General features: G+C 67.6%; 50 protein-coding genes (2 of these 50 cut by a window edge). 20 read left to right on the forward strand and 30 right to left on the reverse strand.

The window, feature by feature from the left end; all coding sequences use genetic code 11:
- From DTA15_RS24075 to DTA15_RS24090, 4 genes are all read right to left on the reverse strand, one after another.
- On the reverse strand, window positions 1-1334 hold the 5' end (the start) of the coding sequence (locus DTA15_RS24075; RefSeq protein WP_006481637.1) for a transglutaminase family protein. 2080 nt of this gene lie to the left of the window's left edge; 1334 of the gene's 3414 nt are visible here — the first part of the coding sequence; it begins with the start codon at window positions 1332-1334; the stop codon falls past the left edge of the window.
- Between the two features lie 93 nt (window positions 1335-1427).
- A complete protein-coding gene (locus tag DTA15_RS24080; RefSeq protein WP_006481639.1) occupies window positions 1428-2411 on the reverse strand; it encodes a transglutaminase family protein in 984 nt (327 codons plus the stop codon).
- An 8-nt stretch (window positions 2412-2419) separates the two neighbouring features.
- A complete protein-coding gene (locus tag DTA15_RS24085; RefSeq protein WP_006481638.1) occupies window positions 2420-3361 on the reverse strand; it encodes an alpha-E domain-containing protein in 942 nt (313 codons plus the stop codon).
- 64 nt (window positions 3362-3425) lie between these two features.
- Window positions 3426-4841, reverse strand: coding sequence for a circularly permuted type 2 ATP-grasp protein (locus tag DTA15_RS24090; protein WP_006481635.1), 1416 nt, complete (start codon window positions 4839-4841; stop codon window positions 3426-3428).
- A gap of 589 nt (window positions 4842-5430) precedes the next feature.
- On the opposite strand from DTA15_RS24090, the gene DTA15_RS24100 reads away from it, so the two are divergent.
- From DTA15_RS24100 to DTA15_RS24150, 10 genes are all read left to right on the forward strand, one after another.
- Complete coding sequence (locus tag DTA15_RS24100; protein ID WP_006481636.1) at window positions 5431-6426, forward strand: LysR substrate-binding domain-containing protein; 996 nt, start codon at window positions 5431-5433, stop codon at window positions 6424-6426.
- A 633-nt stretch (window positions 6427-7059) separates the two neighbouring features.
- The gene (locus DTA15_RS24110) at window positions 7060-7485 is read left to right on the forward strand and encodes a hypothetical protein (RefSeq protein WP_034178463.1); all 426 of its coding nucleotides are present in this window, start codon (window positions 7060-7062) and stop codon (window positions 7483-7485) included.
- A 62-nt stretch (window positions 7486-7547) separates the two neighbouring features.
- Window positions 7548-8306 (forward strand): hypothetical protein, encoded by a 759-nt coding sequence (locus DTA15_RS24115; RefSeq protein WP_012493265.1) that lies wholly within the window; start codon window positions 7548-7550, stop codon window positions 8304-8306.
- 104 nt (window positions 8307-8410) lie between these two features.
- Window positions 8411-11044 carry a poly-beta-1,6 N-acetyl-D-glucosamine export porin PgaA gene (gene pgaA, locus DTA15_RS24120; protein ID WP_006488687.1) on the forward strand — a complete coding sequence of 878 codons (2634 nt, stop codon included), beginning with the start codon at window positions 8411-8413 and terminating at the stop codon, window positions 11042-11044.
- A gap of 17 nt (window positions 11045-11061) precedes the next feature.
- Window positions 11062-13155 carry a poly-beta-1,6-N-acetyl-D-glucosamine N-deacetylase PgaB gene (gene pgaB / locus DTA15_RS24125; RefSeq protein ID WP_034178464.1) on the forward strand — a complete coding sequence of 698 codons (2094 nt, stop codon included), beginning with the start codon at window positions 11062-11064 and terminating at the stop codon, window positions 13153-13155.
- Window positions 13152-14423, forward strand: coding sequence for a poly-beta-1,6-N-acetyl-D-glucosamine synthase (gene pgaC / locus DTA15_RS24130; protein ID WP_006488682.1), 1272 nt, complete (start codon window positions 13152-13154; stop codon window positions 14421-14423). The genes pgaB and pgaC overlap by 4 nt, the downstream gene beginning before the upstream one ends.
- Window positions 14401-14889 carry a hypothetical protein gene (locus tag DTA15_RS24135; protein WP_006488692.1) on the forward strand — a complete coding sequence of 163 codons (489 nt, stop codon included), beginning with the start codon at window positions 14401-14403 and terminating at the stop codon, window positions 14887-14889. Before pgaC ends, DTA15_RS24135 begins: the two co-directional genes overlap by 23 nt.
- A 118-nt stretch (window positions 14890-15007) precedes the next feature.
- Window positions 15008-16831, forward strand: coding sequence for a glutamine--fructose-6-phosphate transaminase (isomerizing) (gene glmS / locus DTA15_RS24140; RefSeq protein WP_006488683.1), 1824 nt, complete (start codon window positions 15008-15010; stop codon window positions 16829-16831).
- Between the two features lie 8 nt (window positions 16832-16839).
- Complete coding sequence (locus tag DTA15_RS24145; RefSeq protein ID WP_012493264.1) at window positions 16840-18096, forward strand: hypothetical protein; 1257 nt, start codon at window positions 16840-16842, stop codon at window positions 18094-18096.
- A gap of 279 nt (window positions 18097-18375) precedes the next feature.
- The gene (locus DTA15_RS24150; protein ID WP_006488689.1) at window positions 18376-19212 is read left to right on the forward strand and encodes a c-type cytochrome; all 837 of its coding nucleotides are present in this window, start codon (window positions 18376-18378) and stop codon (window positions 19210-19212) included.
- Between the two features lie 30 nt (window positions 19213-19242).
- On the opposite strand, the gene DTA15_RS24155 is transcribed toward DTA15_RS24150, so the two are convergent.
- From DTA15_RS24155 to DTA15_RS24165, 3 genes are read right to left on the reverse strand one after another with little or no spacing between them, the layout of a single operon-like run.
- A complete protein-coding gene (locus tag DTA15_RS24155) occupies window positions 19243-20493 on the reverse strand; it encodes a Zn-dependent hydrolase (RefSeq protein ID WP_006493440.1) in 1251 nt (416 codons plus the stop codon).
- Complete coding sequence (locus tag DTA15_RS24160) at window positions 20486-21010, reverse strand: L-2-amino-thiazoline-4-carboxylic acid hydrolase (protein ID WP_006488690.1); 525 nt, start codon at window positions 21008-21010, stop codon at window positions 20486-20488. The genes DTA15_RS24155 and DTA15_RS24160 overlap by 8 nt, the downstream gene beginning before the upstream one ends.
- A 25-nt stretch (window positions 21011-21035) precedes the next feature.
- Complete coding sequence (locus tag DTA15_RS24165; RefSeq protein ID WP_012493263.1) at window positions 21036-22202, reverse strand: branched-chain amino acid ABC transporter substrate-binding protein; 1167 nt, start codon at window positions 22200-22202, stop codon at window positions 21036-21038.
- A gap of 178 nt (window positions 22203-22380) precedes the next feature.
- Here DTA15_RS24165 and DTA15_RS24170 point away from each other — a divergent pair, with 178 nt between their 5' ends.
- The 3 genes from DTA15_RS24170 (at window position 22381) to ahpF (ending at window position 26057) form a co-directional block, all read left to right on the forward strand.
- Window positions 22381-23277 carry a LysR substrate-binding domain-containing protein gene (locus DTA15_RS24170; protein ID WP_006488686.1) on the forward strand — a complete coding sequence of 299 codons (897 nt, stop codon included), beginning with the start codon at window positions 22381-22383 and terminating at the stop codon, window positions 23275-23277.
- A gap of 496 nt (window positions 23278-23773) precedes the next feature.
- Window positions 23774-24337 (forward strand): alkyl hydroperoxide reductase subunit C, encoded by a 564-nt coding sequence (ahpC, locus tag DTA15_RS24175; protein ID WP_006488685.1) that lies wholly within the window; start codon window positions 23774-23776, stop codon window positions 24335-24337.
- A gap of 118 nt (window positions 24338-24455) precedes the next feature.
- On the forward strand, window positions 24456-26057 hold the full coding sequence (ahpF, locus tag DTA15_RS24180) for an alkyl hydroperoxide reductase subunit F (protein ID WP_006488688.1): 1602 nt from the start codon (window positions 24456-24458) through the stop codon (window positions 26055-26057).
- A gap of 94 nt (window positions 26058-26151) precedes the next feature.
- Here the strand turns inward: ahpF and DTA15_RS24185 are convergent, their stop codons facing one another.
- The 9 genes from DTA15_RS24185 to DTA15_RS24225 all read right to left on the reverse strand — a co-directional run bounded on the left by DTA15_RS24185 (window position 26152) and on the right by DTA15_RS24225 (window position 37354).
- Window positions 26152-26940 carry a hypothetical protein gene (locus DTA15_RS24185; protein WP_012493262.1) on the reverse strand — a complete coding sequence of 263 codons (789 nt, stop codon included), beginning with the start codon at window positions 26938-26940 and terminating at the stop codon, window positions 26152-26154.
- A 168-nt stretch (window positions 26941-27108) separates the two neighbouring features.
- Window positions 27109-28008 (reverse strand): lipid A hydroxylase LpxO, encoded by a 900-nt coding sequence (gene lpxO / locus DTA15_RS24190; RefSeq protein WP_006486222.1) that lies wholly within the window; start codon window positions 28006-28008, stop codon window positions 27109-27111.
- Window positions 28009-28215: 207 nt separating this feature from the next.
- Window positions 28216-28770, reverse strand: a complete 555-nt coding sequence (locus tag DTA15_RS24195; RefSeq protein ID WP_006486233.1) for a carboxymuconolactone decarboxylase family protein — start codon at window positions 28768-28770, stop codon at window positions 28216-28218.
- A 25-nt stretch (window positions 28771-28795) separates the two neighbouring features.
- Entirely contained in the window at window positions 28796-30130 is a 1335-nt protein-coding gene (locus tag DTA15_RS24200; RefSeq protein WP_006486239.1) for an aspartate aminotransferase family protein, read from the reverse strand.
- 15 nt (window positions 30131-30145) lie between these two features.
- Entirely contained in the window at window positions 30146-31195 is a 1050-nt protein-coding gene (locus DTA15_RS24205) for a C45 family autoproteolytic acyltransferase/hydrolase (RefSeq protein ID WP_006486227.1), read from the reverse strand.
- 20 nt (window positions 31196-31215) lie between these two features.
- Entirely contained in the window at window positions 31216-31944 is a 729-nt protein-coding gene (gene glnQ / locus DTA15_RS24210) for a glutamine ABC transporter ATP-binding protein GlnQ (RefSeq protein ID WP_006486238.1), read from the reverse strand.
- The gene (glnP, locus tag DTA15_RS24215; protein WP_020979474.1) at window positions 31941-32648 is read right to left on the reverse strand and encodes a glutamine ABC transporter permease GlnP; all 708 of its coding nucleotides are present in this window, start codon (window positions 32646-32648) and stop codon (window positions 31941-31943) included. Before glnP ends, glnQ begins: the two co-directional genes overlap by 4 nt.
- Before the next feature lie 15 nt (window positions 32649-32663).
- Window positions 32664-33416, reverse strand: coding sequence for a glutamine ABC transporter substrate-binding protein GlnH (gene glnH / locus DTA15_RS24220; RefSeq protein ID WP_006486224.1), 753 nt, complete (start codon window positions 33414-33416; stop codon window positions 32664-32666).
- A 398-nt stretch (window positions 33417-33814) separates the two neighbouring features.
- On the reverse strand, window positions 33815-37354 hold the full coding sequence (locus DTA15_RS24225; protein ID WP_006486228.1) for an ABC transporter ATP-binding protein/permease: 3540 nt from the start codon (window positions 37352-37354) through the stop codon (window positions 33815-33817).
- Between the two features lie 119 nt (window positions 37355-37473).
- On the opposite strand from DTA15_RS24225, the gene DTA15_RS24230 reads away from it, so the two are divergent.
- Window positions 37474-38421 carry a LysR family transcriptional regulator gene (locus tag DTA15_RS24230; RefSeq protein WP_006486231.1) on the forward strand — a complete coding sequence of 316 codons (948 nt, stop codon included), beginning with the start codon at window positions 37474-37476 and terminating at the stop codon, window positions 38419-38421.
- Between the two features lie 68 nt (window positions 38422-38489).
- Here DTA15_RS24230 and DTA15_RS24235 read toward each other — a convergent pair whose 3' ends face one another.
- Window positions 38490-38861: an MAPEG family protein gene (locus DTA15_RS24235; protein ID WP_006486225.1), complete on the reverse strand. Its 372-nt coding sequence runs from the start codon at window positions 38859-38861 to the stop codon at window positions 38490-38492.
- 301 nt (window positions 38862-39162) lie between these two features.
- On the opposite strand from DTA15_RS24235, the gene alr reads away from it, so the two are divergent.
- Complete coding sequence (gene alr, locus DTA15_RS24240) at window positions 39163-40284, forward strand: alanine racemase (RefSeq protein ID WP_006486226.1); 1122 nt, start codon at window positions 39163-39165, stop codon at window positions 40282-40284.
- Between the two features lie 186 nt (window positions 40285-40470).
- Here the strand turns inward: alr and DTA15_RS24245 are convergent, their stop codons facing one another.
- Together DTA15_RS24245 and DTA15_RS24250 are read right to left on the reverse strand one after the other, a co-directional pair.
- Window positions 40471-41265, reverse strand: a complete 795-nt coding sequence (locus DTA15_RS24245; RefSeq protein ID WP_006486235.1) for an enoyl-CoA hydratase — start codon at window positions 41263-41265, stop codon at window positions 40471-40473.
- Between the two features lie 184 nt (window positions 41266-41449).
- Window positions 41450-42883, reverse strand: coding sequence for an MFS transporter (locus DTA15_RS24250; protein WP_006486223.1), 1434 nt, complete (start codon window positions 42881-42883; stop codon window positions 41450-41452).
- A gap of 137 nt (window positions 42884-43020) precedes the next feature.
- On the opposite strand from DTA15_RS24250, the gene DTA15_RS24255 reads away from it, so the two are divergent.
- Window positions 43021-43911, forward strand: a complete 891-nt coding sequence (locus DTA15_RS24255) for a LysR family transcriptional regulator (RefSeq protein WP_006491368.1) — start codon at window positions 43021-43023, stop codon at window positions 43909-43911.
- A gap of 30 nt (window positions 43912-43941) precedes the next feature.
- On the opposite strand, the gene DTA15_RS24260 is transcribed toward DTA15_RS24255, so the two are convergent.
- The 6 genes from DTA15_RS24260 to DTA15_RS24285 form a co-directional block, all read right to left on the reverse strand.
- Window positions 43942-44400 carry a DUF3592 domain-containing protein gene (locus tag DTA15_RS24260; RefSeq protein ID WP_006486234.1) on the reverse strand — a complete coding sequence of 153 codons (459 nt, stop codon included), beginning with the start codon at window positions 44398-44400 and terminating at the stop codon, window positions 43942-43944.
- A gap of 145 nt (window positions 44401-44545) precedes the next feature.
- Window positions 44546-44911 (reverse strand): response regulator, encoded by a 366-nt coding sequence (locus tag DTA15_RS24265; protein ID WP_006486240.1) that lies wholly within the window; start codon window positions 44909-44911, stop codon window positions 44546-44548.
- Window positions 44912-44940: 29 nt separating this feature from the next.
- Window positions 44941-45900: a chemotaxis protein CheX gene (locus tag DTA15_RS24270; RefSeq protein ID WP_006486236.1), complete on the reverse strand. Its 960-nt coding sequence runs from the start codon at window positions 45898-45900 to the stop codon at window positions 44941-44943.
- 22 nt (window positions 45901-45922) lie between these two features.
- The gene (locus DTA15_RS24275) at window positions 45923-46504 is read right to left on the reverse strand and encodes a hypothetical protein (RefSeq protein WP_006486232.1); all 582 of its coding nucleotides are present in this window, start codon (window positions 46502-46504) and stop codon (window positions 45923-45925) included.
- Window positions 46501-47229, reverse strand: a complete 729-nt coding sequence (locus DTA15_RS39395; RefSeq protein ID WP_034178465.1) for a methyl-accepting chemotaxis protein — start codon at window positions 47227-47229, stop codon at window positions 46501-46503. The genes DTA15_RS24275 and DTA15_RS39395 overlap by 4 nt, the downstream gene beginning before the upstream one ends.
- 22 nt (window positions 47230-47251) lie before the next feature.
- Window positions 47252-49627, reverse strand: a complete 2376-nt coding sequence (locus DTA15_RS24285; protein ID WP_006491138.1) for an MCP four helix bundle domain-containing protein — start codon at window positions 49625-49627, stop codon at window positions 47252-47254.
- A gap of 57 nt (window positions 49628-49684) precedes the next feature.
- On the opposite strand from DTA15_RS24285, the gene DTA15_RS38355 reads away from it, so the two are divergent.
- Window positions 49685-49912, forward strand: a complete 228-nt coding sequence (locus tag DTA15_RS38355) for a hypothetical protein (RefSeq protein WP_006491154.1) — start codon at window positions 49685-49687, stop codon at window positions 49910-49912.
- Between the two features lie 116 nt (window positions 49913-50028).
- On the opposite strand, the gene DTA15_RS24290 is transcribed toward DTA15_RS38355, so the two are convergent.
- Window positions 50029-50436, reverse strand: coding sequence for a type II toxin-antitoxin system VapC family toxin (locus tag DTA15_RS24290; protein ID WP_006491144.1), 408 nt, complete (start codon window positions 50434-50436; stop codon window positions 50029-50031).
- Window positions 50433-50675 carry an antitoxin gene (locus DTA15_RS24295; protein WP_006491146.1) on the reverse strand — a complete coding sequence of 81 codons (243 nt, stop codon included), beginning with the start codon at window positions 50673-50675 and terminating at the stop codon, window positions 50433-50435. Before DTA15_RS24295 ends, DTA15_RS24290 begins: the two co-directional genes overlap by 4 nt.
- Window positions 50676-50933: 258 nt before the next feature.
- Between DTA15_RS24295 and DTA15_RS24300 the strand changes: the two genes are divergently transcribed.
- On the forward strand, window positions 50934-51617 hold the full coding sequence (locus DTA15_RS24300) for an alpha/beta hydrolase (protein WP_006491145.1): 684 nt from the start codon (window positions 50934-50936) through the stop codon (window positions 51615-51617).
- Between the two features lie 73 nt (window positions 51618-51690).
- Here the strand turns inward: DTA15_RS24300 and DTA15_RS24305 are convergent, their stop codons facing one another.
- Both DTA15_RS24305 and aspA read right to left on the reverse strand, forming a co-directional pair.
- Entirely contained in the window at window positions 51691-53196 is a 1506-nt protein-coding gene (locus DTA15_RS24305; protein WP_006491141.1) for an amino acid permease, read from the reverse strand.
- A 77-nt stretch (window positions 53197-53273) separates the two neighbouring features.
- Window positions 53274-54680: an aspartate ammonia-lyase gene (gene aspA, locus DTA15_RS24310; RefSeq protein ID WP_006491136.1), complete on the reverse strand. Its 1407-nt coding sequence runs from the start codon at window positions 54678-54680 to the stop codon at window positions 53274-53276.
- Window positions 54681-54821: 141 nt separating this feature from the next.
- Here aspA and DTA15_RS24315 point away from each other — a divergent pair, with 141 nt between their 5' ends.
- Window positions 54822-55796: a LysR family transcriptional regulator gene (locus tag DTA15_RS24315; protein ID WP_012493259.1), complete on the forward strand. Its 975-nt coding sequence runs from the start codon at window positions 54822-54824 to the stop codon at window positions 55794-55796.
- 68 nt (window positions 55797-55864) lie between these two features.
- On the opposite strand, the gene DTA15_RS24320 is transcribed toward DTA15_RS24315, so the two are convergent.
- Window positions 55865-56926: an asparaginase gene (locus DTA15_RS24320; RefSeq protein WP_006491135.1), complete on the reverse strand. Its 1062-nt coding sequence runs from the start codon at window positions 56924-56926 to the stop codon at window positions 55865-55867.
- 325 nt (window positions 56927-57251) lie between these two features.
- On the opposite strand from DTA15_RS24320, the gene DTA15_RS24325 reads away from it, so the two are divergent.
- Window positions 57252-57671, forward strand: partial view of a TonB-dependent receptor gene (locus DTA15_RS24325; protein ID WP_012493258.1) — the beginning only. It continues 1800 nt past the right edge of the window; the window shows 420 of its 2220 coding nt (coding positions 1-420); it begins with the start codon at window positions 57252-57254; its stop codon lies beyond the right edge, outside the window.

Below are 57671 nucleotides of genomic sequence, written 5' to 3' on the forward strand. Positions count from 1 at the left end.
TCGCCGGTCAGGTTCAGCCGCGCGGCGAGCGCATCGATGAAGCGCTTCGCGTCGTCGGTCGTGTACGCGGACGGTTCGCGCTCGTCGGCGAACAGCGACGGATCGTGCCACACGGGATGGCCGTCCGCGCGCCAGAAGATCGACAACGCCCAGCGTGGCAATTGCTCGCCCGGGTACCACTTGCCCTGCCCGAAATGCAGGAAGCCGCCGTCGCCGTATTCGGCTCGCAGCCGCTGCACGAGTTCGGTCGCGTAACCGCGCTTGGTCGGGCCGAGCGCATCGGTGTTCCACTCGGCGCCGTCGCGATCGTCGATCGACACGAAGGTCGGCTCGCCGCCCTGCGTGAGCCGCACGTCGCCGGCCGCCAGCGCACCGTCGACCTGCGTGCCGAGCGCGCGCACGGCGTCCCACTGCGCTTCCGTATACGGTTTCGTCACGCGCGGCGATTCGTACACGCGCGTCACGCTCATCTCGTGCTCGAACGACACCTCGCACTCGTCGATCAGCCCTTCGACCGGCGCGGCACTCGTCGGCTGCGGCGTGCAGGCGAGCGGAATATGCCCTTCCCCGGCGAGCAGGCCCGACGTCGGATCGAAGCCGATCCAGCCGGCGCCCGGCAGGTAGACCTCGCACCATGCGTGCAGGTCGGTGAAATCGACCGACGTGCCGCTGGGGCCGTCGAGCGATTTGACGTCGGGGGTGAGCTGGATCAGGTAGCCCGACACGAAGCGCGCGGCGATGCCCAGATGGCGACACAGCTGCACGAGCAGCCACGCGCTGTCGCGGCACGAGCCGGATGCGAGTTCGAGCGTTTGCGCGGGCGTCTGCACGCCCGGCTCCATCCGCACGAGATAGCCGATGTCGCGCTGAAGCTGCTGGTTCAGCGCGACGAGGAAGTTCACGGTGCCGGCCGGCGTGCGGTCGACGGCGTCGAGATACGTGCGGAACAGCGGCGCGGCGCTCGTCTGCGGGTCGCACGCGAGATACGGCGCGAGCTCGGTCTTCAGCGCGTCGTCATAGCTGAACGGGTATTGTTCCGCGCTCGCTTCGAGGAAGAAATCGAACGGGTTGTACACCGACATCTCGGCGACGAGATCGATCGTGATCTCGAAGTGCTCGGTTCGCTCCGGAAACACGAGCCGCGCGAGATAGTTCGAGAACGGGTCCTGCTGCCAGTTGATGAAGTGCTGCGCAGGCTCGACCGTCATCGAATACGCGAGGATCGGCGTCCGGCAATGCGGCGCGGGCCGTAGCCGCACGACCTGCGGGCCGAGGTTGACGAGCCGGTCGTAGCGATAGCGGGTGGTGTGATGCAGCGCGACGTGGATGGACATGGGAGCTCGGATCGGGTTGGGCCGGCCGCGCGCGCCGCGTCGCTGTCGACGCGGCGGCCCGGCATGGCGGATTCGGCGAAAGCGCGCGGCGGGTCAGACGAGTTCCGGCGTCTGCACGACGCTGATCTCGACGCCGACGGCCGTCGCGCCGAGCCCCGTCACCGGCTGCGCGTCGCGATGGTCGAGGCCGACCGCGATGCGCACGTAGCGTTCGTCCGGGCAACGGTTCATGAACGGGTCGAAGCCGACCCAGCCGAGCCCTTCGACATAGGCTTCGGCCCATGCATGGCCGGCCGGCTGCTGCATCAGCGCGGCGGCTTGCGGCTGCGCGCCGAGCGCCGGTTGCGGCTGCCCCTGCGATTGCGACTGCACCGCATGCGACGCGCCGAGCATCTGGTGCATCCCGTCGCCGCTCTGCAGCGCGAGTGCTTCCTCTTCCTCGACGTCGCCCGCCTGCTGCTTCGCATCGGCGATGCGCTGCATCGCGCTGTCGGCCAGCACGTAGCCCGAGATGTAGCGCGCGGGGATCTTCAGCGCGCGGGCGGCCGCGATGAACGCGTGCGCATGGTCGCGGCTCGTGCCCTCGCCGCTTTGCAGCGCGGTTTCCGCATCGACGGGCGCATCGGCGGCCAGGTTCGGCGCGTACGCGATGCGGCCGTGCACCTCCGTCATCAGCCAGTGCAATGCGTCAAGGCCGTGCGGCTCGATCGGCAGCGCCTGCGTCAGCGCATGCACGGTGTCGCCCGCTTTCGTGAGCGCGGTCTCGCGCTCGAAGATCCACGGCGGCGCATAGCCCTCAGGATTCCCGAGAATGCCCGCGCGGTCCTGCGTCTCGACGACGCCGGCCGCGACGACGACGATCTCGTCTTTCGCGCCGCGATCGTGGCGCACGAGGTCGATCCGGTTGCCGAGCCCGTCGGCGTACGACAGCGTCGGCTCGACGCCGTCGATCGTGACCTGCCACGCGCGCACCGTCTGCCCGGGGCCCGACTGCGGGCGCAGCCGCAACCGTTGCAGTGCGTGGGAAGCTTGATCGTCGAACTGATAACGCGAAATGTGTCGGATGGCGAGTCGCATGGCAAGTCTCAGTCGAAGTTGTAAGCCTGGGCGACTTCGAGCCCGAGGCTGTTGTTGCGGCCGATGAAGTCGGTCAGGAACTCGTGCAGGCCGCTCTTGAAGATCCGCTCGACCGAGGTATCGGACAGCATTTGCAGGATCTTCGTGGCCGTGTCGTGACACGGGTGTGTCACGCCGTAATCCTTCGCGAGCAGGTTCAGGCTCGACACGACGCGCCCGTAGCAATAGCGCAGCGAACGCGGCATGCGGCCGTTCAGGATCAGGTAGTCGGCGATGTTCAGCGGCTTGTACTGCACGTCGTACACCCAGCGGTACGAACGATGCGCGGCCACGCAGCGCAGGATCGTCTCCCATTGGTAGTTGTCGAGGATCGTGCCGACGTGCGACACCGACGGCAGCAGCAGGTGGTACTTCACGTCGATGATCCGCGCGGTGTTGTCCGCGCGTTCGATGAAGGCGCCGATCTGCGCGAAATCGAAGATCTCGTTGCGCAGCATCGTGCTGTAGAAGCTGCCGAGGATCAGCGCGGTTTCGCGCTTCACCTGGTCGAGCACGGCCGGCAGCTCGCTTTCCGGCACCGGCTGCGCGAACGCGCGGCGCAGCGCGAGCCACGCGCCGTTCACGCTCTCCCACGCCTCGCGCGTCAGCGCCGTGCGCACCATCCGCGCATTCGAGCGCGCGGCCTCGATGCACGACAGCACGCTCGACGGGTTGTCGCGGTCGCGCAGCAGGTAGTCGGTCACGGTATCGGCCGCATACGCGTCGTATTTCTGCCGGTAGCCGTCGTCCGCGCCCGAGCTGACCAGCACCGACGACCATTCGGCCGGCGCGTCGGACGTGCGCGTGAGCGCCATCCGCAGCCCGGCATCGACGATGCGCGCGATGTTCTCCGCGCGCTCGATATAGCGGTACATCCAGTAGAGCCCGCTCGCAGTTCGTCCCAGAAGCATCTCGTGTCCACTCCGTCTTCGTTCGGTTCGCGCGCCGGCTCCGGCGCGCGCGGTCGCGTCCGGCTCAGTCGGCCAGCACCCAGGTGTCCTTGGTGCCGCCGCCCTGGCTCGAGTTGACGACGAGCGATCCTTCCTTCAGCGCGACGCGCGTGAGCCCGCCCGGCGTGATGCGGATCCGGTCCGACACCAGCACGAACGGCCGCAGGTCGACGTGGCGCGGCGCGAGGCCGGCGTCGGTCAGGATCGGCGTCGTGGACAACGCAAGCGTCGGTTGCGCGATGTAGTTCGCGGGGCGCGCGCGCAGCTTCGCGGAAAATGCCTCGAGCTCGGCCTTCGACGCGCACGGCCCGACCAGCATCCCGTAGCCGCCCGAGCCGTGCACCTCCTTCACGACCAGTTCGTCGAGATGCTCGAGCACGTACTTCAGGCTGTCGGCCTCACCGCAGCGCCAGGTCGGCACGTTCTCCAGCAGCGCCTTGCGGCCCGTGTAGAACTCGACGATCTCCGGCATGTACGAGTAGATCGCCTTGTCGTCGGCGATGCCGGTGCCGGGCGCATTCGCGATCGTGATGTTGCCCGCGCGGTACACGTCCATGATGCCTGCCACGCCGAGCACCGAATCGGGACGGAACGTGAGCGGATCGAGGAACGCATCGTCGACGCGGCGGTACAGCACGTCGATCGGCTGGAAGCCTTCGGTCGTGCGCATCGCGACGCGGCCGTCGATCACCTGCAGGTCGCTGCCCTCGACGAGGTGCACGCCCATCTGGTCGGCGAGGAACGAATGTTCGTAGTACGCGGAATTGTGGATGCCGGGCGTAAGCACGGCGATGGTCGGGTTGTCCGCGTTGCCGCCCGGCGGGCATACGGCCGCGAGCGACTGGCGCAGCATCTGCGGGTAGGTTTCGACCGGGCGCACCTTCACCTGCTGGAACAGCTCGGGAAAGAGCTGCATCATCGTTTCGCGGTTTTCCAGCATGTAGGACACGCCGGACGGCGTGCGCGCGTTGTCCTCCAGCACGTAGAACGCGTTCTCGCCGGTGCGCACGATGTCGACGCCGATGATGTGCGTGTAAACGTTTCCCGGCGGCCGGAAATCGATCATCTCCGGGATGAACGCTTCGTTGTGCGCGATCAGGTGCTTCGGCACGATGCCCGCGCGCACGATTTCCTGGCGGTGATAGATGTCGTCGAGGAATGCGTTCAGCGCCATCACGCGCTGCTCGATGCCGAGCGACAGCCGGCTCCATTCCGCCCCGGAGATGATGCGCGGGACGATGTCGAACGGAATCAGCCGCTCGGCGGCCTCCGCGTCGCCGTACACGGCGAACGTGATGCCCGTCTTGCGGAACACGCCTTCCGCGTCGTGGGCCTTCTGGGCGAGGCTCGCGGGATTCTGCGTGTCGAGCCATTGCTTCAGGCGCGCGTAAGGCGCCCTTACCATGTCGCCGGATTGCAGCATTTCATCGAATGGCTTCATCGATCTTTTCTCCATCGATCGTTTTCCCCGGCATTGCGCATGCCGGACCGGCGTACTGAATGCTTTGCAAGGAACGTGCCTTGCTCGACTCCGTCGATATCCCCCTGTTTTTGCGCCGCGCCAGGCACGCCGGTGCGGCATTGCGCACCACAACGGTGCAACCCCCGACGCGACGGGCGCTTGCGGTGCGCCGTGAACGCGCACGGCCGATGCTGCGCCGCGTTCGACGAACATAGTTCTCCCGCGTGTCACGAATGTGCAATCTGCACTGCACCAAAAGTGGCGGGCCCGCGCCCCGGAACGATCACGCGCGGGCGGGCCGGCACGCGCACGGCGCAGCCGGCCCTGGGGGGAAGTACCGTCCGCGGCGGCGCGGACAGTCCGACGCGGTGAACTGTCCGGTTAAGCCGGGTCCGGCACCTCAACGCTATGCAGCCGTAATCCCGGCGACAACGCCCATGCATATTTCGACTGACACCGATCGAAAAAAAACATCGGCTCGACCGGCGCGAGGCGCGGTACGCTAGAACGTTGGTGCGGCAGACGGCGCCGCCTTTCAGGCGCCCGACTATAAAAAGCGAAGATCGAAATGGAAGCAAAGTGGCTGGAAGATTTCCTGAGCCTTGCGGATACCAAGAGCTTTTCCCGGGCCGCGCGTCACCGGCACCTGACGCAGTCGGCATTCAGCAGACGAATCGCCGCGCTCGAAACCTGGATGGACGCGAAGCTGGTCGACCGCAGCATCAACCCGATCACGCTGACGCCCGCCGGCCAGATGTTCCGCGGGCTGGCCGCGGACATCCTGCGCAGCATGTATGCGGCGCGCAACCTCGTGAACGGCTACGACCAGTTCGCGGCGAGCGACCAGGTCGTGCGTTTCGCCGTCGCGCATACGCTCGTGTTCACGCTGTTTCCCGAATGGCTCAAGCAGCTCAACGGCGAGGTCGGCCACGTCACTGCCCGCGTCAATGCGGTGAACGTGCCGGAAGGCGTCCAGCAACTGGTCGAAGGCGAATGCGATTTGCTGCTCGGCTATCACCATCCGCAGTTGCCGATCGTGCTCGACCCGAATCACTTCCCGTTCGTCAGTCTCGGCGTCGAACGCATCCTGCCCGTGTCGACACCCGATGCACGCGGCGAGCCGGTGTTCCAGCTGCCCGGCACGCCCGATGCCCCGCTGCCGCTGCTCGCGTATTCGTCGGGCGCCTTTCTCGGCAACATCGTCGAGATGCTGTTGCTGAATGCGACCGAGCCGTACGTGCTGCACCGGTGTTTCGAAACGCACATGTCCGAGGCGCTGAAAGGCATGGTCGTGGCCGGGCACGGCATCGGCTGGCTGCCGGAAAGCTGCGTCGCGAAGGAGCTCGCAGACGGCACGCTCGTGTGCGCGGGCACCGGCGACTGGATCACCGAACTCGAAATCCGCCTGTATCGGTCGGCGCGCAAACGCGGGCTCGCGGCGGAGCAGCTGTGGACCTACATCATGAACCGGCCGCACGCGGCGATCGACGGTGCGACAGGCATTGAAGAAGCGGCCGCCCCGGCGATGCGCAGCGCGCGGCGAAGCGCGGGCGGCAGCCGCTGATGGCATATTCGCGCCGTGGATATCCCCGGCGCGAATACGCGTTCTCCCGATAGCAATCGATAATCCCGTCGGATTCCGTAAAATCCCTCAACGGCTCTTAATCGATCTCCAGAACACGCAAACGTTTGCGATTCATGTCGTATTTTTTACTGTTTTCGGTATTAAGTAAGAATAATCGGCCCGCCTTTCGAGACAGAAATACCTTGTTACACAAGTTTCGATTTACCTGTAACTGCCGGAATCATCAAAAACGTCGCACCCTCATTTCACGATGTGCGACCTGTATCCGGATCTTCATCGATTCGCCTCGAATACAGGCGCAAGAGTTTCTTTTATCAGTCGTTATTTTTCGGCACGAACGTCGATACCTCCGACGTGATTCAAAGCGTGCTCGATCATCACTACCGAAGAGCAATTTTCATGTTCGGCAATATCGACTTTATTCAGCATTAAGCGATCCTCAGCAATCCATCCTTATCCTATTTAAATAGGATCTTTCACCCCCGTCCCATTCCGACCACACGCGGTTGTTGGTTCAAAAACCATCGTGTATCAATAGCGTGTCGCAAAAAGAACGTTGGCAAATTCGACTCGGAGTCGATGCACGTCATCGATTCCGGACGGGAGATTGCAATGTCACCCTCGCTTCGACAGCATGCTCGCGCTTTCCTGAGCGTCTTCGTCTCCACGCTGTGCATGAACGCCATGGCCCAGACACCGGCGGCCTCCTCACCGGCGTCCGGGCCGGGGGCGAACCGGTACGTGATTTCGTATATCTGCGGCGATGCTCGGATCGACGGCACCGCACCGCTTCCCCCCGACGGGCGTCCGTACAACCTGGGCGTGTCGTTCGTCTCGGAACATACCGGGCAGCCGCTCTCCAACGTGCAGGTGCGCCTGCGCCGACATGGGCGCGTGCTGGTCGAATTCGCCGCATCGGGATCGCGCTGCCTGTTCAGCGTGCCCGATGCGAGCTACCGGGTCGAAGGGACCTATCAGGGAGCAACCCAGTTCGCGATCGTCGAGACGGGCACGCTCACGACGCAGTTGCGCTGGTGAACGTCGCGCCGCCCCTCTCCGATCGCGCCAATCGTGGACCGCATCGAATCAAGGAGTCTTGCATGCCTCGTGCAGAACGACCGGACGGCTCGCCCGCCCGTCAGCCGAAACCCTCGTGGGGTCCGGGAAAGAATGCGGCGCTCAGCGTCGCCGCATTTGCCGCGATCTTCGGTGCCTTCGCGTACGTCGAGCGGGACACGAGGGTCGGCCATGCGAGCGTGACGCACGATATCGCCCGCGTGATCGGAAACGCCGTCGGCAAGTCCCGCGAGCTCATCGTGGCGGCAACCGGCCGCGTGTCCGGCACCGCCGCGCCAGCCGGCTCGACCTCGACGCTCGCGCAGGCCGGACCGGTTCCGCCGTCCGCCTCCGCTCCCCCCGCCGTGTCGGCCGCGGCCGAACCGGCCGTGCCGCCGCAAACGGCGGCCCGCTCCGACACGACACGTACGCGCCCCGCGCACGTGCCGCCGACGAGGCTGGCGGCCAATCCGCACGCCGCGTCGACCGGCAGTCGCACGACGCGCCCGGGCGACACGCACCGGACGTCACGTTCGCAGACGCTGGCGCGCACGAGAAAACACCCCGACCCCGTGCCGAAACCGCAACCGCAGTCGTATGTCGCGGGCACGTCGCACATGGAGGCCACCAGCGTCACGCACGATGAGCTGGAAGGCGCCCGCGCTCTGGCCAAGGCGCGCTGGTGCGCACGGATCGACGAATGGAGCTGTGTGGAGCAAAACGCGAGCCGTGCACTCGCCATCGACCCGAAGAACAGCGAATCGCGCGCGCTGCTTGGACAAGCGATCCGCAACCGCCTGTGACCTGGCCGGATCCCGCCGGGCCTCGCCGCCCGACGGGGCGACGGCCGGCGACGAGCGCCGTCGGGCGTGCAACCGATGTGATCGTTTCAAAGTGAGGACACACCGTGGCCAACAATCGTCAACAACAATGCACCACCGTCGCTCCGCCGAACCGGCGGATCCTCCTGCATGCGCCGTTGCTGTGCCTGCTCGTCGTGTCCGGCCCGTGTCTTGCCGCCGAAGGCGACGCGGAACCGGGCAGCGCGAGCGAAATCGCCGGGTCCCGCAGCGCGCCTGATGCGTTGCCGCCCAACCTGCAGCCGACGGGCGCGTCGACGCAGGCCGCGCCGGGTTCGGGCACGCCGCCGCCGCTTGCGCCAACGCCGATCGCGCAAGCGTCGGACGCATCGATGCAGATCGCGCAGGCGCCGAACCCGGCGATGCCGACCACGGTCGTGGTGGACCCGGATGCGTCGCAGCCGGGCGCGCCATCGACGAATGCACCCGCGCCGGCCGCGCAAGCGTCGAATGCGCCGATGCTGCTGGCGCAGGCATTCGACACGCCGCCGGATACGCCGCGGCCACGCACGCAAACGTCCGAGGCACCGCGGCAGCGCGCCCAGGCCACGACCACCGCACCGCCGGCTACACCGACCACAGCCGCTACGCCGACGCTCACCGCGCAGGCATCCGGCACGCCGATGCCGAATTCGCCCGCGCCCACGACCCAGCCGTCCGGCGCCGAACCGCCGTCGTCCCGGCAACCGAATTCGCAGTCGCCCGGCGCGCAGCTCCCCGGCGAGCCGATCCAGCGATCGCAAGGGCCCGACGTCCAGGCACCGAATGCGCAGGCGCCGAACCTCCGCACGGCCGATGTCGCGACGGTGCGCAACGACGTGTTCGGCCTCGCGGCGAGCGGCGGCGCGGTCAAGGCGCTCGACGAAGCGAAGGCGCGGCCCGATGCGTTCTCCGCCGTCGACATCGCGCAACTGGAAGAACTGTCGATTCGCCAGCAAGTGCGCGGCGGACGCGACAAGTCGCGCTCGATGACGAGTTCGGACCGCTTCGACGGAATCGACAGCGCCCTGCGTGCGGCGGACGACCTCGACAAGCGGATACCGCCCACGCCCGAGTACACGCCGGTCCGCACCGCGCTCGCGGGCGACCGGGTCGTCGCCCTTGCGGCACGCGGCGACATGAAGACGGCCGTCGCGACGTTCGAGACGATTCCGTCCAACGCGGAAATCTCGATCGACGCACTGGCGGCCGTCGGCGACGCGTACCTGTACCTGGGCGAGCCGGCCAAGGCGAACGCCGTGTACGCGCGTGCGCTGAAGCAGGCCACCGCATCGCCGACCGATCGCGCGACGCGCGGCTTCCAGTATGGCGCCCGCACGCAGCCGATCGAGCTGCGCGAAGGGCTGTTCTGGTCGTACGTCGACCAGGCACGCGCGCCGGAAGCGAAGCAGGTGCTCGACGACATGGAGAAGTCGCTGCCGCCCGCCAAGCAGGTGACCAACGTCGGTCCCGGAGAAAGCGACTATCTGCGTTACTACCGGTTGCGCGCGCAATACCTGATCTTCACGGGTCACGCCGACCAGGGGATCGCCGCCCTCGAACAGCTCGAGAAAGAGGTGCCGTTCAACGCGGAGATCCGCGCCGCGCACGCCGATGCGGTGTCGGGCCAATCGCATCCACGCCAGGCGATCTCGATGTATCGCGCGTCGCTGACCGATCACCCGGACAGCGTCGAGATGCTCGCGGGCCTCGGCCGCGCATCGCTCACGGCGGATGACTACGCGACCGCGAAGACCGTCGACCAGACGCTGGGCAACACGTTCCCGGACAGCGGCGCCGTGCGCGGCTTCAAGCGCGACTACAAGGCATACCGCAGCCCGGTGTTCACGACCGACCTGAGCTTCGAGCACGGCAACAGCGCGCTGGCCGACAACAGCTTCACGTCGGACAGCTACATCTACTCGCAACCGTTCGGCGACAACTGGCGGGTCTTCGCGCATACGTTCTACGGCCATGCGCAAACCGACGGCGGCAGCGTCAGCCGCACACGCACGGGCATCGGCGGCGACTACCGGCACGGGCCGCTCACCGTGCTGGGCGAGGTCACGCGCTCGCTCGGCGGAGACGGCCGAACCGGCGGCCGCGGGACGATCGCGTACGCACTGAACGACTACTGGACGGTCAGCGCGGGGCTCGACACCAACGACAACTCGCTGCCGTGGAAAGCGTATGCCGCGCACATCTGGGGCCGCTCCGCGAACGTCGAGGTCGTGTATCGCCAGAACGACCGGCGCGAAGTCAAGCTGAGCTACGGCGTGAGCCGCTACAGCGATTCGAACCTGCACCAGGAAATCGCGGCGACCGCCACGCAGCGCGTGTACACGTCCGCGAACCAGCTCGTCAACGTCTCGCTGAATCTCGGCACCGACAGCAACACGCGCCATGACGCGCCCTACTTCAGCCCCGGTCGCGACTACGCGGCTGCGGCGACCGTCATGCATCAGCTGACGCTGTGGAAGAAAGGCGACACGGGGCTGCAGCAGCGCGTGTCGGTGTCGGGCGGCGCGTACAACGAGCGCGGCTTCGGCACCAGCCCGTTGTGGAGCGCGCGTCTCGAGCACGCGTGGACGTTCAAGCACGACATCACGCTGAGCTACGGCGTCGAGGTCAGCAGCCACGCATACGACGGCCAGCGCGAGCGCTCCGAAACCGGCTTCCTGTCGCTCAACCTGCCGTTTTAGCAAGGAGATCGGCAATGCTGCAATCCAGACGGACCTTCATGTGCGGATGCCTCGGCACGTTTGCCGCCTGTTCGCTGTTCCCGGGCGTGACCAACGCCAAGATGATCGACCTGCTGCCGCCGTCCGATCCGGCCGACGGCAAGACGTTCCGCGTGATCTGCATGCACGACGTGCGCGACAACCTGATGGCGTCGTTTTCGTCGCCGACGGCGATCATCGATCCGTTCGCGGTCGATACCGGCACGCTCACCGCGATCTTCTCGTGGCTGCAGACCAACAACTACCACACCATCACGGTCAAGCAGATCGAGGAATCGCGGCACGGCGGCAAGCCGCTGCCGCCGCGCTCGGTGCTGCTCACGTTCGACGACGGCTTTCGCAGCCACTACACGAAGGTGCTGCCGCTGCTCGAGCGCTTCAAGTATCCGGCCGTGATGGGCCTCGTCACCGCGTGGATCGATACCCCGGCGGATACGCCGATCCGCATCAGCGACAAGGTGCAGGTACCGCGCGACTACTTCCTGTCGTGGGACGAGGTGAAGAAGCTCGGGCAGTCGGAATTCGTCGAGCTCGGCTGCCACACCCACAATCTCCACCACGGTGCGATCGCGAATCCGCAAGGCAACGAGTTACCGGCGACCACGTCGCATCTCTACCTGCAAGACCAGAAACGCTATGAAACCGACGCCGAATTCCACGCCCGCGTGCACGACGACCTGCAGACGTGCGTGCGGCAGATCCGCGAACGCACCGGCCTCGTCGCACGCTCGATGGTGTGGCCGTACGGCGCGGAAAACCAGCCGGTGCGCCAGATCTCGACGTCGCTCGGCATGGACATCCAGTTCAGTCTCGACGCCGGCCCGAATACGCCGGACGTGCCGCTGGACCGGCTGAGACGGATCCTGATGATGTACGACGTCGATATCGGCGGGTTCGAGCGCTCGATGCGCGAGCCGGCGTCCAACCGCGGCGACGTCGACGTGCCCGAGCGCACCGTGCAGGTCGATCTCGACCAGGTCTACGACCCCGATCCCGCGCGACAGGAAGCGAATCTCGGCAAGCTGATCGAGCGCATCTACCGGATGCAGCCGAAATCGGTGTACCTGCAGGCGTATGCGGACCCGAAGGGCACGGGCGTGGCCGAAGCGGTGTATTTCCCGAACCGGCACCTGCCGATGCGTTCCGACCTGTTCTCGCGTGCCGCGTGGCAGCTCAATACGCGCGCCAACGTACAGGTGTACGCATGGATGCCGGTGCTCGCGTTTCGCCCGCCCGCCGACAAGCTCCGCTCGCTCGAAGCCGTCAGCGCATTCGGCGGCGCGCCGGCCCGCGAGAACGGCACGCGCGTGTTCCGGCTGAGCCCGTTCGATCCCGATGCACGCCTGATGATCCAGCAGATCTACGAGGATCTCAGCAAGCACGCGTCGTTCAGCGGCATCCTGTTCAGCGACGACGCGGTGCTCGACGACTACGAGGATGGGGGCCGGCATGCGCTGCGCACCTATTCGCAATGGGGGCTGCCGGCCGACATCGGCAAGATCCGCGAGAACCCCGACCTGATGAAGCGCTGGACACACCAGAAGACGCGCTACCTGATCGACATGACCCGGCAGCTCGAGCAGATCGTGCTGGCCCACCAGAACGTCGGCGACGTGCTGACCGCGCGCAACATCTTCGCGATGCCGGTGCTCAAGCCCGAATCGGAAGCATGGTTCGCGCAGAACTACGACGATTTCCTCGCCGCCTACGACTACGTCGCGCTGATGGCGATGCCGTACATGGAACAGGCGAAGGACCCCGACGGCTGGCTCGACCAGCTCGTGAAGGCGGTACGCACGAAGCAGCGCGGGCTGCAGCGCACCGTGTTCGAACTGCAGGCGTACGACTGGCACGGGCAGAAGGCGGTGCCGGCCGGCACGCTGCTCGCGCAGATGCGGCGGCTGCGCAGCGAAGGCGCCGTGAATTTCGGCTACTACCCCGACAACTTCCTGAACGGCCAGCCTGAACTCGACGCGATGCGCGACGTGATGTCGCTGAAGTCGCGCCTCGACCCCACCTCGATCAACGCGCTGATGCAGATGCAGCAGTCGCACGGAACCAAGACGCCATGACCACCCACAGCCTGATCCAGCGCCTGCAGGATTTCGTCTTCTACTATCCGTTCTTCATGTCGTATCTGTGGATGATCGGCGGCGTCGTGCACTACTTCCTGCTCGAGGAAGGCCGCGAGCTGTCGACGCGCACGATCGCGTCGAGCGGCATCCCGAAAGTCTCGATCGTCGTGCCCTGCTTCAACGAAGCCGCGAACGCGCGCAGCGTGATCGGCCACCTGAACGGGATGCAGTATCCGAACTACGACATCATCGCGGTCAACGACGGCAGCAAGGACCGCACCGGCGAGATCCTCAACGAGCTGGCCGTCGAGATTCCGCGGCTGCTCGTGATCCATCACGCGCGCAACGAAGGCAAGGCGGTCGGGCTCACGACCGCGGCGGCCGTGTCGAACGCGGAATACCTGCTGTGCATCGACGGCGACGCGCTGCTCGCGCACGATGCGATCGGCTGGATGCTCGAGCATTTCCTGACCGATCCGGGCGTGGGCGCGGTGACCGGCAACCCGCGCATCCGCACGCGCACGTCGCTGCTCGGCCGCATGCAGGTCGGTGAATTCTCGTCGATCGTCGGGCTGATCAAGCGCACGCAGCAGGTGTACGGCCGCATCTTCACGGTGTCGGGCGTGATCACGATGTTCCGCAAGACCGCGCTCGCCGATGTCGGCTACTGGAGCTCGGACATGCTCACCGAGGACATCGACATCAGCTGGAAGCTGCAGTGCCGCGACTGGCGCGTCGTGTACGAGCCGCACGCGCTCAGCTGGATCCTGATGCCGGAGACGATCAAGGGGCTCTACCGGCAGCGGCTGCGCTGGTCCAAGGGCGGCATCCAGGTGCTGCTCAAGTACGCGGGCACGCTGATGCGGCCGACCCAGATGATGATGTGGCCGCTGTTCGCCGAATACCTGATCGGCATCGCGTGGGCGTATTCGATGTCGTTCATCCTGCTGCTCGCGCTGATCGACGTCGTCTACCCGCTTCCGCCGAACTGGCATGTGTCCGTGGTGCCGCACTGGCACGGGATGCTGCTGGTCGCGACCTGCATCCTGCAGCTGATCATCGGCAGCATGATCGATCGTCGTTACGACGAAAAACTCCTGATGTACTTCCTTGACACCATCTGGTACCCCGTCGCGTTCTGGCTGATCAGCATGATCACCACCGTCATCGCCCTGCCCGCCGTCGTGCTGCGGGGCCGTGGCAAGCGCGCCGTATGGGTCAGTCCCGACCGAGGCATTCAACATGAAGAACGCGCCGATTATTGACCTTTCCCTGCGCGCCCCGCGCGACATGATCGCCGAACGCGGCAACATCGTCGGGCCCGTGCTCGTCGCATGGTTCCGCCTCGTGCGGCCCGCGCTGGTCGGGGGCGTCTGGGCATCGATCTGCATCTATACGTACCGTTACCTGTTGCCGTTCAACGAGGCCGAGATGCCGATCGAGCAGATCGTGTTCTACGTGACCAGCATCGCGCTGATCGCCGGCACGATCGTCATGTGGCTGATCGCGGGGCGCGTCGTGCATCCGTTCGCCTACCGGTTGCGCGTGTCGAAGATGCTGCGGCGCTCGGCCAGCGTGAAGGTGCGCTCGGTGCCGCCGACCGCGTTGGCAAGCGAGCGCCGGCGCGGCACGCGGCGCACCACGCGCATTCTGGTCGCGTCGCACGACGCGAACGGGTCGATTTCGGGCATCGAATGGGTCGCGCATGCCGGCCCGCAGCCCCGCGAATAAATCGCCGGAGACGTGCCGCGCCGCGCGCGACGCCTGCCGCGCGACGTGGCACCGCTTCCGGCATCGTGCTGCCGCGCGTCGCGCGCCAGCCGGCAACTTCCTGGAGACGAGGTGAATCATGTGCGGAATCGTCGGAGCAAGCGGCCTGAACAATCAGGTGCCGCAACTGGTCAATGCGCTGAGCCGGCTCGAATATCGCGGCTACGATTCGTGCGGCATCGCCGTGCAGCGTGACGGGCGCCTGCGCAGCGAACGCACGCTGCGACGCGTGACGGACCTGCAGGATCGCGTGCTGACGCTCGGTCTCGAAGCGCAGACCTGCATCGCGCATACGCGCTGGGCGACGCACGGCGCGCCGTCGGAAATGAACGCGCACCCGATCATGTCGGGCGACACGATCGCGGTCGTGCACAACGGGATCATCGAGAACCACGACACGCTGCGCGCCGAGCTGCGTGAGCGCGGCTACACGTTTCGCGGGCAGACCGACACCGAAGTCATCGCGCACCTGATCCACAGCCTCTATCGCGACGACCTGTTCGACGCGGTCGTGCGCGCCGTCAAACGGCTGCACGGTGCGTACGCGATCGCGGTGCTCGGCGCGCGCGAGCCGCAGCGCCTCGTTGCCGCGCGCGCCGGCTCGCCGCTCGTGATCGGCATCGGCGCCGAGCAGAACTACCTCGCGTCCGACTGCGCGGCGCTCGGCGACCTGACCGACCGCTTCGTGTACCTGGAGGACGGCGACGTCGCGCTGATCACGCCGGAGCGCATCGCCGTGGTCGATGCGGGCGGACAGGAAGCGCGGCGCCCGTTGTGCGAAGTGAAGGCGCGCGCGGACGACGCCGCGCTCGGGCCGTATCAGCACTTCATGCAGAAGGAGATCTTCGAGCAGCCGAAGGCGATCGACAGCACGCTCGACGGCATCGACACGATCTCGCCGGCGCTGTTCGACGCGACGGAAGCCACGCGCGGGCTGCTGTCGCGGGTCAGAAGCGTGCTGCTGCTCGGCTGCGGCACCAGCTACTACGCGGGCCTGACCGCGAAATACTGGCTCGAAAGCATCGCCGGCGTGCCCGCGCAGGTCGAGATCGCCAGCGAATTCCGCTACCGCGACACGGTGGCCGATCCGCGCACGCTCGTCGTCGGCATCTCGCAGTCGGGCGAAACAGCCGACACCATCGGCGCGATCGAGCAGGCGCGCGCGATGGGCCAGGAACTGTCGATGGCGATCTGCAACGTCGCGACCAGCACGATCGCGCGCAATGCGCCGCTGCGGTTCCTGACGCGGGCCGGCATCGAGCTCGGCGTCGCATCGACCAAGGCGTTCACCACGCAGCTCGTCGCGCTGTTCGTGCTGACGCTGACGCTCGCGCAGCTGCGCGGCCGGCTCGATGCCGCGCAGGTCGCGACGCACCTGAAGCAGTTGCGCGCGCTGCCGGATCGCATCGGCCACGCGCTCGCGCTGGAAACGCAGATCATGGGCTGGGCCGCGAAGTTCGCCCGCACCGAGAACGCGCTGTTCCTCGGCCGCGGCATCCATTTCCCGATCGCGATGGAAGGCGCGCTGAAGCTCAAGGAGGTGTCGTACATCCATGCGGAAGGCTATGCGGCCGGCGAACTGAAGCACGGGCCGCTCGCGCTCGTCACGAGCGCGATGCCGGTCGTCACGATCGCGCCGGACGACCGTCTGTTCCAGAAGCTGAAATCCAACATGGCCGAGGTGCGCGCGCGCGGCGGGCGGCTCTACGTACTGGCCGGCAATCAGCTCGAAATCGACGCCGACCGCGACACGCACCTGATCCGCGTACGCGAATCGGGCGACCTGCTGTCGCCGATCGTCAACGTGATCCCGCTGCAATTGCTCGCCTATCACGTCGGCTGTACGCGCGGCGCCGATGTCGACAAGCCGCGCAACCTCGCGAAATCGGTGACCGTCGAATGAAGCGGCGAATGCGTCCGGCGCAGACGGTCATGCGGCTGGCCGCGGCCGTGCTCGGCGGCGCATGCGGCGTCGGCGCGGTGACGCCGTTTGCCTTTGCCGGCGCGCCGGCCGTGCATACGGTCACCGTGCCGAGCGCCCCGTCGCCGCAGGACACCGGCGACCCGCGGCGCTTCATGCACGGGATCGGCGTGGCCGACGCCGGCGACGGCAAACGCTGGGTGTTCTTCAGCAGCTCGGGCATCATGCCGCGCGGTGCGCTGCGCAGCGGCAGCTGGCCGCATGACGTGTACGTCGGCGAATGGCAGCCGGACAAGCCGCGCGTGCTGCACGTCCGTACGTTCATCAGCCGCCCGGAGGCGCAGGAACCCGTGTCGATCGCGCAGAATGCACACGGCGACATCTTCGTCACGTTCGAGGACGGCTGGAACACGTCGCAGGAAGTCAGCCAGCGCTACGGCATCTACCGCCGCGACCTGAAGCCGGTCAAGCCCTACCCGAACGACGTCGAATCGGGCGGTCATTCGGGGCACGTCGCGACGGTCGCCGACCGCTTCGTCGTGTTCTATTCGACCGACTGGGTCAACGGCGGCGGTGTCGACAACCTCGGCAGCGGCAACGGCGTATACCTGAAAACCTACGACGCGGCCGGGCGCGTGCTGAACCACGTCGCGGTCGCGCCGCATCGCCGCGAGTGGTGGCCCGTGATCGCGGGCTCGCCGCGCAACGCGCTGCTCGTGTGGCAGAAGTTCATCGACGGCAGCACGGACGCGACACTCGAATACGCGATGTTCGATCCGGTCACCGCGAAGCTGGAAAAACTCGGCTCGCTGAACGACGCGATCCAGTATTACGTGTATTCGGCCGCCTATGTGCCGGAGATCGACCGTTTCATCGTCGTCACGACGACCGCGGACGATCGCGGCGTCGCGATGCTGATCGCGCCGGACGGCCGCCGCACGGCGACGCTCGATTGCCTGCCCGCGTCGGTGCGCGAATCGGGCATCGGCGTCGCCGGCACACATGCGTATGTGCCGACCCGCGACGGGCGGCTGCTGACGCTCGCGCTGGCGCCGGCGAACATGGCGGTGAGCGGCGTGCAGCGCTCACCCGTTCCGTGGGGCTCGACCGGCGTCGCCGGTTTCCCGGCGCGCGGCACGGCGATGCATTTCGTGTCACTGACGCCGTCGGGGATGCGCGAAGCCGATTTCGAACCGGCGCGCGACACGCCGATGCCGAAGAACGAAGTGTCGTGTTCGAGTCATTGAAGGCGGGCGCGTCACGCCATGTCGCGGGCGCGGGCAGATCGCGTGCCGCCACCGTGCCTGTCGTTTTCCCCGTCCGGATCGCGCGACGACGCGCCCTCGCCCCGTCACGCGCCCGGTAGTCGGGCGCCGGCGCGTGCTGGTCCAATCATCGCCGCCGCGCGTTTCCCGCGCCGAATTCGCCAGCGCCGCCCGTACCGGATAGACTGTCGCCCGATTCCTTCCATCGGCCGCGGCGTCCCGCCTCCTGCCGCCGCCGGAACGCCCTTTCCCGGAGAACGAATGCTGAAGCGCCAGTGGTTTTCGCTTGTGCTGCTGACGGTTTGCCTGCTCGGGCAACGCGCGTCGGCCCAGTCCACGCTCGAACTCGACACCGACGGCACGGCCCGCGCCGTCACCCGCCAGACGCTGCTCGCCCGTACGGACGCGACCGACATCCACGTGCCGCGCGACATCGCGTACGGCCGGCCGATGACGTTCCGCGCCGTGCCGTTCGCCGCGCTGCTCGGCGACACGCCGCTGCCGGCCGACGGGGTGCTCGAAACGCGCGCGGCCGACGGTTTCGCCGCGCAACTGCCGCTCGATCTCGTGCGCCGCCGCGCGCCGGCCGGCGCGATCCCGTGGCTCGCGATCGAGGATCCGGCCCATCCGTGGCCGAAACTGCCCGGCAAGCAGGTCAGCGCGGGGCCGTTCTATCTCGTGTGGCTCGGGCCGGACGCGTCGTCGGTGCGCGGCGAGCAGTGGCCGTACCAGATCGTGCGCATCACGATCGAATCGTCGCCGCTCGCGCGCTGGCCGTCGCTCGCCGTCGACGCCGCGTTGCCCGCGAACGATCCGGCCCGCGCGGGCCAGCACCTGTTCGTCACGCAATGTCTCGCGTGCCACCGCATCGACGGCGCGGGCAGCAGCCACGCCGGCCCCGACCTGAACACGCCGATGAATCCGGTCGACTACTTCCAGCCGGCCGCGCTGCGTCGCTACATCCGCAACCCGGCGTCGGTGCGCGACTGGCCGGGCCGCAGCATGCCGGCATTTCCGCCCGATCAACTGAGCGACCGCGAACTCGACCAGATCGTCGCGTATCTCGCGTACATGGCGCGGCGCAACGCGGGGAAGTAACGCGGGCCACCCCGGCCGCACCCGTCGCGCTTACGCTTCCTGCGCGCTCTGCAGCACCGCGCGCAACAGCACGTCGGCGCCGGCCGTCGCCCATTCGGGCGTAATCGCTTCGGCCTCGTTGTGGCTCAGCCCGTCGACGCACGGCACGAAGATCATGCCGGTCGGCGCGACACGCGCGACATAGCACGCGTCGTGGCCCGCGCCGGACACGATGTCCATGTGCGACAGCCCGAGCGAGCGCGCCGCGTCGCGCACCGTGTCGATGCAGCGTGGCGCGAACGGCACCGGCGCATACGTGAAGATCTGCTCGATCTGCGCGCCGAGGCCGGTTTCGTCGGCCACGCGCGCGAGCTCCGCGCGCAACGCCGCGTCCAGTTCGTCGAGCACCGCATCGTCGGGATGCCGGAATTCCACCGTGAAAAAGCAGCCGCCCGGCACCGTGTTGCGCGAATTCGGCCGCGCCTCGATCATCCCGACCGTTGCGCGCGCATCCGGTGCGTAGCGGCGGCCGAGCACTTCGACGAACGAGATCATCCGCGCCGCGCCGACCAGCGCGTCGCGGCGGAACGCCATCGGCGTCGTGCCCGCGTGCGCGTCGACACCGGTGAGCGTCACCTCGTACCAGCGCTGCCCCTGCCCGGCCGTCACGACGCCGATCGTCTTGCCGGCCCGTTCGAGAATCGCGCCCTGCTCGATGTGCAGCTCATATGCCGCGTGCACCGGATAGCCGCCGACCGGCTCCGCGCCCGCGTAGCCGATCCGTTCGAGCTCCTCGCCGATCGTCCGGCCCGCGCCGTCGGTGCGCGACAGCCCATATTCGAGCGTATAGACGCCCGAGAACACGCCGGCCGACACCATCGCCGGCGCGAAGCGCGAGCCTTCCTCGTTGGTCCAGATCACGACGTCGACCGGACGCTCGGTCTCGATGGCCGCGTCGTTCAGCGCACGCACCACTTCGAGCCCGCCGAGCACGCCGTAGATGCCGTCGTAACGCCCGCCGGTCGGCTGGGAATCGGCATGCGAGCCCGTCATCACCGGTGCGGCGTCGGGACGGCGACCGGCGCGGCGCGCGAACACGTTGCCCATCCGATCGACGCGCACCGTGCAGCCGGCTTCACGCGCCCACTGCACGAACAGGTCGCGCGACTCGCGGTCGAGGTCGGTCAGCGCGAGACGGCACACGCCGCCCTTCGGCGTCGCGCCGATCTGCGCCATCCGTTCGAGCGACGCCCACAGGCGGTCGCCGTCGACGCGCGGCATGCTTGCGGGAGCGTCACGCATCGCCGTTCTCCGGCGCGGGTTGCAGCGCATAGCGGAAATCACAGCGCTTGCCGCCCTGCATGATCGTGCTCGTGCGCGTGAGCGCGATGTCCGGCGCATAGCCCTGGATGAAATAGCTGTCGCGCGCGCAGCTCAGCAGGTGCCCGATCTCGCCGAGCCCCATCGCGTGATACATCTCCGCGTAACTGCAGCGATGCACGTCGTAGTCGTAGTGCGCGTCGTCCGCGCGCCGCACCTCGACGTCGAGCGCATCGTCCTTCTCCCACAGCACCTGCAGCGCGATGAACGATTTCACGCTCGTGCCGTCCGGCTCCTGCGCGGCGAACGTCCGGCCCGCGTCGACGGCCGCGCCGCGCACGGCTTCCGCGATCACGGCCTGCGCGCGCTCGGCGCCGAACTCGCGCTTCATGATCTCGTAGATCGGCTTGATGATTTCCGCTTCGATGCGGCGCCGCGCGAGGATCCCGAGGCGCGAGTCCTCGGGGGCGGCGGCGGATGTCTGGTTCGCTTCGGTCATGGGGATCGTGTTGGTCGTTTTGTCGTTACTTGGCTGCGGTGCGCGAGCCGCCGAGCACGTCGACGACGGCCCACTTGCCGCCGCGCACCTGGTAGATCGTGAAGGCCGGATCCTTCAGGTTGCCTTCGGCGTCGAACGCGATGCGCCCCGTCACGCCGGGCCGGTCGATCGCGCGAACGGCCGCGACCAGCTTCGCCGGCTGCGTCGTGCCGGCCTTCTGCGCGGCCGCGATCAGCGTGGCGGCCGCGTCGTACGCGAACGGCGCATGCAGCTCGATCGGCGCATGAAAACGGGCCTGGTATTGCGTGTCGAACGCCTTGCCGCCCGGCATCCGGTCGAGCGACAGGCCCGGTTCGAGCGCCGTCACGCCGTCGCCGTCCTTGCCGGCGAGCGACAGGAAGGTCTGGCTCACGAAGCCGCCCGCGCCGAGCAGCGGCGCGTTCACGCCGAGCTGGCGCATCCGGCGCGCGATCGGCGCGGCTTGCGCGTCGAGGCCGCCGAAGAACACGAGATCCGCGCGCTTGCCCTTGATCGCGGTCAGCACGCCGCTGAAATCGGTCGTCTTGTCGTTCACGTACTGACGATCGACGATGGTCCCGCCGTTCGCCTGCACGCCCTTGATGAACTGCTCGGCCAGCCCCGCGCCGAACGACGTGCGATCGTCGATCACCGCGATGCGCTTCGCCTTCAGCGTCTTCACCGCGTACGCACCGGTGAAATGGCCGCCCGCATCGTCGTGACCCATGATGCGGAACGCCGTCGCGTAGCCCTGCTGCGTGTATTGATGGCCGGTGGACGCCGGCGCGATCTGCGGAATGCCCGCATCGCGGTACACGCGCGACGCCGGCACGCTGCAGCCCGTGTTCCAGTGACCGACGACGCCGATCACGTGCTGGTCGACGAGTTGCTGCGCGACCGCGACGGCCGTGCGCGGGTCGGACTGGTCGTCGGCCGCGACGAGCTTGTAGACGACCGGCTTGCCGCCGATGGTCGGATGCTTCGCGTTCGCGTCGTCGATCGCGAGTTGCGCGCCGTTCTGCAAGTCCTTGCCGATCCGCGCGGACGGGCCGGTGAGCGGCGCGGCGAGACCGATCAGGACCGTCTGCGGAGCGGACTGCGCCAACGCGGGAACGGAGGCGACCAGGGCGGCCGCCGAGAAGGCGAGGCTGGCGGGGAGGAAAGCGATTTTCATGTGCGGGGGCCGGTCAATCGGATCAAAAACATGAAAAATATTAAATATTCGACATTCAAACCCCAAATATCCAATTGTTGGATGCTTATGCCGTTCTCCACACATTAGCGTATATCTTTGTAAATACGGGATATTTTTGTGTTGTCGCTTACCCTGACTTTTCGATAAAATTCGATACATGAAAAATATCGAACAATTGCCGCACGATCCACCGCTGCGCGCGGTGCGTGCGTTCGAAGCATTCGCGCGTCTCGGTTCGGTCACCGCGGCGGCCGGCGAACTCGACATCACGCCGTCGGCGGTCAGCCATCAGTTGCAACTGCTCGAAGCGTTCATCCAGACGCCGCTGACGGTACGCGAAGGCCGGCTGCTTGCGCTCACCGACGAAGGGCGCGACTACTACCGGTCGATCAGCGCGGCATTCTCGGTGCTGCGCAGCGCGACGCGCTTCGTGCGCGACCGTTCGTCGCTGCGCCAGATCACCGTCAGCCTGATTCCGCTGCTCGGCATCGGCTGGTTCATTCCCCGACTGCATGCGTTCCTGGCCGACAACACCGACGTCGACGTCACGGTGCTGTACGCGCATCACCGCAACTACCGAAGCGATGCGTCGGATCTGTCGATCCGCTTCGGCACCGGCGACTGGCCCGGCTATCGCTGCGAGCGGCTGCTGCCGGGCGCGATGGTGCCGATGTGCAGCCCGTCGTTCCTGAAGCGTCACGGGCCGTTCCGCACGCCGGCCGATCTCGCCCGCGCGCCGCTCGTGCATGACGAGGATCGCAGCACGTGGGTCAACTGGCTGCAGGGCGCCGGCGTGCGGCACGTGTCGCACGCGGTGGGGCCGATGTTCGAGGATGGCCAGCTCACGCTGAGCGCCGCCCGCGCGGATCTCGGCGCCGCGCTGCTGCGCGCGCCGCTGGTCCAGCGCGAACTGGCGAACGGCGAGCTCGTGCAACTGTTCGATCACGCGCTCGACGACGGACGCGACTACTACCTGTGCACGCGCGAGGACGCGGACATGCCGGACGGGGCGCGGCGGCTGGCGGCATGGTTGCGGGAGATGGCGGGGATTTGAGCGGGGTGTGCCCCGCCTGCCGAACCGGGAATCGGCATTCGCTTCGGACAGGCGGCGATCCTGCATTTACGCGGCCGCATGTCGATGATGGCTGCGTCAAGTCAGGAAGATTGCAATGCCCACCATCCCGATCGACCTGTCGGATGACCAGCATGCCGCGTTGAGCATCATCGCAGGGGCCAGGGACCGCCCCGCGCCGAAATCATCGGCGACGCAATCGATGCTGTATCACGCGACACGGACACACACTTGTCAACAATGGGTTCGGTCTACGGAAGGGGCGCGAGATTGCCGGCCAGGAGGACCTGCGCTCGGAATGGTGAAGGCATGTACAACCTCTGCCCCGCCCGAATCGCCTTCGGCCCCCGCCAATCAAGGGCCGGAAGCAGATAGAAAATCCCGATGCCGCGGATTGAAACAAGCAATTTCACAAGCTCAGGGTGAACCCGGATACTGGCAACACTCCACTCACCACTGAAGAAAAGGAATTGTCCAGATGCCGATCATCAACACCCAAATCAAGCCGTTCAAGGCAACCGCTTACCACAACGGCGATTTCGTGCCGGTCTCGGAAGAGAACTTCAAGGGCAAATGGTCCGTCGTCGTGTTCTACCCGGCCGACTTCACGTTCGTGTGCCCGACCGAACTGGGCGACCTCGCCGACCGTTACGCGGAATTCCAGAAGCTGGGTGTCGAAATCTACGGTGTGTCGACCGACACGCACTTCACGCACAAGGCCTGGCACGACACGTCGGACACGATCGGCAAGATCAAGTACCCGATGATCGGCGACCCGACGCTCACGCTGTCGCGCAACTTCGACGTGCTGATCGAGGAAGAAGGGATGGCGCTGCGCGGCACGTTCGTGATCAACCCGGAAGGCGAGATCAAGCTGTGCGAAATCCACGACAACGGCATCGGCCGCGACGCAGGCGAACTGCTGCGCAAGGTCCAGGCGGCGCAGTACATCGCGGCGCACCCGGGTGAAGTGTGCCCGGCCAAGTGGACGCCGGGTGCGGAAACGCTGACCCCGTCGCTCGACCTGATCGGCAAGATCTGACGATCGCTCCGCGCGCCTCGCACGAGGCGCGCGACGGCGGGCCACGCACTGCGCGCCCCGCCCCCTCCTCCGGCACGACGTGCCCGACCAGCATAATCAATACGGAATCCGAAACGCCATGCTCGACGCCAATCTCAAGAACCAACTCAAAGCGTACCTCGAAAAAATCACGCGCCCGATCGAACTCGTCGCCTCGCTCGACGACAGCGCGAAATCGCAGGAACTGCTGGCGCTGCTGAACGAGATTGCGTCGCTGACGGATCGCGTGACCGTGACCGAACGCCGCGACGACGCCGAGCGCAAGCCGTCGTTCTCGATCGGCGAGCCCGGCAAGCCGGCCGGCATCCGTTTCGCCGGCATCCCGATGGGCCATGAATTCACGTCGCTCGTGCTCGCGCTGCTGCAGACGGGCGGCCATCCGATCAAGCTCGACGACGACGTGATCGAACAGATTCGCGCGCTCGACGGCGACTACGCATTCGAAACGTTTTTCTCGCTGTCGTGCCAGAACTGCCCGGAAGTCGTGCAGGCGCTGAACGTGATGTCGCTGATCAACCCGCGCATCCGCCACGTCGCGATCGACGGCGCACTGTTCCAGGATGAAGTCGAGTCGCGCCAGATCATGGCCGTGCCGACGATGTTCCTGAACGGCGCGTCGTTCGGCCAGGGCCGCAGCAGCGTGAAGGAAATCCTCGCGAAGCTCGATACGGGCGCCGGAGAACGCGCGGCGAAGTCGCTCGAAAACAAGCCGGTGTTCGACACGCTGATCGTCGGCGGCGGCCCGGCGGGCGCGGCTGCTGCGATCTACTCCGCACGCAAGGGCATCGCGACGGGTGTCGTCGCCGAGCGTTTCGGCGGCCAGGTGCTGGACACGATGGCGATCGAGAACTTCGTGTCGGTGCAGGAAACCGAAGGGCCGAAGTTCGCGACCGCACTCGAGCAGCACGTCAAGCAGTACGACGTCGACATCATGGACGTGCAACGCGCCGACGCGCTGATCCCGGGCGACGTGCACCAGATCCGTCTCGCGAACGGCGCGGTGCTGAAAGCGAAGACGATCGTCCTCGCGACCGGCGCACGCTGGCGTGAAATCAACGTGCCGGGCGAGCGCGAATACCGCAACCGCGGGGTCGCGTACTGCCCGCACTGCGACGGCCCGCTGTTCAAGGGCAAGCGGGTCGCGGTGGTCGGCGGCGGCAACTCGGGCGTCGAGGCCGCGATCGACCTCGCCGGCATCGTGAAGGAAGTCACGCTGATCGAATACGGCGCGCAACTGCGCGCGGACGAAGTGCTGCAACGCAAGCTGCGCAGCCTGCCGAACGTGACGATCGTCACGCAAGCGCAGACGACCGAACTGACCGGCGACGGCAGCAAGCTGAACGGGCTCGTCTACAAGGATCTGCGTTCCGGTGAAACGAAGCGCGTCGACCTCGAAGGCGTGTTCGTGCAGATCGGCCTCGTGCCGAACACCGAATGGCTGAAAGGCACGGTCGAACTGTCGAAGCACGGCGAGATCGTCGTCGATGCGCGCGGCGCGACGTCGGTGCCGGGCGTGTTCGCGGCCGGTGACGTGACGACGGTGCCGTTCAAGCAGATCGTGATCGCGGTCGGCGAAGGGGCGAAGGCGTCGCTCGGCGCGTTCGACCACCTGATCCGGCAGGACGTGGCGGCGCCGGCCGCCACCGCGCAGCCGCGAGTCGAAGAAGCGGTCGCCGCCTGACGGACGTCAGCCCGACGGCAAACAGTTTGTCTCTCTTGGCCCCGCATGCTTTGGTCGGCGTGCGGGGCCCTTTTTATGCCGAGGACGCCCGCGGCTACTTGGTCGCGGTCGGGCCGCCGTTCGCGGGCACGGGCGTCGTGGTCTTGAAATGGCTCGACTCCCTGACGAGCTGCTCGGTCATCGCGGCGGCTACCGGATTCGCGCCGGACGACGAACCGCCCTGCCGATACGAACCGGTGCTCGCCGACGGCATCGACTGCATCGGCGGCGGCGGCAACGACGGGTCGAGCTTCGCCGATTCCCTGACGAGCGCCGCCGTCTCCGGCGTTTCGGATTTCGTCGCGGCCGGCGGCGCGGCGGCGGCGTGGCGTTCGAGGCCATCGCGCTTGCGCGGCGCGCGTTGCGTGACCTGTGCGGGTGCGGCGGACTGAGCCGACCGAGCGGGCTTGGCGGCCGGCGTGGGCGGCGGCGTCGCTGGGGTCGAATCCTGAGCGTCGACCGTCACGACGTTGACTTTCGGCGGCGGGGCAGCCGGCTTCGTCACCGGTTGCGGCTTGTCGCTGACCACCGGAACCGCGGCAACCGCTGCAGGCGGGGCGACGACGCGGGCAGTGGCGGCCGGCGCGGGCGTGGATGCGGTGGGAGGCGGTGCGGCAGCCGCCTGCTTCGGCGCCGTCGCGACAGCCGGTGCCGGCGGCGCGATCGCGCCCTGCACCGCGTGGTCGTTGCCCGCGGGCGCCGCGGCAACAGGCGCGGCCGAATCGCCGATGCCGGCGTCCTCGATCGCACGGTGGTCCGCGCGCAGGAGCATCACGTACGCGGTGCCGGCTGCGGCGACCAGGAGCCCGCCGGCGATCATCATGGTTTTACGGGTACTCGTCATGCTTGCTCACCGATCATATCGACGTGAACAAGCCATCATACGCGGCCAACGTCCGTTGATCCCGCATGAATACATTTGGTTGCATTGATGTCGGCGCAGGCCGGCGGGGGCCGTCCGATGCCGCGCCGCACTATCGTCAGACGGGAAAAAATTGCCCGCCCTCGCCCGTCAGATACAGAAGATCGCGACCGCGATCCCGCCGAACAGCAGCCACTTGACGATGTAGTACACGGTGCGATTCCACGCCTTCAACCGCTTGCCGGCGCGGCGAATCGCATACAGGTACCGGAACGCGCGATTGAGCCCGCCCGTGCGATCGCCCGTTTCGTTCGGCGATGCGGCCGCGCGCATCAGCAGTTGCCCGAACGCATCGTTGATGCGCTGCGCCCAGCGATATTTCATCGGGCGCTCGATGTCGCAGAACAGGATCACGCGATCGTTCGCGGTGCGGTTTTCGGCCCAGTGCAGGTACGTCTCGTCGAACATCACGGCCTCGCCGTCACGCCATGCATACGATTCGCCGTCGACGACGATCCGGCACGCGTCGTCGTTCGGCGTGTCGAGCCCGAGGTGGTAGCGCAACGAGCCCGCATACGGATCGCGATGCAGCCCGAGCTTGCCGCCCGGCGGCAACTGCGCGAACATCGCGGCCTTGATCGACGGAATCCGCGACAGGATCTCGACCGAGCGCGGACACAATGCCTGCGCGGACGGATGCGGCGCGTCGTACCACTTCAGGTAGAAACGCTTCCAGCCGTTGCGAAAGAACGAATTGAAACCGATGTCGTTGTACTCGCCCGATGCCTTGATCCGGCTCGCGTCGCGCAACGCGAGCGCTTCGCTGCGGAACGTGCGCCATTCGCGCTGCAGCACCGCGAGCTCCGGAAAGTGATCCGTGTCGAGAAACGGGGTGGTCGGCACCGACGAGAACGCGTATGAAAAGCAGTTCAGCGGCGCGGTAAAGGTCGAGTGGTCGGAGAGTTGCCGGAACAACCCGTGCCGAACCTTGCCGCGCCGATGCGTGTACACGACACACGCAATGAACACGATCAGCAGGACCCAGCGCATCGATATTTCCCCCGTAAGCTGTTTGCCAGAATTCTAGGTACGGGAAAAATTTCTTGCACTGACGCGCAGGCCGCGCGGCGGGCGTCGTCACGATGCGGCGAGATGCCGGAACGATCCGCGCCGAAACGCCGAAAAGCCCGCGTATACGCGCTTTTCGGGCCATCCGGCGCGTGCGCGGCATGCCGCCGACACACGCGCCGGCGGCGATTATTCCGGAAACGGCAAATCAGTTTGTCCGTCTGCGCGCATACCGAACGTGTTCAGCGTCATCGCGACGAGCGCGTAGTAGCCGAGCAGCGCGACGAGGTTCACCACGGTCTCGTGGCCGAAACGCGCCTGCGCGCGCGCGAACGTCGCGTCGCTCACGCGGCGCGTGTCGTACAGCTCGGTGGCGAACGCATGGATCAGCGCGTCGTCGTCCGATTCGAAGGCAGGCGCGACGCCGAGCCGGATCGCGTCGGCCGTCGCGGCCGGCACGCCGGCCTCGAGCGCGATCGGATGATGGATGTGCCACTCCGCCTGCGAGCGCCAGCGCGCGGCCGTCACGAGAATCGCGAGCTCCGACAGGCGCAGCGGCAGCCCGGTGCGATAGCGGCAGAACGCGCCGAGCTTCTGCGCGTGCTGGGCCAGCTCGGGGCTCGCGATCCAGCCGAGAAACGGCCCGTTCAGGTTGCCGCGCGGGCCGCTGAGAATGTCTGCGAGCACGGCCTTCTGTTCGTCGGTGGCCGACGCGGGGTCGAAAGGAGGCAGTCTGTCTGTCATGGTGAGGATTCGCTGAGATCGGGGTTCATGCACCGGCCGACGCGAGCGCCGCGCCGATCGCACCGGACAGCCGCTCGACGATCGTATCGATCTGCTGCGCGGTACACACGAACGGCGGCGCGATCAGGATGTGATCACCGTGCACGCCGTCGATCGTGCCACCCATCGGATACACCATCAACCCGCGCTGCATCGCCTCGCGCTTGACCGCCGCGTGCAGCTTCAGCGCGGGGGCGAACGTCGCCTTGGTGTCGCGATCGCGCACGAGCTCGACGCCGACGAACAGCCCGCGGCCACGCACGTCGCCGACGTGCGGGTGCGCGCCGTAATGCTCGCGCAACGACGCACGCAACTGCTCGCCGCGCGCCTTCACGTTGTCGAGCAGCTTGTCCTCGGCGATCACGCGCTGCACTTCGAGCGCGGCCGCGCAGGCGGTCGCATGGCCGAGGTACGTGTGACCATGCTGGAAGAAGCCCGAGCCGTCGACGATCGTGCGATAGATCCGGTCGCTCACCAGCGTCGCCCCGATCGGCTGGTAGCCCGCGCCGAGCCCTTTCGCGATCGTCAGCAGATCGGGCGCGACGCCGTCTTCGTCGCAGGCATACCGGTAACCGGTGCGCCCCATCCCCGACATGATCTCGTCGAGGATCAGCAGCACGCCGTACTTGTCGCACACCGCGCGAATCTTCTGCAGGTACGTGCGCACCGGCGGCACGGCGCCGGCCGTCGCGCCCACCACCGTTTCCGCGACGAACGCCGCGACGTTTTCCGCGCCGAGTTCGACGATCTTCCGTTCGAGCTCGTCCGCGAGGCGCTGCGCATACGCTTCGTCGGTTTCACCGGCCTGCTGGTCGCGGTACGCATAGCACGGGCTCACGTGGTGCGCCTCGATCAGCAGCGGCAGGAACGGCTCGCGTCGCCATGCGTTGCCGCCGATCGCGAGCGCGCCGAGCGTGTTGCCGTGATAGCTCTGGCGCCGGGCGATGAAATGACGGCGCTGCGGCTCGCCCTTCTCGACGAAATACTGGCGCGCGAGCTTCAGCGCGGCTTCGATCGCCTCGGAGCCGCCCGACACGAAATACACGTGATCGAGCCCGGCCGGCGCGCCGTCGACGAGCCGGTCGGCCAGTTCCTCGGCCACGTCGGTCGTGAAGAACGACGTGTGCGCGTACGGCAATTGCTGCGCCTGCCGCTTGATCGCGTCGATCACGCGCTGGTTGCTGTGGCCGAGACACGATACGGCCGCGCCGCCGCACGCGTCGATATAGCGTTTGCCGGTCGAATCGATGATCTCGATGCCGTCGCCTGCGACGGCAACGGGCAAGGTGGCGCGCGGGGCGCGATGGAAAACGGTCGTCATGCGTGGCCTCATGGATCAGGATGCGCGGTGAGCGCGTCCGGACGGCACGATGCGCGTCGCGAAGCGCTGCGTGCCGTGTTGGTGAACGGTGAAATCGATCGATGCCGCGCCGATCGCGAACACGGCCGTCGCCAGCGTGTTCTCGTCGTCCGGATCGGCCGGATCGTCGCGGTAGATCGGCAATCCTTCAGGCGCGCGATCGCCGAGCACGCGCAGCAGCGCGGCTTCGTCGATCGTGTCGATGCCGGGCGTCAACGCGTCGACGCGACGCTGGCGGTCCGCCGACGACTGCGTGACGATCTGCGCTTGCGCGTCGCAGCCGGGATGCACGAGATGGTTCGCATGGCCGGCGAGCCGCGCGACCTCGATGACCGAACAGCGCGCGACGCTCGCCTCGATGCTCAGCAATCGCGCATCGCCGGTCGCCCCGAGCGTGTGATGAAAGCCGCTCGCGCGCGCGTGCCGGCGCAGCACGTCGACGGCCGCATCGAGCGACGTCGCGTCGAGCACCGCACGCGCGAGGATCATGCGCGGTACGCCCGGCGCCGGCGTGCGGATACGCAGGTTGTTGATCGCTTGCGCGATGCCCGCGCGGTTCGCGGCGAACGTATGGCCCGGCAGCGAGCCGGGGTAGTAGAAACTGACGAAGCCCGGCTTGCCGGCCGGCTGCACGTCGACGAGCAGGCACCGTTCGCGCAGGTACGGATCGCCGTCCTCGTTGTGCGCGATCCAGCGCGTGCCGTCCGCATCGCGCGCGGCAAGCGTCGTGCAGCCGTCCGGCGCGTTGTGGATCAGTTCGCCGCGGCAGTTCCACAGGAAGATGTCCTCGGCCGGCCAGCCGATGCCTGCCGCGATCCCGTCCAGCTCCGCGACGAGGTCGGGGTACGCGGCGAGCGCGGCCCGCCGCAACGCGTCGACGAACGGATGGCCGCGCCAGCGGCGCACGGCCTGCCATGCGCTGCTCTGCTGCATGTACGCGTCGAATACCGGGCGGGCAAGCTCGCCCAGGCGCACGCCGATGTCGAACGGCGTGCCGGCGATGACGGGAGAAAGGGAAAGCGGCATGTCGGAAGTTTCGGTTTCGTTCAGGACACGTGTTTCAGGAATTCCTTCAGGCGCGGCGTCGGCGGCCGGTCGATCAGGTCGACCGGATGGCCGTCCTCGGCGATGCCGCCCTGATCCATGAACAGCAGCCGCGTGCCGACCCGCTTCGCGAAGCCGATCTCGTGCGTGACGACGATCATCGTCATCCCTTCGGTCGCGAGATCCTGCATCACTTTCAGCACTTCGTGGCGCAGCTCCGGATCGAGCGCCGAGGTCGGCTCGTCGAACAGCATCAACCGCGGCCGGATCGCGAGCGCCCGCGCGATCGCGACTCGCTGCTGCTGGCCGCCCGACAGCTCCGACGGGTAATGATTCGCGCGCGATTCGAGGCCGACCTTGTCGAGCAGCGCCATCGCCTGGTCGCGCGCGTCGGCGCGCGACGCGCCGCGCACCTGGATCGGCCCGAACATCACGTTCTCGAGCGCGGTCATTTGCGGGAACAGGTTGAACTGCTGGAACACCATGCCCGCTTCGAGCCGGATGTTGCGGATCGTCGTCGCGTTGCCGCGCACGCTCTGGCCGTCGACCAGCAGCTCGCCGCCGGTGATTTTCTCCAGCGCGTTGATACAGCGCAACATCGTCGATTTGCCCGAGCCCGACGGACCGACCACGACGACCACCTCGCCCGCGTCGATCTTCAGGTCGATGTTCTTCAGCACCGGCACGTGGCCGAAGCTCTTCGACACGTTCTGGAATTCGATCATGCTCATAAGATTTTCATCCGCTTTTCGACGAGCCGCAGCGTCAGCGTCATCGCGCCGGTCAGCAGCAGATAGATGACGGCCACCGCCGTCCAGATCTCGACCGCCTGGAAATTGCCCGCGATGATTTCCTGCCCCTTGCGCGTCAGTTCGCCGACGCCGATCACGATGAACAGCGACGTGTCCTTCAGGCTCACGATGCACTGGTTGCCGAGCGGCGGAATCAGCCGCCGGAACGCGAGCGGCCCGACCACCTTGAGCAGCACGCGCGGCATCGACAGGCCCATCGCGAGCCCCGCTTCCGTCAGCCCCTTCGGGATCGACAGCAGCGCGCCGCGCACCACTTCCGCGAGATACGCGCCGGAATTCACCGTGATCGCGATGATCGCGGCCGTCAGGCCGTCGATGCGGATATGCGCGAGCAACGGCAACGCGAAGTACAGGAACATCACCTGCACGACGATCGGCGTGCCGCGGATCAATTCAATATAGACCTGTGCGAGCACGTTCATCGCCTTCGGTCCGTATGCGCGGAACATCCCCGCGATCATTCCGACGACGAAGCCGCCCACCAGCCCGAAAAATGCGATGAACACCGTCAACCGGACCCCGTCCATCAGGTCCGGCAGCGCCGCCCAGATCGCCGACCAATCGAAATTCACTTGTCGCTCCCCGTTCGATTCAAGACCGGCGCGGCCGTTCGGCCGCGCCATGCTGCGTGGTCACGCTCACATCTTCGGCGGCTCGGCGCCGAACCACTTCTTGTAGATCTGCGCGTAGCGGCCGTCGGCCTTGATCTTCACGAGCGACGCATTGACCTTCGGCACGAGCGGGCTGCCCTTCGGGAAGCCGATCCCGTACTTGTCGCCGCTGACCGGCTGGCCGGCGACCTGCACCTTGCCCTTGCCTTCGTTGTTCACGAAGAACAGCACGTTCGGCGTATCGTGCATCGCCGCGTCGACACGGCCGGCTTCCAGTGCGAGATAGGCCTGGTCGATGTTCGGGAACTGGCGGACCTCCTTCGGCTTCAGGTGCGCCTTGATCCAGTCGATCGTCGCGGTGCCCGTCTTCGCGGCGATCACCTTGCCGTTCAGGTCGTCGATCGACTTGATCGACGTATTGCCGGCTTGCACCATCGCGGCGAGCCCGCTGTCGTAATACGGCGCCGAAAAGTCGATCGCCTTCTTGCGCTCTTCCTTGATGGTCATCCCGGACAGCGCGACGTCGATGTTCTGCGTCTGCAGCGCCGGAATCAGACCCGCGAAATCCATCGGCTGGATCGTGTATTTCCAGCCCTGGTCCTTCGCGATCTCCGCCCACAGGTCGAGATCGAAGCCGACGTACTTGTCGCCCTGCTTGAACTCGAACGGCATGAACGACGTATCGGTCCCGACGACGAGCGTCTTGGTATCCGCGTGCGCGAGGCTGGCGCCGAGCGCGGCGACGACCGCGACGGCTTTCAGGAAGGAACGGCGACTCATGGTTTCTCTCCGCATGATTGAGCGATGTAGCCGGCCAACAGGCCGGCGGAACGACGACATCAAGCCGCACCGCAACATGCGATGTCGAATTAGACCTTAGTGCAACAAGTGTTGTCAATGGCGATACTACGACAACAAAAAAGTCCGCAACAGGTAAATGCATCGAGACAAACCCGGGCCGCGCGGCGCGGATAGATCGGAGGAAAACGGGGGGACGGCGGTGCAGAGCGCCCCGCCGGATCGCGCCGCGCCGAGGGGCGGCGGCACGGGGAGAGAAGATGGGGTGCGCCGTGCCGCGCTGGCCGTGCGCGCCGAGCCGGCAACCGCCGGCTCGGCTCAATGCCGGTGGCGATACGCGCGGGCAATGGCCAACGGGCAACGCGCCGATGCCGCGCCGCTCACGCCGCGACCCCGCTCGCCTGATGCGATACGAGCCGCGCATACGCGCCCTGCCGCGCGATCAGTTCCGCGTGGCGCCCGGCCTCGATCACGGCGCCCTGCTCCATCACGAGGATCAGGTCGGCATTGCGCACGGTCGACAGGCGGTGCGCGATGATGATCGACGTGCGCTGCGTCATCAGGTCCTCCAGCGCCGCGCGGATCTGCTGCTCGCTGATCGTGTCCAGGTGCGACGTCGCCTCGTCGAGGATCAGCACCGGCGCATCCTTCAGGAACGCGCGCGCGATCGCCACACGCTGGCGCTGGCCGCCCGACAACTGCACGCCGCGCTCGCCGACGCGCGTCGCGAGCCCGTCCGGCAACCGCGCGACGAAGTCGCCGAGCGCCGCGTGGTCGATCGCGCGCCGCACGTCCGCGTCGGACGCATCGTTCGCGGCGAGCCGGATGTTCGCTTCGAGCGTGTCGTTGAACAGATAGGTATCCTGCGCGACGAGCGCGATGTGCTGCCGCAGGTCGTCGAGCCGCAGGTCGCGCAAGTCGACGCCGCCGAGCGTCACGCGGCCCTGCTGCGGGTCCCAGAAACGCAGCAGCAGGCTCGCGACCGTCGACTTGCCGGCGCCCGACGCGCCGACCAGCGCGACCGTGCTGCCGGGCGGCACCTCGAAGCTCACGCGGTCGATCGCGGGCACGCCGCGCCCCGGATACGTGAACGACACGGCCTCGAACCGCACCGCCGGATCGCCTGGCATCGCGTGCGCGCCGTCGGTCACCGTCACGGGCTCCTTCTCCAGCGCGCGCAAGCGGCGCGTCGACGCGATCGTGTCGGCCAGCTGGCGCGCGACCTGGCCGATTTCGGCGACCGGCATGAACGCGGCCACCGCGACCAGCACCAGCAGCGGCAACGACTCGCGCGGGAACCCGCCGCGGGCGCACAACCATGCGCCGAGCGCCGCGACCGCCAGCCCGCCGAGCCCGCTCGCGACTTCCAGCGCGGCGCTTTGCGTCGACAGATCGTCGAGCAGCTTCGCGCGCTGCCGGCGGTACGCATCGACCTCGGCCACGAACGCCGCGCGCCGGCGCCCGATCGCCTGGAACGCGGTCAGTTCCGCGAGTCCCTGGATCGTTTCGGTCAGGTGCGCGCCAAGCTGGCCGAGCGCTTCGCGCGCGCCGGTACCGAGCCGGTCGACGTCGCGCCGGGCCAGCACGGGCGCGAGCCCGGCCCACAGCAGGAACGGCAGCAGCACGAGCGCGAGCGGCCACGCGACCGACGCGAGCAACACCAGCACGCCGGCCGGCACGAGCACCGCGACGAATGCCGGCGCCAGCGTGTGTGCGTAAAAGTATTCGACGGTCTCGACGTCCTGCGTCGCGAGCGACACGAGATCGCCGGAACGGCGGCGCAGCAGCCCGGCCGGCGCGAGCCGTTCGAGCGTCGCGAACAGCGCGATGCGCATTTCCGCGAGCAGCCGGTACGCCATGTCGTGCGCGAGCCACGATTCGAGCCAGTGCAGCACGGCCGCGACCGGCGCGATCACGAGCAGCGCGGCCACCAGCCCCGTGCCGACCTGGCCGGTCGGCACCGCGCCGACCACTCGCGCGCCGAGCACGCCGACGCCGATGAACGCGAGCACGCGGCCGATCCCGAACAGCACGGTCAGCACCACCTTGCCTTTCCATGGACGCACGAAGCGCAGCAGCGTCCGCACCGTTTCCGGCCAGCCGATCGTCGCCGCGTCGTCGTTCAGCGGCCGCACCTGCGGGCCCGACGACGCACGCGCGGTCGCGCCGGCCGCCGCCGTCGTGCCGACGGATTCGGCGACCGCTTCCAGTTGCGGCCCCATCAGCCGGCGATACGGGCCGTCGCGTGCGATCAGCGCCGCATGCGTTCCTTCGTCGACGACCTGCCCCTGGTCGAGCACCAGGATGCGATCGGCGCCGATCACGCTGGACAGCCGGTGCGCGAGCACGAGCGTCGTCCGTCCGCGCGTGAGCCGGTCGAGCGCCTGCTGGATCAGCGCTTCGTTTTCCGCATCGACCGACGACAGCGCCTCGTCGAGCAGCAGGATCGGCGCATCGCGCAGCAGCGCGCGGGCGATCGCGATGCGCTGGCGCTGGCCACCCGACAGCACGAGCCCGCGTTCGCCGATGCGCGTCGCGTAGCCGTCGGGCAGCGCCGCGATGAAATCGTGCGCGTTGGCCGCGCGCGCGGCCGCGATCATGTCGGCATCGCTCGCATCCGGGCGGCCGAGCCGCAGGTTGTCGGCAACGCTGCCGTCGAACAGCGTCGCATCCTGCGCGACGACCGCGATCATGTCGCGCACCTGGTCGGCAGCGAGGGTCCGCACGTCATGGCCGCCGATCCGGACCGCGCCGCCCTGCGCGTCGTGCTGGCGCAGCAGCAGGCGCACGATGGTCGACTTGCCGGCCCCGCTCGGCCCGACGATCGCGACCGTCTCGCCTTCGCGTACCGAGAAACTCAGCGCCGCATGGGCATCCGCGCGGCGCCCCGGATACGCGAAGCGCACGTCGTCGAACGCGATCTCCGGCCGCAGGCCCGCCACGCGCGGTGCGTCGGCGGCCGGCGCCTGACTGCCCGCGTCGAGCAGCGCATGGATCGCATGCGCCGCCGACTGGCCGATCATCCCCTGATGCAGCACCGCGCGCAGGTCGCGCAGCGGCCGGAAGATCTCGCTGCCGGCCATCAGCACGATCAGCAGCGCCTCGAGGCTCATGTCGCCGTGCCGCACGCGCCACGCCCCCACCGCGATCGCCGCGGCCGCGCCGAGGCCGGTGCCGAGATCCGTGAAGAACCGCGTCAGCAAACCGAGCGCGAGCACCCAGAACGTGCTGTCCGACAGCGCGCGCGCCTTCGCGGCCAGCTTCGCGCCGAACGCGCTGCTCTGCCCGAACGCCTTCAGCGTCGGCAGGCCCTGCACCGCGTCGAGAAACTCCTCGCCGAACGCCTTGAACGCGGCCGAACGGGCGAGCGCCGCGCGCTGGTCCGCGCGATGCACGAGCTGCGGCAGCGCGAGCGTGACGAGCGCCGCGACCAGCAGGATCGCGGCCGTCGGCACGTCCCACCACGCGAGCATCGCGAAGATCATGATCGGCGCGCATGCGGCGATCACGAGCTGCGGCAGGTAGACGCCGAAGAAGGTCTGCAGCTGCTCGACGCCGTCGACGACGGCCAGCATCACGCCGCCCGTGCGTTCGCCGCTGAACCATGCGGGGCCGAGCGCGGCGATCCGGTCGAACAGCCGCGCGCGCAGCGTGGCCTGCACCCGGCCGGCCGTGTGCTGCGCAAGCACCGTGCGGCGATGATCGAGCCATGCACGCAGCAGCACGCAGGCCGCCGTTGCCACGACGGCTTCGCCGATGCCGCGCGCCGGCGCGCCGGAGAAAACCAGCGCCAGCACGCGGCCGAGAAACACGAAGCGGAGGATGCCGACACCCATCGCGAGCAGCCCGAGCGCGACGGCCGCCGCCACCCGCCAGCGCAGTCCCGTCATCATTGCCCATAGTCGTCGGTCGAAATACATGCAGCCCTCCGGTCGGTGTTTCGTTGCGTTTTTCTGGACCGGATCGAGGCTACCCGCGCGGCCCGCGCGCGGCAAAAGATGATTTTTCAACGGGTGTTGAGTCAACTACAATACCCCGCATGTCGCACCTTCCTCCCCTCAGCGCACTGCGTGCTTTCGAGGCGGCCGTCCGCCTCGGCGGGTTCGCGCGCGCGGCGGCCGAGCTGAACGTGTCGACCAGCGCGGTCAGCCACCAGATCCGTTCGCTCGAGGAATCGCTGGGCGCCAGGCTGCTCGAACGCAGCACGGGGCTCGGCGGCATCAGTCTCACGCCGGCCGGCACGCGCCTGCTGCCGGCCGTCAGCGATGCGCTGTCGCGTCTGACCGACGCATGCGCCGAGATTCGCGGCACCGCGCAACGGCTCACCGTGTCCGCCAACGCGCCGTTTTCGTCGATGTGGCTCGCGCGCCGTCTCGCGGAATTCTCGTCGCTTCATCCCGACACCCCGCTGCATGCGGTCGTGCTCGACGACGAGCCGGATTTCGCGCGCAGCGGCGTCGACCTGGCGATCGTGCACGTACCGGCGCACCGGCTGCGGGCCGACGACGACGTGCTGATGCGGGAAACCGTGTTTCCGGTCTGCAGTCCCGAACTGTTTCCGTACGCCTCGGGGTACGTGTGCCGCTCGCGGCTGCTGCAGGAAATGCACGAGGACAGCCCCGAAATCGACTGGCGCAACTGGGCGGTGCACTTCGGCTTGCCAGACGACTTCGAGACGAAGATCGTCCGTTACAGCAGTTTCAGCCAGGTGATCGGCGCGGCCGTGGGCGGCGCGGGCATCGCGCTCGGGCGCGTACCGCTGATCGAGCCCGAACTGCGCAGCGGGCGCCTGGTGCCGCTGGTGCCGGGCCTCTCGCGCGATGCGTCGTGGCGCTTCGTGCTGCGCCGCCATCCGTCGACGCGACACCGGCTGCTCGATCCGTTGATCGCGTTCCTGCGCAACGAAGCGGACGCGCCGCCGTTCGTCTCGAAGAAGGTTGCGCCCGCATCCAACGACAGTCACGCACGGGGCGCGGGCGGCGCCTGACGCGCCGGCTCGCGAAGCCGGCCCGCGAAGCCGGCCCGCGAAGCCGGCCCGCGTTGCCGGCGAACCGCTTACGGCGTCGCGAAGAACAGCGCGACGACGCACGCCATCCCGCCGAACCACACGAGCGAGCGCAGCGACGCCCAGTTCAGCAGGTACATCAGCGCATAGACGACGCGGATCGCGACGAACGCCACCGCGAGCTGGTCGACGCGATGCACGTTCGCGCCGTTGTGCCACGCCACCACCAGCGCGGCCGTGAACAGCGCGAGCGCTTCCCACGAATTCTGATGCGTGGCCTGGGCGCGGGCACGCCAGCCTTCGAGCTTCGCCAGGTACTCGCGCGGCGCGCGGTTGTCGTAACCCTTGCGGGCCTTGGCGAGAAACGTCATCGGGAACGGCAACAGCGCCACGATGAACAGGCACAGCTGGGACGTCGTCATCAAAGTCTCCTCCGTTATGATTACATTGATCAATGACAAGATCGCCGAGAGCTTAGCATTGCGGCATGCCGTTCGCGCACCGGTTTTCTAGACGGGAGACTCGGCTGGGCAAGCCACGGGGGATGGCGTGCGGCCCGCTGCGGCGCCAAAATTTCCACCAAATCGTCGACAAATACGTTAATTAAAACTGGTCGAACACCAATAAGATAGCGTTCAACACTGGCTTGGCGCGGTCGCGCCAGCCCACCGTTTCACGCCGCGCCAACCGCGCACCGAACGACATCCGACCCGAGCCCTTGCCATGCCCCGTCCCATCGTCGCCCATATCCGCCCCGACGCCGTCCGCCACAACCTCGACTTCATCCGCCGCACCGTCGCCCCATCGCGCGTGTGGGCCGTGGTCAAGGCCAATGCGTACGGCCACGGCATCGAACGGATCTATCCGGGCCTCGCGGCCGCCGACGGCATCGCGCTGCTCGATCTCGACGAAGCCGTGCGCGTACGCGAGCTCGGCTGGGACAAGCCCGTGCTGCTGCTCGAAGGCGTCTTCGAGCCGGCCGACGTCGAACTCGCCGATCGCTACCGGCTGACGGTCGCCGTTCACTGCGACGAACAGCTCGACCTGCTGATCGCCGCGAAGCCGCGGCAGCCGATCGACATCCAGCTCAAGATGAATTCCGGCATGAACCGGCTCGGCTATCGGCCGGCCGCGTTCCGCGCCGCGTGGGAACGCGCGGCGAGTGCACCGTCGATCGGCAAGATCACGTTGATGATGCATTTCGCGAACGCCGACGAAGGCGAAGTCGACTGGCAGTTGGAGCAGTTCGACGCGACCACGGCCGGGATTCCGGGCGAGCGCTCGGTGTCGAATTCGGCGGCCGTGCTGTGGCATCCGCGCGCGCATCGCGACTGGGTGCGGCCCGGCACGATCCTGTACGGCGCGTCGCCGACGGGTGCTGCGCGGCATATCGCCGACACGCCGCTGGTGGCCGCGATGACGCTGACCAGCAAGATCATCGGCGTGCAGACGCTCGCGCCGGAAGAGACCGTCGGCTACGGCCGCCGCTTCACGGCCGACCGGCCGATGCGGATCGGCGTCGTCGCGTGCGGCTACGCGGACGGCTATCCGCGCCACGCGCCGACCGGCACGCCGATCGCGGTGGACGGCGTGATGACGCGCGTCGTCGGCCGCGTGTCGATGGACATGCTGACCGTCGACCTGACGCCTTGCCCGAACGCGGGCATCGGCTCGAGCGTCGAGCTGTGGGGCGACCAGGTGAAGGTGGACGACGTCGCGGAAGCCAGCGGCACGATCGGCTACGAGCTGATGTGCGCGCTCGCGCGCCGCGTGCCGGTCGTGATCGTGCCGCCCGGCGCGTCGACCGTGCAAGCGCCGCTGCGGACGGGGAGCTACGGTCGCTGACCGGCGGCGCTGCGTCGCGGCGGCGGTACGTGACCGCGTCGCCGCGCATGCCATGCTGTCTATCTGCTTGCGGGCCGCCTCGGGCGGCCCGTTCGCTTTGCAGCGCCCCCACGCGCGCCGGCGACGACGCGGTACGGCGTTGCGCGCCGTGCAACGACACGCTGCGTGCCCGCCTCCGTCACCGCATCACGAACGCCACGTCGGCTTCCGCTTCTCGAGGAACGCGTCGATCCCCTCGCCCGCATCCTCTTCCATCATGTTGCGCGCCATCACGTCGCCCGCATACGCATACGCTTCGTCGAGCGGCAACTCGCGCTGACGATAGAACATCTGCTTGCCATAACGCACCGCGGCCGGGCTCTTCGCGACGATCTCCGCGACCTTGCGCGCGACGGCTGCATCGAGTGCATCCTCGGGCACGGCTTCGTTGACGAGCCCCCACGCGGCGGCCGTCGCCGCATCGACGAAGCGCCCGGTCATCAGCATGTCGAAGGCGCGCTTGGCCGCGACGTTGCGGCTGAGCGCGACGGCCGGCGTCGAGCAGAACAGCCCGACGTTGATGCCCGACACCGCGAAGCGCGCGGTATCGGCCGCGATCGCGAGGTCGCACGCGGCGACGAGCTGGCAGCCGGCCGCCGTCGCGATGCCGTGCACGCGTGCGATCACCGGCACCGGCAACGCGCGCATCGCGAGCATCACGCGGCTGCACTGCGCGAACAGCGTGCGGTAGTAGTCGAGTTCGGGCTTGCCGCGCATCTGCCGCAAGTCGTGGCCGGCGCAAAACGCCTTGCCTTCGGCGGCCAGCACGACGCAGCGCACGTGCGGATCGGCCGCCAGCGTATCGAACGCATCGTGCAGGGCCGACAGCATCGCTTCGGACAACGCGTTGAACTGCTGCGGGCGGTTCAGCCGCAGCGTGACGACGCCGTCGTGCGCGTCGCGCAGCAGGATCGGCTCGGCGGTCTGTTGATCGGGTTCCATGGGGCTCCGCTGGACGGGGGTCGACAGGTTGCGCGGCGAGGCGGGCGGGTGGTCATCGCGCCCGCTCGCTCGCGGCATATCCCGGAAATGGTCCTCCACATTGCGCACCGCGTCCAGCCGCGTCGCCGCATGCGCGTGCGCGGCGGCCTGCCGGCCACTACGCCACACCCTTGCCGCTCGTGCGTCAACGGCGCGGCTGCGGCTGCGCGGCTTCCACGCGGCCTGCCGTCCTCGCCGCCAGCGCGGCTATCGCATAGGCGACGCATCCGAGCGCCGCGACCGCCCACAGCGCATCGGCCGGATCCGGCAACAGGATCGTCGCGGCGCCTGCGACGGCCACGCCGAGCAGGCTGCCGGCCTGCCGCGCCGCGTTGAGGAACCCGGATGCCACGCCCGCCGCGTCGGCAGGCACCTGTTCGAGCACCGTCGCGATCATCGGCGCCACCGACAGCGCGGTTCCGGTGCCGAATGCGACCATGGCCGTCCAGACCACCGGCCACGGCGCACGCAGCGCGAGCGCAAGCGCGATCGCCGGAACGGCCAGCGCCGCCATCGCGAGGCCGTTTGCCATCAGCCTGACCGGACGCACCCGGCCGTGCAGTTTTCCCGACAGCAGATTGCCGAGCGACAGGCTCAGCGCGAACGGCAACAGCGTCAGCCCCGTCTGCCGCGCACTCATGCCGAAGCGCCCGTGCAGGTACAGGCTCAGCACGAACAGCAGCCCGAAGTAGCCGACATAGACGAGGCTGCCCATCAGGTTCATCGCGACGAAGACGCGATTGCGAAACCACGCGAGCGGCACCATCGGATGGCGGGCACGCCGCTCGATGACGACCAGCACCGCGGCGGCGAGCGCGGCGACCAGCAGCGCGCACCGGACCTCCGTGGCGCCGACGCCGCGCGTCGGCAGTTCGATCACCGCGAAACACAGCGCACCGAGCGCCGTCGCGCCGACGCACTGGCCCGCCCAGTCGAACGGGCGCACGTCCCGCGCGGCCGACGCCCGAACGAGCGCCGCCGCGCCGGCAAAGGCGACCGCGCCGGTGGGCACGTTGATCAGGAACGCGCTGCGCCAACCGAAATCGTCGACCAGGATTCCGCCGAGTACCGGCCCCACGGCGACCGCGACCGACGCGATGCCGGCCCACACCGCGATCGCCCGCGCGCGCTCGGCCGGCACGTCGAAGGTGCTGCGCACGATCGCGAGCGACGCGGGCAGGAAGAGCGCGGCGCCCATGCCCTGCCCGAAACGCGCGACCACGAGGATCGCCACCGACGACGCGCCCCCGCACGCCGCCGACGCGGCGACGAACAGCGCCAGCCCGGCCAGATACACGTGCTTCGCGCCGAACCGGTCGGACAGCGCGCCGCCCGCGAGGATCAGCGCGGCGAAGCTGAGCGTGTACGCGTCGACGATCCACGCGAGTTCCGCGACCGTCGCGCCGAGGCTCGTGCGCATCGCCGGCAGCGCCACGTTGACGATCGTCGAATCGAGCACCGCCATGAACATGCCGACCGCGACGAGCGCCAGCGTCAGGCGCTGCTCGCGCGCCGTCGGATGGTTCGGTGTCGCCACCGAGACGGGTGCGGGGACGGAAACGGAATGGCAGTCGGACATGACACCTCCAGGCAGATGCCGGGAGTCTAGGACCGGCCGCGCGATGCGGAAAAGTGATAATTTCGCATTTGCCTGATGCAGATCTGCATCACCGATTCCCGTCCGTCGCCACCAGCCCGATGACACAATCGATCCGCATGAACTGGGACAACGCCCGCTTCTTCCTCGCCCTGGCGCGCACCGGCACCCTGCGCGGCGCCGCGGCGCAGCTGAACGTCGACCAGGCGACGGTCGGGCGCCGGATCGCCGCGCTCGAGGACGAACTGTCGGCCCGGCTGTTTCTCCGCACACCGACCCTCTATGTGCTGACGACCGCGGGCGAAGCGCTGCTCGAACCGGCCGAAACGATGGAACGCGCGTCGCTGACGATCGAGCGCCGGGTAATGGGGCTCGACGAGCAACTGGCCGGGTCGGTGCGCATCGCCACGACCGACACGCTCGGCAAGCGCTTCGTCGTTCCGGCGATCGCCCGCGTGCGGCGCAAGCATGCCGGCATCGACGTGGTATGCGTGACGTCGGCGCAAATCACCAACCTCACGCGCCGCGAGGCGGATCTCGCGATTCGCACGTTGCGGCCGGAATCGCCGGACCTGATCGTCAGGCGGCTCGGTCATCTCGAAACGGGCATCTACGCATCGCGCCGCTACCTGGCCGAACGCGGCGAGCCGGTCGCCGGCAGCGCGTTCGACGGGCACGATCTGGTGATGTACCAGCAACCGGTGGTGCCGACGATGTGGGACGCGCTGTGCGGCGAACCGACTTCGCGCGGCCGCGTGATGTTCCAGACGTCGTCGACGATGATGCTGGTGGAGGCCACGCTCGCGGGGCTCGGCATCGCGGAGCTGCCGTGCTTCCGCGCCGACACCGAGCCGGAACTGGTGCGCCTCATGCCGCAGCGATGCAATCATTTCGACGTGTGGCTCGTCGCCCACACCGATCTCTACAAGACCGCGCGCGTGCAGGCGGTGATCGAAGCGGTCGTCGACGAATTCGCGACGGCGGCGAGCGCGACGACCGCTGCCCGATAACGCGGGTTTCAGGCTTTGCAGGCTTCTGCGTCAGCGCACCGGGGGGTGTCTCCCGCTACGCGAGGCACGCACGCCCGACCACACCTGACCGACGCCAACGGCGAAAAAAACCATACCCATCGCGCCGATGGTCAGCACGGTGCCCCAGATCGCGCCGAACGTGTTCATCCGCGCGGTCGTCCTCGGCGCGTCCGGCGCATAGCGCACTTCGACCGTCGCGCCGTCCTCGACGCTGACTTCGCCGCCTTGCGCATAATCGACCTGCTCACCCGCGAGCGTCGTGAACGTGATCTCCGGATGATGCGGACCTGCGTTCAGCTTGACCACGCGCCCTGGCACGACGACCGACGTTCGCAGGAATTCGCGTGTCGACTGCGCGTACAACGCAGTGCCGATCAGCATGCACGTGCCCACGATGGTAAAAACGATGCCCTTCGCGATCCGCCACTCGATGTGCTGCGCAGCGGGTCGCCCGATTTCAGTTGCCATCTGCTTCGTTCCGCTCCTGATGTTCGTCAATGCCGGGCATGCGGCGCATGATGCGCCGCCACGCCGCCCTCGGCATCCGGCAGGATACGGACATCCCGGCACGCTGTAAATCGCGTACGCAAGCCCGCGCCGGGCCGCTCGCGCGTCAGCCCGCGAGCTTCTTCAGCGCGTCGAGCACCGCATCGCCCTTGAACGGCTTCACGATCCAGCCCTTCACGCCGGCGGCCTTGCCGCGCTCCTTCATCGCCGGGCTGCTTTCGGTCGTCAGCATCACGACGTTGACCGCCGTGTTCGCCAGTTCGCCGCGAATCTTCTCGACCATCGTCAGGCCGTCCATGTTCGGCATGTTCACGTCGCTGATCACGAGGCGCACGCCGGGCGTCGCCTTGAGCTTCGCGAGCCCGTCCTTGCCGTCGACGGCCGTCGCGACGTCCAGCCCGTGATTGCGCAGGAAGCCGGCCACTTCGTCGCGCACCGTGCCCGAATCGTCGACCACCAGAATCTTTGCCATGTCGTATTCCCCTTTCGTTGTTGCTGACTTCAAAACAGTTCGAGTTCGCCCGATTCGACCATCGGCCCGACGTCCTGCACCGATTCGCGGAAATCTTCCGGCGACCAGCTGAGGCTGAACACGAAACGCTGGTCGAGACGGACCGAACGCCCCGATGCCGGATCGGTCATCCGGTACTTGAAACAGAGCTGCGGGCAGTCGCCGCCGAACGAGATGAACTTCTGCTTGTGATTGACGACGAGCGGCACCTGCACCGGATGGCGCGCCAGCGCCTCGGCGTCGCCGAGATAGCGGTTCTTGAACGCGCCCCACACGAGGTTGGTCAGTTCGCCGAGCACGCTGTTCACGTCGCGGAAATCCGGCGCGCGGCCGCCGTCGCGCGTGCCGCCGAGCATGTCGAGCAGCGGCTGCTCGCTCGTCTGCAGCAGCATGTAGCCGCGGCACCACGCGCTTTCGAGCGCGATCAGGCTGAACACCTCGCCGAAGATGATCTGGTCGCGCACGATGCACGGCGTGTCGTGCTCGATCGTCATGCCCGGGAACAGGCTGTCGAGGCGCGCCTCGGTGATCTCCGAGATGCCGCGCACCAGCGCGTTCGGGTAGTCGCGGCCGAACAGGTATTCGTCGATCGCGCGCTCGAGCGGCGTCATGTCGTCGGCGACGTAGGCCGCGCATGCGACGCGCGCCAGCGCATCGGGCAGCCCGTCGCGCGACGCGAGCGATTCGCGGCGCAGGATGATCGGCAGCTCGGGCCGCAGCGCGTCGATCTGCGTCGCGATGATCGCGCTCTCGACCGGCGAGCCGCCGTAATCCTCGGCCAGCAGGATCGCGCCGAGATCGATGTTCGAGCGCAGCACCTTCAGCAGCCGGCTGCGCCGCACGGTCAGGCCGACCAGGTTGTGCTCGTCGCAGAAACGCTTGATCGCGTCGGCGTGCACGCGGCTGTCGTCGAGCACGAGCACCTTGCTGACGGGTTGGTCTTCGGTCATCTCACGGGTTCCTGATGGTCGGTCAGAACAGTTCGAGCTCGCCGCCGGTTTCCACCGTGGCCGTTTCCGGCACATGGAAATCGACCGGCGCGTTCGCGCACACGCACAGCGTCGCGCCGACCCGCACGTCGCCGTCGAGCGTCAGGTCGTACGCAGCCACGTAATCGGGCGCGAGCGCACGCATGTAGTCGATGCTCGCGCCGCTCAGCAGGTAAGGCGTCGACATCCCGAGATCGGGAAACGGCGCGGTCAGCGCCTGGTTGATCGCGCCGCAACACAGGTTCGCGACCTCCATGAACGCTTCGGTCAACGGCCGCTGGCTGCTCGTGCCCGCCGTCGTGCCGGCGAAATGGCGGCGCGTCGCGTCGTCGTCGCTGAAGCGCAGCGCGAGCAGCAGGCGGAAATGCAGCGCCGAGATCGTCAGCACGGCCACGTGTTCGGGCACCTTCGGCTTCGATCGCGATTTCGCGAGCACGCGATCGGGCGCGTCGGGATCGTGACCGGCGGCCGGCCGGATCTCGCACGCGCCGCCGGCCGCGAGCCGCGTGCGCGCGGCATCGAAAAAGATCCGTTCGAAACCGGCCCTCGCCTGCGCACTGATCACGCGGCTTCCCCTTCGATTCGCGCGTGCAGTTGCCCGGCCAGCGTCTCGACGGTCGCGAGCGCGGCCGTGATCATCTTGCCGCCGGCCTGGATGTCCTGGAACGTCGCGGCCGTCACGAGATCGTTGCGGTTCAGGCTGTCGCGATAGCTGTTCGACAGTTGCTGCGAGCGCGCGGCCAGCCCGCGCACCTCGCTCGCGACGATCGAGAAGCCGCGCCCGGCCGTGCCCGCGCGCGCGGCCTCGATCGACGCGTTCAGCGACACGATCGATACGTGCGCGACGATCGCGGACAGTTCCTGGTTCTTCGTGCGCATGTCCTGGTTCTGCGTGGTCAGCGAGATCATCTGCTCGTGCCAGCGCTCGAACGTGCCGGCGAGCCCGCGCAGGCGCGCGGCTTCGTCGGCGATCTTCAGCGCGTGCTGCGCGAGCGCCGCGCGGTCAGCCGACAGCGCCTGCAACGCGTCGCGCTGCGCGCCGTGCGCGGCGGTCTCGCGCGTCAGCGCCTCCGCCAGTTGCGCCTCGCGTTGCGCCCATGCGTCGGCGGCGTCCGCATGCGCCGACGCCGCTTCATCGGCGCGTGCGCCGGCTGCATCGAGCGCGTCGCGCAACGCATCGGCCTCGCGCGTGAGCGCCGCGACGAGCCGCCTGCGCGTCACGCGCAACACGACCGCCGCCGCCACCGCGACGACCACGCCGCCCGCCAGCGCGGCGGCCACCTGAATCATCCACGCCTGCTCGATCACGCCGTCACTCCGCTGCGCCGATATCCGCGATGCGCGCCCGCTGCGCGTGCGCGGCACCGTCCGCCGCGAAGCGCGCCGGCAGCGACACGATCGTCTCGAACGCGCGATACGGCGCCCCGACGCGATCGTCGGTGAAGCGCAGCGCGATATCGCCGCCGTCGCGCTTCAGGAAGTTGCGCACCGCGTCCATGCCGACGCCGCGCCCCGATACTTCGGTCACCGTCCGCGCGGTCGAGAAGCCCGGCCGGAAGATCAGCTCGGCGACCTCCTCGTCGGACAGCGCCGCTTCGCTGTCGGCATCGATCCAGCCGCGCTCGCGCGCGATGCCGCGAATCCGGTCGAGCGCAAGGCCGCGGCCGTCGTCGCCGAGCACGAACCACAGCTCGCCGCCGCCCACGCCGACCGCGATGTCGATCGTGCCGGACGCCGCCTTGCCGGCCGCGCGCCGCTCGTCGGACGATTCGATCCCGTGGTCGATCGCATTGCGCAGCAGGTGCATGAACACGTTCTTCAGCGTCGCAACGATCTCGCTGCGCACGCGCTGGCCGTGACTGTCGATATGCACGACGGGCGCCGGCTTGCCGAGCTCGGCCGCGAGCGACGGCAGCGACTCGATCACGCCGCCGAGCGCGTCGCCGATCCCTTGCGTGCCGAGCTGGCTCAGCATGCGCCGCACCGCATCGCGCGCCGCGTGCCAGTCGGACGCGTTCGCCGGATCGGCGCCGTCGAGCACGCGCAGGCTCTCGCTGATGTGCGCGCGCTCGACCATCAGGTAGTCGGCGCCATGCTGCGCCGGCTCGCCGCTGCGGCCGAGCGTGACCGCGTTGATCGTCGCGTAGTGGTCGACGGCTTCACGTACGCGCGCCAGATCCTCCATCAGCGCGTCGCGGTTCCACTCGGGGCCGCTGTCCGCGCGGCGCAGCGATTCGTACGCCTGCTCCGCTTCGTGGACGATGTTCGTCAGATGCTGCAGGCTGTACGTGCGCGCATTGCCCTTGATCGTGTGCATGTTGCGGAACAGCGCGGCGACGATCGAGTGATCGGCGCGCTCGTGCTGGCGGATCATCCGCTCGTTCTCGCTGAGGAAGCCCTTCGCGCTGTGCACGAAGTCGTGGAACTTGTCCTGGCTGATCGACAGGATCTCGCCGATCATCTCCAGGCGGCGCTGCTGCTCGCCGGCCTGCGCGGTCAGCTCGCGGATCTCGGTCACGTCGCGCACGCACAGCATCAGGCGCACGACCGTGTCGGTCTCGTCGGTGATCGCCGACCAGCTCAGGTCGAGCCACTTCTCGCGGCCGTCCGGCATCCGCTTCGCGACCTCGTTGACGAGCAGGTGCTCGTTGAACGCGAAGTTCATGCTGTCTTCGCCAAGGCATGCGTGCACGGCCGCGTCGACCTGCGAGCGCGCGTCGGCGCCGATCGCCGAATCGTCGAACACGAGCGCCATCAGGTCGCGGCCGGCGATGTCGTTCGTCTCGAAGATGGTTTCGAGGTACGCCGAATACTCGGCATGCACGACGCCGCCTTCGACGACGGTCAGGATGCCCTGCTGCATGTTCTGCAGCATCGCCTGGATGTCGGCCGTCTTCTGCTTCAGTTGCGCGGCGTTCTCCTGGATCTTCTCGATCATCCCGTTGAACGCGACGATCGAGTGGCCGATTTCGTCCATCCGGCCCACCGGCACGCGGCGCGTGAAATCCTGGCTCGTCGCGATCTCGCTCATCGCCGTCTGCATCCCGATCAACGGGCGCGTGATCTGGCGATACAGCACGAAGCCGAGCGCGGTCAGCAGCACGATCACCGTGCCGGCGACGCCCGCGATCGCGGTCGCCGTGGTCGCGAGCATCCCGTTCAGCGCGCCGATCGCGTCGTCCTTCTGGCGGTTCTTCTCGACGCGCAGCGTGTCGACGATGCTTTCGAGCTCATCGCGATACTGCGCGACGTTCGCGAACAGGTAGGCCTGCGCCATCTCGGCCTTGCCGTCCGTCTTCATCTTCACGGTGTCGTCGATCGCCGCGAAATAGTTCGTGGCGCTGTCCTTCGCCTGCGCGACGAGCCCTTCCTGCGCGCGGCCGACCGCCGATTTCGCCTGCGCGTCGAGTGCGGCGCGCAGCGCGGCCTGCTTCGCCTTCAGCTCGTCGCGCGCCTGGGCGGCGGTGTTCGCGTCGGGCGCGTAGACGAGCGTCATCGTCGCGATCTGGATGTTCTTCACATCGGCGACGAGATCCGCCGACGCGAGCGCGCTCGGCACGATTCCCTGGGTGACCTGACGCACCTCGGATGCGCTCTTGCGCGTCTGGTACACGGCATAAGCGCCGATCGCGGACAGCGCGAAGAACGTCAGGACGACTAGCAGCGTAATGCGATGACGGATGGTCATGAGTACAGCTCCCCGCAGCGATCCGGGTTCGATCGCCCTCTGGTCTATTGAAAGAATATGAGCGCCGAATTATCGGGGATGGTGTATGACTGTCCGATGACCGAAAATCAATCGGTCATTGAGAAAAATGAAATGAATAATTGCGCGGGGAAAAGCCTAAAGTTTTTGGTCGGCTTGCCGTTAACTTTCCGCCGCCATACCCCGTATGGATGCGGCGTTCGACGAATCGCACGAATAGCGGATATTCATTGTTTTATTCATGCTCCGCAAAATCCGTTCTATTGAATGCCGGAAAAACGTTTGCGTATTATCGGCGGGTCGTCTTTTTCTGACACCTTTTTATGCTCTACGCGGGGTTTGTCGGGCAGGTTCGTTAATGTCGATCTTGCATGACCTACCGTTCAGTCTGCGCTCGGTTCGGCTAGCCAGTCTTCGAATTGCAGCCGCGGAACGCGCTCGAATTCGCGGACGTTGTGCGTGACCAGCACCAGTTGCCGCGCGCGCGCCTGCCCTGCGATCAAGGCGTCGTATGGACCAATCGGCGTGCCGGCCGCGATCAGGTGCGCGCGAATTTCACCCGCATGCTGTGCATCCTCGGTGTCGAATGATACGACCTCGAACTGCAACGCCTCGACACGCGCGACGTTCGCCGCCGCTCGCTGGCTCTTGTACGCGCCGTAGTAAAGCGCGTGCGCGACGATCGCGGGGATCCCGAAATCGGCCGGGTGCCAGGCATGCAAACGGGCCAGTATCGCCGGCTCGCCTTTGAGAATGGCGATCACCGCGTTGGTATCCAGCAGGAACTTCATTCGAACACGTCCAGGCCCGAGCGCTCCTGAGCGGACGGCTGTGTGGTCGCGGCAGCCTCGAAATCGGCGTCCACCGGACCGATCAGCGGTGCCAGCCAAGCCCAGTCTTGCGGCATCGGCTCGAGAATGACGGCCGCCCCGTGGCGGCGGATGCGAACCTCGGCCGTATCGAAGCGGAAATCCTTCGGCAGCCGGACAGCCTGCGAGCCGCCATGCTTGAAGAGCTTTGCAGTATCCATCGCTCCATCCTCACGTATCTACAGAATGTATCTGTTTTATCAACTGTACGTGAGTATGACGAGTCGTCCACTTGGCCTGTCGTCGGCGTATATCCGGGCCGTCCGGCCATGCCTGGCCGCGTGATATCGCGATCCGTTCCCGCAACGAACGGCGCCCCGATTCATTCCGGAGAGGAAACAATCAATCCCGCCCCGGCGATTCCCCTCCCGATCCGCCCGCTCTAGACTGTCGCATCGATCCCTTTCCGGACCCACGCGATGACCGACGCCCTGCCGCTGACCACCGATCCCGAATCCGGCCTGCAGTACCGTTTGCGCCCGGCCGCCGGCCGCGCCGCCGCCCGCCTGTTGCTGCTGCACGGCGTCGGCGGCAACGAAACCAACCTGCTGAACGTGGCCGACGCGATCGATCCGCGCATCGAAATCGCGTTCCTGCGCGGCCCGCTCACGTTCGGGCCCAGTCAGCATGCGTGGTTTCCGGTGCGTTTCGGCCCGAACGGCCCTGAAATCGATGCGGCGCGCGCGGACGAGAGCCGCGTGCAACTGGTCACGCTGCTGCACGCCTTCCGCGCACAGGATGGCGCGGCGCCCGCGTTGCCGACCGTGATCGCCGGCTTCAGCCAGGGCGGCATCATGAGCGCGAGCGTCGGCCTCACGTCGCCGGGCGACGTGAGCGCGTTCGCCGTGCTGTGCGGGCGCATCCTGCCGGAAATCGATCCGCTGATCGCGCCGCGCGACGCGCTGCGCCCGCTTCACGCGCTGATCATGCATGGCCGCTTCGACGACAAGCTGCCCGTCTCGTGGGCGGACAAGGCCGATGCGACACTCGCGGCGCTCGGCGTCGCGCACGACACGCGGCTGTATGCGGCCGGGCACGAGCTGACCGCGGAGATGGCCGGCGATTTCGGCCGATGGGTCGGCGAGCGCACCGGGTTGAACTGACTCGAACCCAACGCACCGGGGGCGCCCGCCCGCGAACGGACCGGCGCCCCCGGTGCATGACATCACGCGCGCGTCACGCGTTCCGCGCAGGATCCGCAACGGCACGCACGGATGCCGGCATCGCCGCCGCCCGCTCGCGCTCGGCGCCACGTTTCGCCAGCTTCCAGCCGATCACCAGCGCGAGCACGACGACGGGAATCGTCGCGATGGTCCACGTGCCGCCCGGATAGTCGAACGCCATCAGCACCAGCACGCCGACGAGGAAAGCGAGCGTGAGCCACGACGTGAACGGCGCACCCGGCATCCGGAACGACACGGCTTTCATCTCGCCGCGATCGACCGCGCGGCGGAACAGGATCTGGCACATCACGATGAAGCCCCACGTCGTGATGATCCCGAGCGACGCCATGTTCAGCACGATCTCGAACGCCTGGGCCGGCACGATGTAGTTCAGCGGCACGCCGATCGCGTTGATCGCCACCGTGATCAGGATCCCGCCGTACGGCACGCCGCGCGCGTTCATCCGCGACACGAAACGCGGCGCCGAGCCGCCCATCGCGAGCGAGCGCAGCACGCGGCCCGTCGAATAGAGGCCGGAATTCAGGCTCGACAGCGCGGCCGTCAGCACCACGACGTTCATCACCGTGCCGACGTACGGCACGCCGAGCTTGCTGAAGAACGTGACGAACGGGCTTTCGTGCGCGCTGTACGCGGTCCACGGCAGCAGCATCGTCAGCAGCACGACCGAGCCGACATAGAACAGCGCGATGCGCCACATCACGCTGTTGATCGCCTTCGGCAGCACCTTGCGCGCATCGGCCGTCTCGCCCGCGGCGACGCCGACGAGCTCGATGCTCGCGTATGCGAACACGACACCCTGCACGATCAGCACGGCCGGCAGGATCCCGTGCGGGAAGATCCCGCCGTGATCCGCGATGACATGCAGCCCCGGCATCTGCCCCGCCACCGGATGGCCGCTCGCGAGAAACACCGCGCCGACCGCGAGAAACACCGCGAGCGTGCCGACCTTGACGAGCGAGAACCAGAACTCCATCTCGCCGAACACCTTCACGCCGATCATGTTCATCACCGATACGATCCCGAGCGCGCCGAGCGCGAACACCCATTGCGGCACGTCGGTGAAGACGGCCCAGTACTTCATGTAGATCGCGACCGCGGTGATGTCGACGATGCCGGTCGTCGCCCAGTTCAGGTAGTACATCCAGCCCGCGACGAACGACGCCCGCTCGCCCATGAACTCCCGTGCGTACGACACGAAGCTGCCGCTGGTCGGCCGGTGCATCACCAGCTCGCCGAGCGCACGCATGATCAGGAACGCGAACACGCCGCACACGAGATAGACGAGCGCGAGCGCGGGCCCCGCGCTTTGCAGGCGCCCGCCCGCGCCGAGAAAGAGGCCGGTGCCGATCGCACCGCCCATCGCGATCATCTGCACGTGCCGCGGCTTCAACTGCTTCGCATAGCCGGCTTCGTGCGACGCGAACATCGCATCGGGATCGGCATGAGCGGCATCCGCGCCGCCGGCCGGGCCGGCCGGGCGTTCGCTGGTGTGTTTCATCGTGAGTCTCCGTCGTTTGTTGATGTGTCGCGCCCCGCTTCGGGGGCGCTTTCGGTACGGTCGCGAACCGGCTGGCGTCAGCGCGCCCGAGGCCGGATCAGCGCTTCCGGTTGCAGCGCTTCGTCGAGTTGCGCAGCGGTCATCAGCTCGCGGGCCAGCACGACCTCGCGGATCGATTTGCCGGTCGCATGCGCTTCGGCGGCCACGGCGGTCGCGCGCTTGTAGCCGATGTACGGATTCAGCGCGGTCGCGAGCGCGACCGAGCGCTCCATCGTTTCGCGCAGCCGCTCGGGGTTCGCGGTGATGCCGCTCACGCAGCGCTGCGCGAGCGTCGTGCAGGCGGCCGTCAGGTGGCTGAAGCTGCGGAACAGCGCGCTCGCGATCACCGGTTCGAACGCGTTGAGCTGAAGCTGGCCGGCTTCGGCCGCGAAGGTGATGGTCAGGTCGTTGCCGAACACCTCGAACGCGACCTGGTTGACGACTTCCGGGATCACCGGATTCACCTTGCCGGGCATGATCGACGAACCGGCCTGCACCGGCGGCAGGTTGATCTCGCCGAAGCCCGCGCGCGGGCCGCTCGACAGCAGTCGCAGGTCGTTGCAGATCTTCGACAGCTTGACGGCGATCCGCTTGAGCACGCCCGACACCTGGACGAACGCGCCGCAATCCTGCGTCGCCTCGATCAGGTTCGGCGCGGTGCTCAGGTCGAGCCCGGTGATGCGCCGCAGCGCGGCCAGCGCCTTCTCCGCGTACTCCGGATGCGCGGTGATGCCCGTGCCGATCGCGGTCGCGCCGAGGTTGATCTCGCGAATCAGCCAGCCGGCCTCCTGCAGCCGCGCGATGTCCTCCGTCAGCATCACCGCGTAGGTCGAGAACTCCTGGCCGAGCGTCATCGGCACCGCGTCCTGCAACTGCGTGCGGCCGAGCTTCAGCAAGCCGGCGAACGCGTCGGCGCGCTCCGCGAACGCATCGCGCAGCCGCGCCATCGCTTCGAGCAGATGCTCGACCGCGAAGCACGTCGCGATCCGGATCGCGGTCGGATAGACGTCGTTGGTGCTCTGCGCGAGATTGACGTGTTCGTTCGGATGCAGGTATTCGTACTGCCCGCGCGCGTGTCCCATGATTTCGAGCGCGCGGTTGCAGATCACCTCGTTCGCGTTCATGTTGGTCGACGTGCCGGCGCCGCCCTGGATCACGTCGACGACGAACTGGTCGTGCAGCCGCCCTTCGCGGATCTCGACGCACGCGGCGGCGATCGCATCGCGGTACGGCCGCGGCAGCAGCCCGAGTTCGCAGTTGGCGTCGGCCGCCGCTTCCTTCACGGCCGCGAGCGCCATCACGAGGTACGGCAGCGACGCAATGGTGCGGCCCGAAATGTCGAAATTCTCTTTCGCGCGCAGCGTGTGGACGCCGTAGTAGGCGGCATCCGGAATACTTCGTTTCCCTAAAAGATCCGCTTCGACGCGGAAGCCGTTTTCTGCCATCGTGCCCTCCTGAATGTCTCGTGCCGCTCGTCGTGCGCCGCTTCCCGACGCGACGGGTTCGCATTCTATGCCTTTGCAAAAACAACCTCGCTTCTGTATTATCGAAAGCGGTTTTGCGTGGGACGCAATAGCGAGAATCGAATGAAAACAGGCGCGAGGGAAACCGGCATCGATCACCTGGGCGCGATGCGCGCGTTCGTGCGCGTGGTCGAAACGGGGAGTTTTTCGGCGGTCGCGAAGGAGATGCACGTGTCGACGTCGACCGTCGCGCGCAAGGTGACGGCGATCGAGGAAGCGCTCGGCGTCGCGCTGCTGCACCGCTCGACGCACAGCGTGACGCTCACCGAGGCCGGCCACATCTACCTGGAGCGCGCGGTCACGCTGATCGCCGATCTCGACGACACGCTGCGCGTCGTCGCCGAGCTGAATGCGCGGCCGAGCGGCCCGCTGAAGCTCACCGCGCCGGTCGCGTTCGGGCGGCGTCATCTGGCGCCGCTGATCGCGCCGTTCCTGGCGCGCTATCCGACCATCCAGCTCGACGTGCGGCTCACCGACAACCACAACGACCTCGTGGCCGGCGGCTTCGACCTCGACATCCACGAAGGCGAGAACTACCTGGATAACCTCGTCGTCCACCGGTTGTCGCGCAACGACAGCATCCTGTGCGCGACGCCCGCCTACCTCGACCGCTGCGGGCGCCCGGCGACGCCGGACGACCTCAAGCATCACAACTGCCTGCGCTACGTGCACCCGGAAGGCGATCCGCGCTGGGATCTCGTGAGCGGCGACGCGCACCACAGCGTGCTGCCGGCCGGCAATCTCGTCACCGACCATTCGGAATTGCTGCTGGATGCGACCTGCGCGGGGCTCGGCATCGCGGAATTCGAGATCTGGCTGGTGCGCGACCTGCTCGCGAGCGGCCAGCTCGAAGCCGTGCTGCCGCGCTACCGGCTGCAGAACCGGCTGACCGGCGAATTCATCTACATCGCGTATCTGGCGAACCGGCGCAGCTCGGCGAAGCTGCGCGTGCTGAAGGATTTTCTCGCGGAACATCTCGCGCAGATCGGCGAGCTGTCGGAGCGGGAACTGGCGAAGATTCGCGACCTACGCGCATAGTGCGCGCCGACGCGCGGCCCGGATCGCGGGCCGGCGGCATCGGCGCGGTAACGGCTCGGTAACGGCGTTCAGGCCGCCTGCAATTCGAACGGGAACGTCGCGTGCCCGAACTCGACGCCCTGCGTGTTGAGCATCCGCGGCCGGTGGAAGCCGGCCAGTTGCGCGCGCTGCTCGGCGGTGCCGATCCGCAGCCGCTCGAGGATTTCGCTGACGACCATATACAGCACGTCGAGATTGCCGTCCTCGATCTTCACCGAAATGCCGAGCGCGCCCTCCGCACCGAGTTCCCGCGTGCGTTCCGACGCACGCACGCCGATCCCGTAGCATGCATCCGCGCCGAGCTTGCCGACCACCTGCCCGCCGAATGCGTTCATCAGCACCGTGCAATAGCGCCCTTCGCCCGCCACCAGTTCCGGATACGCGGTCATCGAACGATGAATGCGCGCCAGCGCGCGAACGCGATCGGTAACCGCGCCGCCGGCTTCCACCGCGTCCGCACCGTCGGCCAGCGACGCATAAAGGCGCGCGAGGCGATCCAGCGAGAACGCCGGCGTCGGCAGGTTGCAGCCGTCGATCGCCCAGTCGACCTCGTCGTCGCGCAAGCCGCACGCATCGGCCACCACGTGCTTCACGCGCACCTGCATCGGATGGTCGGGCAGATGGTAATCGGCGATCGCCGCGCCGATCGCCTGCGCGCCGGCCAGCATCCCGACATGCTTGCCGGAACAGTTGCTGCACACGCCGGTCGGCGTGTAGTCGCGCTTGATCCATGACCGGTACACCGCATCGGACAGCGGCGGATGGCCGCCGCAGCGCAAATCCGCTTCGTGCGCGGCAACCTTCTCGAGCATCGCGCGCGTGCGCGCGATGTGACGGTCCTCGCTGCTGTGCGACGCACACATCAGCGCGATGTCCGCGTCGTCGAAGCCGAAGCGTTCCGGCGCGCCCGTCTCGATCACCGACAGCGCCTGGGCCGGCTTGGCCGCCGACCGCGCGAGCGTGATCCGGAACGGATCGCCGAACCGGGACAGCAGCCTGCCGCGTGCATCGACGACCGCCACATGGGCGACGTACGTGTTCTCGATCGCATTGCCGCGGTATGTGACGACTGCTGCGCGTGGGGTGTCCATCGTGTCCTGTCTCCTTGCCTGGGGGCCTGACTGCCGGGGCCCCTCAACCGGTACGGCAGTGTAGCGAGTCGCCGCCGCCGCGCGGCGGCCCTGTCATGGAAAGCGGTGTTGCACGCGACGCAAAGGCGATCGCGCCCCCACGAAAGCCCGACTGAATGAGTACAAAAACCATTCAATCGTTTACAGATTTGACACTAATCCGTAGAATTGCGACCGCAAACGCGAATCATACGCATTTACATTGACGTTTTCCGATGTTTCGGGCACGCCCCGCCGGCATCGAGAAAAACGCGTCCGATCACCGAACCTTCCGCTGCTTCCCGATATGCCCGCCCAGTTCAAGACGAGGCCTCGCACCCTCGTATCGGCACTGACCTGCTCCGTGTTCCTGACGCCGCTGCTCGCCTCCGCCGAAACCGCTCCCGCTTCCGCTCCTGCCGCCGACGTACCGGCGACGCTGCCGACGATTGCCGTGCAGTCGTCCGCGCTGTCGGACATGCAGGTGAAACGCTCGCCGTCGTACAAGTTCACCGCGCCGCTGCTCGATACGCCGCGCTCGGTCACGGTGATCCCCGAGCAGTTGATCAAGGAGAAGAACGTCACGTCCTTCGCGGACGCGCTGCGCTCGGTGCCGGGCATCACGTTCCTCGGCGGCGATGCGGCGGCGAACCCGTCGGCCGACCGTCCGGTGATCCGCGGCTTCGAATCGCGCAACTCGATCTTCGTCGACGGCATGCGCGACTCC

Source organism: Burkholderia cenocepacia (genome assembly GCF_900446215.1).
Lineage (GTDB): Bacteria > Pseudomonadota > Gammaproteobacteria > Burkholderiales > Burkholderiaceae > Burkholderia > Burkholderia cenocepacia.

Excerpts from the sequence above, each read along its gene's own strand:
- DTA15_RS24080 (WP_006481639.1), bottom strand. The coding sequence starts at position 2,411 with ATGCGACTCGCCATCCGACACATTTCGCGTTATCAGTTCGACGATCAA.
- DTA15_RS24085 (WP_006481638.1), bottom strand. The coding sequence starts at position 3,361 with ATGCTTCTGGGACGAACTGCGAGCGGGCTCTACTGGATGTACCGCTAT.
- DTA15_RS24090 (WP_006481635.1), bottom strand. The coding sequence starts at position 4,841 with ATGAAGCCATTCGATGAAATGCTGCAATCCGGCGACATGGTAAGGGCG.
- DTA15_RS24100 (WP_006481636.1), top strand. The coding sequence starts at position 5,431 with ATGGAAGCAAAGTGGCTGGAAGATTTCCTGAGCCTTGCGGATACCAAG.
- DTA15_RS24110 (WP_034178463.1), top strand. The coding sequence starts at position 7,060 with ATGTCACCCTCGCTTCGACAGCATGCTCGCGCTTTCCTGAGCGTCTTC.
- DTA15_RS24115 (WP_012493265.1), top strand. The coding sequence starts at position 7,548 with ATGCCTCGTGCAGAACGACCGGACGGCTCGCCCGCCCGTCAGCCGAAA.
- pgaC (WP_006488682.1), top strand. The coding sequence starts at position 13,152 with ATGACCACCCACAGCCTGATCCAGCGCCTGCAGGATTTCGTCTTCTAC.
- DTA15_RS24135 (WP_006488692.1), top strand. The coding sequence starts at position 14,401 with ATGAAGAACGCGCCGATTATTGACCTTTCCCTGCGCGCCCCGCGCGAC.
- glmS (WP_006488683.1), top strand. The coding sequence starts at position 15,008 with ATGTGCGGAATCGTCGGAGCAAGCGGCCTGAACAATCAGGTGCCGCAA.
- DTA15_RS24145 (WP_012493264.1), top strand. The coding sequence starts at position 16,840 with ATGCGTCCGGCGCAGACGGTCATGCGGCTGGCCGCGGCCGTGCTCGGC.
- DTA15_RS24150 (WP_006488689.1), top strand. The coding sequence starts at position 18,376 with ATGCTGAAGCGCCAGTGGTTTTCGCTTGTGCTGCTGACGGTTTGCCTG.
- DTA15_RS24155 (WP_006493440.1), bottom strand. The coding sequence starts at position 20,493 with ATGCGTGACGCTCCCGCAAGCATGCCGCGCGTCGACGGCGACCGCCTG.
- DTA15_RS24160 (WP_006488690.1), bottom strand. The coding sequence starts at position 21,010 with ATGACCGAAGCGAACCAGACATCCGCCGCCGCCCCCGAGGACTCGCGC.
- DTA15_RS24165 (WP_012493263.1), bottom strand. The coding sequence starts at position 22,202 with ATGAAAATCGCTTTCCTCCCCGCCAGCCTCGCCTTCTCGGCGGCCGCC.
- DTA15_RS24170 (WP_006488686.1), top strand. The coding sequence starts at position 22,381 with ATGAAAAATATCGAACAATTGCCGCACGATCCACCGCTGCGCGCGGTG.
- ahpC (WP_006488685.1), top strand. The coding sequence starts at position 23,774 with ATGCCGATCATCAACACCCAAATCAAGCCGTTCAAGGCAACCGCTTAC.
- ahpF (WP_006488688.1), top strand. The coding sequence starts at position 24,456 with ATGCTCGACGCCAATCTCAAGAACCAACTCAAAGCGTACCTCGAAAAA.
- DTA15_RS24185 (WP_012493262.1), bottom strand. The coding sequence starts at position 26,940 with ATGACGAGTACCCGTAAAACCATGATGATCGCCGGCGGGCTCCTGGTC.
- lpxO (WP_006486222.1), bottom strand. The coding sequence starts at position 28,008 with ATGCGCTGGGTCCTGCTGATCGTGTTCATTGCGTGTGTCGTGTACACG.
- DTA15_RS24195 (WP_006486233.1), bottom strand. The coding sequence starts at position 28,770 with ATGACAGACAGACTGCCTCCTTTCGACCCCGCGTCGGCCACCGACGAA.
- DTA15_RS24200 (WP_006486239.1), bottom strand. The coding sequence starts at position 30,130 with ATGACGACCGTTTTCCATCGCGCCCCGCGCGCCACCTTGCCCGTTGCC.
- DTA15_RS24205 (WP_006486227.1), bottom strand. The coding sequence starts at position 31,195 with ATGCCGCTTTCCCTTTCTCCCGTCATCGCCGGCACGCCGTTCGACATC.
- glnQ (WP_006486238.1), bottom strand. The coding sequence starts at position 31,944 with ATGAGCATGATCGAATTCCAGAACGTGTCGAAGAGCTTCGGCCACGTG.
- glnP (WP_020979474.1), bottom strand. The coding sequence starts at position 32,648 with ATGGCGCGGCCGAACGGCCGCGCCGGTCTTGAATCGAACGGGGAGCGA.
- glnH (WP_006486224.1), bottom strand. The coding sequence starts at position 33,416 with ATGAGTCGCCGTTCCTTCCTGAAAGCCGTCGCGGTCGTCGCCGCGCTC.
- DTA15_RS24225 (WP_006486228.1), bottom strand. The coding sequence starts at position 37,354 with ATGTATTTCGACCGACGACTATGGGCAATGATGACGGGACTGCGCTGG.
- DTA15_RS24230 (WP_006486231.1), top strand. The coding sequence starts at position 37,474 with ATGTCGCACCTTCCTCCCCTCAGCGCACTGCGTGCTTTCGAGGCGGCC.
- DTA15_RS24235 (WP_006486225.1), bottom strand. The coding sequence starts at position 38,861 with ATGACGACGTCCCAGCTGTGCCTGTTCATCGTGGCGCTGTTGCCGTTC.
- alr (WP_006486226.1), top strand. The coding sequence starts at position 39,163 with ATGCCCCGTCCCATCGTCGCCCATATCCGCCCCGACGCCGTCCGCCAC.
- DTA15_RS24245 (WP_006486235.1), bottom strand. The coding sequence starts at position 41,265 with ATGGAACCCGATCAACAGACCGCCGAGCCGATCCTGCTGCGCGACGCG.
- DTA15_RS24250 (WP_006486223.1), bottom strand. The coding sequence starts at position 42,883 with ATGTCCGACTGCCATTCCGTTTCCGTCCCCGCACCCGTCTCGGTGGCG.
- DTA15_RS24255 (WP_006491368.1), top strand. The coding sequence starts at position 43,021 with ATGAACTGGGACAACGCCCGCTTCTTCCTCGCCCTGGCGCGCACCGGC.
- DTA15_RS24260 (WP_006486234.1), bottom strand. The coding sequence starts at position 44,400 with ATGGCAACTGAAATCGGGCGACCCGCTGCGCAGCACATCGAGTGGCGG.
- DTA15_RS24265 (WP_006486240.1), bottom strand. The coding sequence starts at position 44,911 with ATGGCAAAGATTCTGGTGGTCGACGATTCGGGCACGGTGCGCGACGAA.
- DTA15_RS24270 (WP_006486236.1), bottom strand. The coding sequence starts at position 45,900 with ATGACCGAAGACCAACCCGTCAGCAAGGTGCTCGTGCTCGACGACAGC.
- DTA15_RS39395 (WP_034178465.1), bottom strand. The coding sequence starts at position 47,229 with ATGATTCAGGTGGCCGCCGCGCTGGCGGGCGGCGTGGTCGTCGCGGTG.
- DTA15_RS24285 (WP_006491138.1), bottom strand. The coding sequence starts at position 49,627 with ATGACCATCCGTCATCGCATTACGCTGCTAGTCGTCCTGACGTTCTTC.
- DTA15_RS38355 (WP_006491154.1), top strand. The coding sequence starts at position 49,685 with ATGAGCGCCGAATTATCGGGGATGGTGTATGACTGTCCGATGACCGAA.
- DTA15_RS24290 (WP_006491144.1), bottom strand. The coding sequence starts at position 50,436 with ATGAAGTTCCTGCTGGATACCAACGCGGTGATCGCCATTCTCAAAGGC.
- DTA15_RS24295 (WP_006491146.1), bottom strand. The coding sequence starts at position 50,675 with ATGGATACTGCAAAGCTCTTCAAGCATGGCGGCTCGCAGGCTGTCCGG.
- DTA15_RS24300 (WP_006491145.1), top strand. The coding sequence starts at position 50,934 with ATGACCGACGCCCTGCCGCTGACCACCGATCCCGAATCCGGCCTGCAG.
- DTA15_RS24305 (WP_006491141.1), bottom strand. The coding sequence starts at position 53,196 with ATGAAACACACCAGCGAACGCCCGGCCGGCCCGGCCGGCGGCGCGGAT.
- aspA (WP_006491136.1), bottom strand. The coding sequence starts at position 54,680 with ATGGCAGAAAACGGCTTCCGCGTCGAAGCGGATCTTTTAGGGAAACGA.
- DTA15_RS24315 (WP_012493259.1), top strand. The coding sequence starts at position 54,822 with ATGAAAACAGGCGCGAGGGAAACCGGCATCGATCACCTGGGCGCGATG.
- DTA15_RS24320 (WP_006491135.1), bottom strand. The coding sequence starts at position 56,926 with ATGGACACCCCACGCGCAGCAGTCGTCACATACCGCGGCAATGCGATC.